This window comes from Alsobacter sp. P4_H11 (assembly GCF_056400925.1).
This window is the reverse complement of record NZ_JBFUKI010000004.1, coordinates 55,410-110,728: the sequence shown is the minus strand read 5'-3', so window position 1 is coordinate 110,728 and position 55,319 is coordinate 55,410. Positions and strand designations below refer to the sequence as shown.

At 67.6% G+C, this 55,319-nt stretch carries 52 protein-coding genes (2 of these 52 cut by a window edge); 21 read left to right on the top strand and 31 right to left on the bottom strand.

The window, feature by feature from the left end; genetic code table 11:
• The 3 genes from AC1DSZ_RS08305 to AC1DSZ_RS08295 form a co-directional block, all read right to left on the bottom strand.
• Window positions 1-1,293, bottom strand: the 5' portion of a protein-coding gene (locus AC1DSZ_RS08305) for an ATP-binding protein (RefSeq protein WP_476838158.1). It extends 24 nt beyond the left edge of the window; 1,293 of the gene's 1,317 nt are visible here — the first part of the coding sequence; the start codon lies at window positions 1,291-1,293; the stop codon falls past the left edge of the window.
• An 81-nt stretch (window positions 1,294-1,374) separates the two neighbouring features.
• On the bottom strand, window positions 1,375-2,094 hold the full coding sequence (locus AC1DSZ_RS08300; protein ID WP_476837909.1) for a response regulator: 720 nt from the start codon (window positions 2,092-2,094) through the stop codon (window positions 1,375-1,377).
• Complete coding sequence (locus AC1DSZ_RS08295) at window positions 2,091-2,591, bottom strand: MarR family winged helix-turn-helix transcriptional regulator (RefSeq protein ID WP_244643983.1); 501 nt, start codon at window positions 2,589-2,591, stop codon at window positions 2,091-2,093. Before AC1DSZ_RS08295 ends, AC1DSZ_RS08300 begins: the two co-directional genes overlap by 4 nt.
• A gap of 185 nt (window positions 2,592-2,776) precedes the next feature.
• On the opposite strand from AC1DSZ_RS08295, the gene AC1DSZ_RS08290 reads away from it, so the two are divergent.
• Both AC1DSZ_RS08290 and AC1DSZ_RS08285 read left to right on the top strand, forming a co-directional pair.
• The gene (locus AC1DSZ_RS08290; protein ID WP_476837908.1) at window positions 2,777-3,664 is read left to right on the top strand and encodes a branched-chain amino acid aminotransferase; all 888 of its coding nucleotides are present in this window, start codon (window positions 2,777-2,779) and stop codon (window positions 3,662-3,664) included.
• 111 nt (window positions 3,665-3,775) lie between these two features.
• Window positions 3,776-5,551: a hypothetical protein gene (locus AC1DSZ_RS08285; RefSeq protein WP_476837907.1), complete on the top strand. Its 1,776-nt coding sequence runs from the start codon at window positions 3,776-3,778 to the stop codon at window positions 5,549-5,551.
• A 4-nt stretch (window positions 5,552-5,555) separates the two neighbouring features.
• Here AC1DSZ_RS08285 and AC1DSZ_RS08280 read toward each other — a convergent pair whose 3' ends face one another.
• The 5 genes from AC1DSZ_RS08280 to AC1DSZ_RS08260 all read right to left on the bottom strand — a co-directional run bounded on the left by AC1DSZ_RS08280 (window position 5,556) and on the right by AC1DSZ_RS08260 (window position 9,297).
• A complete protein-coding gene (locus tag AC1DSZ_RS08280; RefSeq protein ID WP_476837906.1) occupies window positions 5,556-6,056 on the bottom strand; it encodes a MaoC family dehydratase in 501 nt (166 codons plus the stop codon).
• Window positions 6,053-6,508: a MaoC family dehydratase gene (locus AC1DSZ_RS08275; protein ID WP_476837905.1), complete on the bottom strand. Its 456-nt coding sequence runs from the start codon at window positions 6,506-6,508 to the stop codon at window positions 6,053-6,055. The genes AC1DSZ_RS08280 and AC1DSZ_RS08275 overlap by 4 nt, the downstream gene beginning before the upstream one ends.
• Window positions 6,509-6,771: 263 nt before the next feature.
• Window positions 6,772-7,869, bottom strand: a complete 1,098-nt coding sequence (ychF, locus tag AC1DSZ_RS08270) for a redox-regulated ATPase YchF (RefSeq protein ID WP_476837904.1) — start codon at window positions 7,867-7,869, stop codon at window positions 6,772-6,774.
• Window positions 7,870-7,945: 76 nt separating this feature from the next.
• On the bottom strand, window positions 7,946-8,554 hold the full coding sequence (pth, locus tag AC1DSZ_RS08265; RefSeq protein WP_476837903.1) for an aminoacyl-tRNA hydrolase: 609 nt from the start codon (window positions 8,552-8,554) through the stop codon (window positions 7,946-7,948).
• An 86-nt stretch (window positions 8,555-8,640) separates the two neighbouring features.
• Entirely contained in the window at window positions 8,641-9,297 is a 657-nt protein-coding gene (locus AC1DSZ_RS08260; RefSeq protein WP_476837902.1) for a 50S ribosomal protein L25/general stress protein Ctc, read from the bottom strand.
• Between the two features lie 201 nt (window positions 9,298-9,498).
• On the opposite strand from AC1DSZ_RS08260, the gene AC1DSZ_RS08255 reads away from it, so the two are divergent.
• Both AC1DSZ_RS08255 and AC1DSZ_RS08250 read left to right on the top strand, forming a co-directional pair.
• Window positions 9,499-9,708, top strand: coding sequence for an AbrB/MazE/SpoVT family DNA-binding domain-containing protein (locus tag AC1DSZ_RS08255; RefSeq protein ID WP_476837901.1), 210 nt, complete (start codon window positions 9,499-9,501; stop codon window positions 9,706-9,708).
• The gene (locus AC1DSZ_RS08250; RefSeq protein ID WP_476837900.1) at window positions 9,705-10,094 is read left to right on the top strand and encodes a PIN domain-containing protein; all 390 of its coding nucleotides are present in this window, start codon (window positions 9,705-9,707) and stop codon (window positions 10,092-10,094) included. Before AC1DSZ_RS08255 ends, AC1DSZ_RS08250 begins: the two co-directional genes overlap by 4 nt.
• Before the next feature lie 5 nt (window positions 10,095-10,099).
• Here the strand turns inward: AC1DSZ_RS08250 and AC1DSZ_RS08245 are convergent, their stop codons facing one another.
• From AC1DSZ_RS08245 to petA, 6 genes are all read right to left on the bottom strand, one after another.
• Window positions 10,100-11,044, bottom strand: a complete 945-nt coding sequence (locus AC1DSZ_RS08245; RefSeq protein ID WP_188519248.1) for a ribose-phosphate pyrophosphokinase — start codon at window positions 11,042-11,044, stop codon at window positions 10,100-10,102.
• Between the two features lie 160 nt (window positions 11,045-11,204).
• Window positions 11,205-11,744, bottom strand: coding sequence for a hypothetical protein (locus AC1DSZ_RS08240; RefSeq protein WP_476837899.1), 540 nt, complete (start codon window positions 11,742-11,744; stop codon window positions 11,205-11,207).
• 47 nt (window positions 11,745-11,791) lie between these two features.
• Window positions 11,792-12,940, bottom strand: coding sequence for a M24 family metallopeptidase (locus tag AC1DSZ_RS08235; RefSeq protein ID WP_476837898.1), 1,149 nt, complete (start codon window positions 12,938-12,940; stop codon window positions 11,792-11,794).
• A gap of 113 nt (window positions 12,941-13,053) precedes the next feature.
• Window positions 13,054-13,929, bottom strand: coding sequence for a cytochrome c1 (locus tag AC1DSZ_RS08230; protein ID WP_476837897.1), 876 nt, complete (start codon window positions 13,927-13,929; stop codon window positions 13,054-13,056).
• Window positions 13,930-13,951: 22 nt separating this feature from the next.
• Window positions 13,952-15,229, bottom strand: a complete 1,278-nt coding sequence (locus tag AC1DSZ_RS08225) for a cytochrome b (RefSeq protein ID WP_188519251.1) — start codon at window positions 15,227-15,229, stop codon at window positions 13,952-13,954.
• Window positions 15,230-15,259: 30 nt separating this feature from the next.
• Complete coding sequence (gene petA, locus AC1DSZ_RS08220; protein WP_188519252.1) at window positions 15,260-15,796, bottom strand: ubiquinol-cytochrome c reductase iron-sulfur subunit; 537 nt, start codon at window positions 15,794-15,796, stop codon at window positions 15,260-15,262.
• 240 nt (window positions 15,797-16,036) lie between these two features.
• On the opposite strand from petA, the gene AC1DSZ_RS08215 reads away from it, so the two are divergent.
• On the top strand, window positions 16,037-16,522 hold the full coding sequence (locus AC1DSZ_RS08215; RefSeq protein WP_476837896.1) for a tRNA (cytidine(34)-2'-O)-methyltransferase: 486 nt from the start codon (window positions 16,037-16,039) through the stop codon (window positions 16,520-16,522).
• On the top strand, window positions 16,522-17,418 hold the full coding sequence (hemF, locus tag AC1DSZ_RS08210; protein ID WP_476837895.1) for an oxygen-dependent coproporphyrinogen oxidase: 897 nt from the start codon (window positions 16,522-16,524) through the stop codon (window positions 17,416-17,418). The genes AC1DSZ_RS08215 and hemF overlap by 1 nt, the downstream gene beginning before the upstream one ends.
• Before the next feature lie 127 nt (window positions 17,419-17,545).
• On the opposite strand, the gene AC1DSZ_RS08205 is transcribed toward hemF, so the two are convergent.
• Window positions 17,546-20,032, bottom strand: coding sequence for a M57 family metalloprotease (locus tag AC1DSZ_RS08205; RefSeq protein WP_476837894.1), 2,487 nt, complete (start codon window positions 20,030-20,032; stop codon window positions 17,546-17,548).
• A gap of 280 nt (window positions 20,033-20,312) precedes the next feature.
• On the opposite strand from AC1DSZ_RS08205, the gene AC1DSZ_RS08200 reads away from it, so the two are divergent.
• The 10 genes from AC1DSZ_RS08200 (at window position 20,313) to AC1DSZ_RS08155 (ending at window position 31,849) form a co-directional block, all read left to right on the top strand.
• A complete protein-coding gene (locus tag AC1DSZ_RS08200; protein WP_476838157.1) occupies window positions 20,313-21,518 on the top strand; it encodes a low temperature requirement protein A in 1,206 nt (401 codons plus the stop codon).
• Window positions 21,519-21,552: 34 nt separating this feature from the next.
• Window positions 21,553-22,140: a DUF1285 domain-containing protein gene (locus AC1DSZ_RS08195; protein WP_476837893.1), complete on the top strand. Its 588-nt coding sequence runs from the start codon at window positions 21,553-21,555 to the stop codon at window positions 22,138-22,140.
• Window positions 22,137-22,805: a CoA pyrophosphatase gene (locus tag AC1DSZ_RS08190; RefSeq protein WP_476837892.1), complete on the top strand. Its 669-nt coding sequence runs from the start codon at window positions 22,137-22,139 to the stop codon at window positions 22,803-22,805. Before AC1DSZ_RS08195 ends, AC1DSZ_RS08190 begins: the two co-directional genes overlap by 4 nt.
• Window positions 22,802-23,059, top strand: coding sequence for a DUF6111 family protein (locus AC1DSZ_RS08185; protein WP_476837891.1), 258 nt, complete (start codon window positions 22,802-22,804; stop codon window positions 23,057-23,059). The genes AC1DSZ_RS08190 and AC1DSZ_RS08185 overlap by 4 nt, the downstream gene beginning before the upstream one ends.
• A complete protein-coding gene (locus AC1DSZ_RS08180) occupies window positions 23,056-24,288 on the top strand; it encodes a CCA tRNA nucleotidyltransferase (RefSeq protein WP_476837890.1) in 1,233 nt (410 codons plus the stop codon). The genes AC1DSZ_RS08185 and AC1DSZ_RS08180 overlap by 4 nt, the downstream gene beginning before the upstream one ends.
• Before the next feature lie 112 nt (window positions 24,289-24,400).
• Window positions 24,401-24,667 (top strand): hypothetical protein, encoded by a 267-nt coding sequence (locus AC1DSZ_RS08175; RefSeq protein WP_476837889.1) that lies wholly within the window; start codon window positions 24,401-24,403, stop codon window positions 24,665-24,667.
• Between the two features lie 319 nt (window positions 24,668-24,986).
• Window positions 24,987-25,991, top strand: coding sequence for an AAA family ATPase (locus AC1DSZ_RS08170; RefSeq protein WP_476837888.1), 1,005 nt, complete (start codon window positions 24,987-24,989; stop codon window positions 25,989-25,991).
• Between the two features lie 10 nt (window positions 25,992-26,001).
• On the top strand, window positions 26,002-26,943 hold the full coding sequence (locus AC1DSZ_RS08165; protein WP_476837887.1) for a DUF58 domain-containing protein: 942 nt from the start codon (window positions 26,002-26,004) through the stop codon (window positions 26,941-26,943).
• A 3-nt stretch (window positions 26,944-26,946) separates the two neighbouring features.
• Entirely contained in the window at window positions 26,947-29,757 is a 2,811-nt protein-coding gene (locus tag AC1DSZ_RS08160) for a DUF4159 domain-containing protein (protein WP_476837886.1), read from the top strand.
• A gap of 7 nt (window positions 29,758-29,764) precedes the next feature.
• Window positions 29,765-31,849 (top strand): hypothetical protein, encoded by a 2,085-nt coding sequence (locus AC1DSZ_RS08155; RefSeq protein ID WP_476837885.1) that lies wholly within the window; start codon window positions 29,765-29,767, stop codon window positions 31,847-31,849.
• On the opposite strand, the gene AC1DSZ_RS08150 is transcribed toward AC1DSZ_RS08155, so the two are convergent.
• Window positions 31,846-32,346: a GNAT family N-acetyltransferase gene (locus AC1DSZ_RS08150; protein WP_476837884.1), complete on the bottom strand. Its 501-nt coding sequence runs from the start codon at window positions 32,344-32,346 to the stop codon at window positions 31,846-31,848. The genes AC1DSZ_RS08155 and AC1DSZ_RS08150 overlap by 4 nt on opposite strands.
• A gap of 179 nt (window positions 32,347-32,525) precedes the next feature.
• A complete protein-coding gene (locus AC1DSZ_RS08145; RefSeq protein WP_476838156.1) occupies window positions 32,526-32,927 on the bottom strand; it encodes an NUDIX domain-containing protein in 402 nt (133 codons plus the stop codon).
• Window positions 32,928-33,157: 230 nt separating this feature from the next.
• On the opposite strand from AC1DSZ_RS08145, the gene mbfA reads away from it, so the two are divergent.
• The gene (mbfA, locus tag AC1DSZ_RS08140) at window positions 33,158-34,129 is read left to right on the top strand and encodes an iron exporter MbfA (RefSeq protein ID WP_476838155.1); all 972 of its coding nucleotides are present in this window, start codon (window positions 33,158-33,160) and stop codon (window positions 34,127-34,129) included.
• Between the two features lie 34 nt (window positions 34,130-34,163).
• Window positions 34,164-35,048, top strand: coding sequence for a metallophosphoesterase family protein (locus tag AC1DSZ_RS08135; protein ID WP_476837883.1), 885 nt, complete (start codon window positions 34,164-34,166; stop codon window positions 35,046-35,048).
• A gap of 25 nt (window positions 35,049-35,073) precedes the next feature.
• On the opposite strand, the gene AC1DSZ_RS08130 is transcribed toward AC1DSZ_RS08135, so the two are convergent.
• The 11 genes from AC1DSZ_RS08130 to AC1DSZ_RS08080 all read right to left on the bottom strand — a co-directional run bounded on the left by AC1DSZ_RS08130 (window position 35,074) and on the right by AC1DSZ_RS08080 (window position 48,899).
• Window positions 35,074-35,706: a hypothetical protein gene (locus tag AC1DSZ_RS08130; RefSeq protein ID WP_476837882.1), complete on the bottom strand. Its 633-nt coding sequence runs from the start codon at window positions 35,704-35,706 to the stop codon at window positions 35,074-35,076.
• Window positions 35,707-35,991: 285 nt separating this feature from the next.
• Window positions 35,992-37,716: a hypothetical protein gene (locus AC1DSZ_RS08125; RefSeq protein ID WP_476837881.1), complete on the bottom strand. Its 1,725-nt coding sequence runs from the start codon at window positions 37,714-37,716 to the stop codon at window positions 35,992-35,994.
• 111 nt (window positions 37,717-37,827) lie between these two features.
• Window positions 37,828-37,980 (bottom strand): cbb3-type cytochrome oxidase assembly protein CcoS, encoded by a 153-nt coding sequence (ccoS, locus tag AC1DSZ_RS08120; RefSeq protein WP_476837880.1) that lies wholly within the window; start codon window positions 37,978-37,980, stop codon window positions 37,828-37,830.
• The gene (locus AC1DSZ_RS08115; RefSeq protein WP_476837879.1) at window positions 37,977-40,253 is read right to left on the bottom strand and encodes a heavy metal translocating P-type ATPase; all 2,277 of its coding nucleotides are present in this window, start codon (window positions 40,251-40,253) and stop codon (window positions 37,977-37,979) included. Before AC1DSZ_RS08115 ends, ccoS begins: the two co-directional genes overlap by 4 nt.
• A gap of 23 nt (window positions 40,254-40,276) precedes the next feature.
• A complete protein-coding gene (locus AC1DSZ_RS08110; protein WP_476837878.1) occupies window positions 40,277-40,783 on the bottom strand; it encodes a FixH family protein in 507 nt (168 codons plus the stop codon).
• On the bottom strand, window positions 40,780-42,267 hold the full coding sequence (gene ccoG / locus AC1DSZ_RS08105; RefSeq protein ID WP_476837877.1) for a cytochrome c oxidase accessory protein CcoG: 1,488 nt from the start codon (window positions 42,265-42,267) through the stop codon (window positions 40,780-40,782). The genes AC1DSZ_RS08110 and ccoG overlap by 4 nt, the downstream gene beginning before the upstream one ends.
• A gap of 105 nt (window positions 42,268-42,372) precedes the next feature.
• Entirely contained in the window at window positions 42,373-43,245 is an 873-nt protein-coding gene (gene ccoP / locus AC1DSZ_RS08100) for a cytochrome-c oxidase, cbb3-type subunit III (protein ID WP_476837876.1), read from the bottom strand.
• Window positions 43,246-43,249: 4 nt separating this feature from the next.
• The gene (locus tag AC1DSZ_RS08095) at window positions 43,250-43,399 is read right to left on the bottom strand and encodes a cbb3-type cytochrome c oxidase subunit 3 (protein ID WP_188519273.1); all 150 of its coding nucleotides are present in this window, start codon (window positions 43,397-43,399) and stop codon (window positions 43,250-43,252) included.
• Between the two features lie 10 nt (window positions 43,400-43,409).
• The gene (gene ccoO / locus AC1DSZ_RS08090; RefSeq protein WP_476837875.1) at window positions 43,410-44,144 is read right to left on the bottom strand and encodes a cytochrome-c oxidase, cbb3-type subunit II; all 735 of its coding nucleotides are present in this window, start codon (window positions 44,142-44,144) and stop codon (window positions 43,410-43,412) included.
• Window positions 44,145-44,155: 11 nt separating this feature from the next.
• Entirely contained in the window at window positions 44,156-45,814 is a 1,659-nt protein-coding gene (ccoN, locus tag AC1DSZ_RS08085) for a cytochrome-c oxidase, cbb3-type subunit I (protein WP_476837874.1), read from the bottom strand.
• A 304-nt stretch (window positions 45,815-46,118) separates the two neighbouring features.
• Entirely contained in the window at window positions 46,119-48,899 is a 2,781-nt protein-coding gene (locus tag AC1DSZ_RS08080; RefSeq protein ID WP_476837873.1) for an ATP-binding protein, read from the bottom strand.
• A 217-nt stretch (window positions 48,900-49,116) separates the two neighbouring features.
• On the opposite strand from AC1DSZ_RS08080, the gene AC1DSZ_RS08075 reads away from it, so the two are divergent.
• From AC1DSZ_RS08075 to AC1DSZ_RS08065, 3 genes are all read left to right on the top strand, one after another.
• On the top strand, window positions 49,117-49,563 hold the full coding sequence (locus tag AC1DSZ_RS08075; protein WP_476837872.1) for a response regulator: 447 nt from the start codon (window positions 49,117-49,119) through the stop codon (window positions 49,561-49,563).
• Window positions 49,560-50,969, top strand: coding sequence for a TadE/TadG family type IV pilus assembly protein (locus tag AC1DSZ_RS08070; RefSeq protein WP_476837871.1), 1,410 nt, complete (start codon window positions 49,560-49,562; stop codon window positions 50,967-50,969). Before AC1DSZ_RS08075 ends, AC1DSZ_RS08070 begins: the two co-directional genes overlap by 4 nt.
• A gap of 69 nt (window positions 50,970-51,038) precedes the next feature.
• Window positions 51,039-52,136, top strand: coding sequence for an ATP-dependent DNA helicase (locus AC1DSZ_RS08065; RefSeq protein ID WP_476837870.1), 1,098 nt, complete (start codon window positions 51,039-51,041; stop codon window positions 52,134-52,136).
• Between the two features lie 7 nt (window positions 52,137-52,143).
• On the opposite strand, the gene AC1DSZ_RS08060 is transcribed toward AC1DSZ_RS08065, so the two are convergent.
• From AC1DSZ_RS08060 to trxB, 3 genes are all read right to left on the bottom strand, one after another.
• Window positions 52,144-53,118 carry a D-2-hydroxyacid dehydrogenase gene (locus AC1DSZ_RS08060; RefSeq protein WP_476837869.1) on the bottom strand — a complete coding sequence of 325 codons (975 nt, stop codon included), beginning with the start codon at window positions 53,116-53,118 and terminating at the stop codon, window positions 52,144-52,146.
• Between the two features lie 370 nt (window positions 53,119-53,488).
• Complete coding sequence (locus AC1DSZ_RS08055; RefSeq protein WP_188519281.1) at window positions 53,489-54,403, bottom strand: LysR family transcriptional regulator; 915 nt, start codon at window positions 54,401-54,403, stop codon at window positions 53,489-53,491.
• Window positions 54,403-55,319, bottom strand: partial view of a thioredoxin-disulfide reductase gene (gene trxB, locus AC1DSZ_RS08050; RefSeq protein ID WP_476837868.1) — the 3' portion only. The gene runs 46 nt beyond the window's last position; 917 of the gene's 963 nt are visible here — the last part of the coding sequence; the start codon falls outside the window, past its right edge; its stop codon occupies window positions 54,403-54,405. The genes AC1DSZ_RS08055 and trxB overlap by 1 nt, the downstream gene beginning before the upstream one ends.

Here is a 55,319-nt window from a genome sequence, read left to right as displayed (position 1 = left end):
CCGCAAGCCGCCCAGCGGGCTCTCCGCGAGCGCGACGTCGCCGCCGTGCGAGCGGGCGATGTCGCGCGCGATCGCCAAGCCGAGGCCGGTGCCGCCCTCATCCACGTTGCGGGCTTCATCGAGCCGCACGAAGGGCTTGAACACCTCGTCCCGCTGATCAGCCGGCACGCCGGGCCCATCGTCGTCCACCATGACGGTGAGCCAGCGGGGGTCGCGCGTCGCCGTGATGGCGATGCGGTCGCCATGCCGCACGGCGTTGTTGACGAGGTTCGCGATGCAGCGCTTGAAGGCGTCGGGCCGCACGGTCGCGACCGGGTCGCCGCTCACCACCACGTCCGTGGCGTGGCCCTGTCGCTCGGCGTCGGCCTTCAGCTCTTCCAGCAGCGCGCCCATGTCGGTGGGGGAAGATTGCTCGCCGGCGTCGCCGCGCGCGAAGGCGAGGTAGGCCTCCAGCATGCGGCTCATCTCGTCGACGTCCTTCTTGAGGGCGTCGAGCTCCGGCGCGTCCTCGTCCATGAGGGCGAGCGACAGCTTGAACCGCGTCAGGATGGTGCGCAGGTCGTGGCTGACGCCATTCAGCATGGCGGTGCGCTGCTCCATCGCGCGCTCGATGCGCCGCCGCATTTCGATAAAGGCGTGGCCAGCCTGCCGGACCTCGCGGGCGCCGCGAGGATGGAAGTCCGTGTCCCGCCCCTTGCCGAAGCTCTCGGCCGCGGCCGCGAGCTTCAGGATGGGCCGGATCTGATTGCGCAAGAACGCCACCGCGATGCTGAGCAGCACGAAGGAGGTGCCGAGCATCCACATCAGGAAGATGTGCGAGTTCGACGCATAGGCCTGCGACCGCCGGGTCAGGACGCGCAGCGTGCCCTTTTCAAGCTGGATCCGGACCTCGATGATGTTGGAGCGCCCGACGGTGTCAATCCAATAGGGCCGGCCGATCTGCGTTCGGATCTCGCGCGAGAGCGTGCTGTCCAGGATGGAAAAGAACGGCTTGGGCGCGGGCGGCGGCAACGGGCCGGCCGGCAGCATCTCGACATCCAGCCCCAGCCGATCGCTCGCAATGCGGCTCAGCGTTTCGTAGTCCTTGTCCTGCGGATAGCTCTCGGCGACGTCGATCAGCGCCGCGATGTCTTGCGTGACGGCCGCCGAGAGCCGGCGCGTCACGGTCTGCCAGTGCCGCTCCATGAACGCGTAGGCGAGCACGGACTGGAGGATCACCATCGGGGCGATGATGATGATCAACGCGCGGGCGAAAAGGCCCTTGGGCATGCGCTTGCCCACCCACCGGGCCATACGGCGCCAGATGGCTGCGGGCGGCCGCAAGACCGGGCTATTCTGGATGCCGCTGCTCAATTTCACCAGTGGGCGCTCGGGTCAGTCCAAGAAGAGGCGATAACCCATGCCGCGCACCGTCTGCAGCAAGAGCGGGTTGGCCGGGTCAGCCTCGATCTTACGCCTCAGGCGGTTGATCTGCACGTCAACCGTGCGCTCGTTGGAGACCTCGCCGGATCCCGCGAGATCCTCGCGCGGCACCGTCTCGCCGGGGCGCGAGGCGAGCACTGTCAGCATCTCGCGTTCGCGATCCGTGATGCGGACGATCTCGTCCTCCTGCCGCAGTTCGCCCCGGTCCAGCCGGAACGTGAACGGCCCGAACCGCACCACCTCGGGCGTCGTGGGGGCGGCCGGAGGAGCCGTCGCAGGCGCCTGGCGGCGGATGATGTTCTTGAGACGCAGCAGCAACTCGCGCGGCTCGAAGGGCTTGGGCAGATAATCGTCCGCGCCGATCTCGAGCCCTTTCACACGGTCCTTCGCGTCGGCCCGCGCGGTCAGCATCAGGATCGGCGTGGTCGAGCTCTCGCGGATCCAGCGGGCGAGGTCGAAGCCGTTCTCGCCCGGCATCATGATGTCGAGCACATAGACGTCGAACAGGAAATTCGCGATGCGGGCGCGCGCCTCGACGGCGTCTTGTGCGGTGGTCACCCGGTAGCCGTTCTCGGACAGGAACCGGCCCAGCAGGTCGCGCAGGCGCCGGTCGTCGTCCACCACCAGAACATGCGGCGCGTCGTCGGCCGGAGGCGCGGCCCCGCGGCTCATGCGCCGTCCTCGTCATCGTGGTGCGACAGGCGCGCCACCGTGGGCCGCTCGGCCGGCTCGATCATGGCGGCGAGGAAGCGCTTGGCGGCCGCCTCGGCGTCCAGGCCCGTTTCCTCCAGCGCCCGGGCGATGCGCTGGGTCTGCAACCGTGCGAGATCCACGGCCAGAGCTTTGCCCCGCGGCGTCGGGTACAGCAGGCGCTGGCGGCGATCTGTGAGGCCGGCGCGCTGCTCCACATAGCCCTTCTCCAGCAGCTCCTTCAGCACGCGGTTGAGGCTCTGCTTCGTGATGCGCAGAATGTCCAGCAGCGCCGCGATGGTGAGGCCGGGATTGCGGTCGACGAAATGCAGCACGCGATGGTGCGCCCGACCGAAACCGTACTGCTCGAGGATCCGGTCGGGATCGCCCACGAAGTCGCGGTAGGCGAAAAAGAACAGCTCGATGAGGTCGTAGAGCGGCCGATCCGGCGTATGATCCGCCACGGGCTTGCTGCGCATTTCGAGGGCTGTCTGCATCGGTGACGTGCAACCTGAATGGGGATATGTCAGTGATGTTGACATATCCCAGCTTGATTGTTACTCGTCAAGGCCTCGCGGCGAAAGGAAAGAACCGCAAGCAGGGCGAAAGCGCATCAATGCTTCGCTGTCGCCGTGCCGAGCCGCGATATCCAAGGAGAAAGATCATGTCCGTGATTCCGTTCGATCAGCGTGAAGGTTTCATCTGGTTCGATGGCCAGATGATTCCCTGGGCGGACGCGAAGTTGCACGTACTCTCGCATGGCCTGCACTACGCGTCCTCGGTGTTCGAGGGCGAGCGGGCCTATGGCGGCCAGATCTTCAAGTCCACCGAGCATTCCGAGCGGTTCCATCGGTCGGCCGAGATCCTCGATTTTACGATTCCGTACTCGGTCGCCGAGCTGGACGCCGCCAAGGCGCAGGTGGTGGCCAAGAACGGCTTCCAGAGCTGCTATGTCCGCCCGGTGGCGTGGCGCGGCAGCGAGATGATGGCGGTTGCGGCCCAGAACTCCACCATCCACGTGGCGATCGCCGTGTGGGACTGGCCGTCCATGTTCGACGTCGAGCAGAAGATGAAGGGCATCCGGCTCGACATCGCCGAGTATCGCCGCCCCGACCCCAAGACCGCGCCGTGCCACTCCAAGGCGGCGGGCCTCTACATGATCTGCACGATCTCCAAGCACCAGGCCGAGAAGAAGGGCTACGCCGACGCCCTAATGCTGGACTGGCAGGGCCGCGTGGCCGAGTGCACCGGCGCCAACGTGTTCTTCGCCAAGGGCGGCGCGCTGCACACCCCGATCGCCGATTGCTTCCTGGACGGCATCACACGTCGCACCGTGATCGACCTCGCCAAGCGGCGGGGCATCGAGGTGATCGAGCGCCGCATCATGCCCGAGGAGCTGGCCGGCTTCGAGGAATGCTTCATCTGCGGCACCGGCGCGGAAGTCACGCCCGTGTCCGAGGTCGGCCCCTACCGCTTCACGCCTGCCGCGATCTCGCGCGCCATGCTGGACGACTACTCGGCCGAAGTGCAGCCGAAGTCCAAGGCGGCCTGAGCTATCCAGCTCACATCGATCGAAGGGCCGTCGCGGCGTAACCGCGGTGGCCCTTTCGCGTTATCGGACCGCGGCGTCGCTGGAGGCCGCAATGGCTGCCGGAGATAACGCGTGCTGGTGTACGGGGACGTGGTTCGACGGGTCGCCCCCGCGGCCGAGTGGGCCGAGCTCGGGCGCGCCTGGGCGCAGGCCCGCGCGGCCGGGCCCGGGCTGGCCCGCCACTCCGCACTCGTTCAGGCCTTTATCGCGGCGGCCGAACTCGCGCAGGGCGTCGCAGACGCCGAGGCGCAGGCGAGCGGGCTCGACCAGCCCGGCGCGGCTGCGACGACCATCATGAGCCATCTGCGCCATATGGCCGACGAGGTGCTCCGTTCATGGGAGACCGGTTTCGCGGGCGAGCCCGGGCCTGACCTACCGTGGCCGCCCCTCTCCGCCGGCGCGCTCCCATCTGAGGTGACGTGCAAGCGTGGCGAGGGCTATGCCTATTACGCGCTGTACCCGGAAGCCTTCGGGGTCGCCGCCCGCTCGCTGGCAGACCGCGAGGGCCTGCGCGTGATCGGGCTGCGAAGCATCGGCACGGGGCTCGCCGCCATGGTGGCGGCCGGCGCGGGCGCCGGGACGCCGCTGACTCTTCGGCCGCAGGGCCACCCCTTCGAACGGGCCGTCGAGCCGGGGCCGGACGCAGCCGCGAACCTGCTGGCAGATCCAACAGCGCCCTTCGCGATCGTCGACGAAGGCCCGGGCCTCTCCGGCAGCTCCTTCGCGGGAGCGGCGCAGTGGCTGGAGGACCGGGGAGTCGAACCGAGCCGCATCTGCCTGTTTCCAAGCCATACGAACGAACCCGGCGCAGCGGCGCCCGCCGAGCGCCGGGATTGGTGGCGCGCAGCCCGCAAACAGTGCGTGACCTTCGACGACCTCGTGCGAGCGTCCTCCCGCCCGGAGCATCGACTCGAAGGCTGGATCGAGACAGTTGTGGGCGCGCCCGAGGAGCCGATTGAGGACCTCTCGGGCGGTCGCTGGCGCGACGATCTGGAGCCTGCCGCCTGGCCCGCCGTGAACGCCTGGCAGGAGCGGCTGAAATATCGCGTACGCGCCCGCGGCCAGTTCTGGCTCGCCAAGTTCAGTGGCGTCGACGCGCTCGGCGCTGCGGCGCTCCCCCGCGCGAGGGCGCTTGCCGAAATGGGTTTTTGCCCGGAGCCCGCCGGCTGGGCGCACGGGTTCCTGGTGGAGCGCTGGCGCGACGACGCCCGCATGCTGCAGCCCGCCGAGGCGGGCAGCGGAGCGTTTGGCCGGCGGCTGGCGTCCTATCTGGGTTTCCGGGCGCGCAGGTTTCCGGCGCCGATCGCGGGCGCGTCGCTGGAACAGCTCGCCCACATGCTGGAGGTCAACGCCATAGAGGCGCTTGGCCCAGAAGCCAACAGCGCCGTGGAGTCATACCGTCATGGCGCCGCAGCGCTACAGCGCCTCGTGCGGCCCGTGGTGACGGATAACCGGCTGCACGCCCATGAGTGGATCGTGACCCGCGACGGCGTCGTGCTGAAAACGGACGCGGTAGACCATGCCATTGCGCATGATCTCGTCGGTTGCCAGGACATCGCCTGGGACGTCGCCGGCGCGAGCGTGGAGTTTGCGCTCAGCCCAGACGGCGTGGATCGGCTCCGAGCGGGGGTGGCGGCCGCGGCCGAGCGTGACGTTTCGCCCGACCTCGTCCGCTTCCTCACGCCCTGCTACGCCGCGTTTCAGCTTGGCTGGTGGAGCATGGCGGCCAGCGCCCATGCGGGCTGGCCGGAAGAGCAGGAGCGCCTGCAGGCGGCCGCCGCCCGCTACCGAGAGGCGCTGTCTGCCCTGCTCTTCAACAGCGGCGGGCGGACGATGGGTCGATCCTGAAGCTTCAGCGTTCAGGCCGCCGCTCCCAGAACGCGATGCCGACGAATTCCATCACGCGCTCGCCATTCTGGTTGGTTCCGCCGTTCAGGTGCTGCACGAGCCCCCATCCGGGCCGAGACGCCGTTGGGCGCGCTTCCAGCAGCGTCGAGTCGTACGCGATGGTGTCCCCCGCATAGACCGGCTTCAGCCACTTCAACTCGCGAAAGCCGGGTGACGGCCCAAAGCCCGGAATCGGCAACCCGGCCGCCTGCAACGCGTCGTTGATCCGCTTCTGCGCCGCAATGCGCAGGCGCATCCAGATGCCCACCGTCTGCCAGCCCGAAGCGCAAAGCCCGCCGAAATGGCTGGCCTTGGCGGCTTCCTCGTCCATGTGGAAGGGCTGCGGATCATAGGCCGCCGCGAAGGTCTTGATCTCCTCGGCCGTGAAAATGTGCGACCCAAGCGCCTCGCGCTGGCCGATCACGAGGTCTTCCAGCCAAACGGGCTGCACGGTTACGGCGCTCATGCGGCCTCCGGGCGGCTCACGCCGAAGATGATGCTGTTGGTCTGTTCAAGCACCACGTCGCCTGCCTGGTTGAGCACCTCGAACCGGAACCGCACATAGCCGCGATCGCCACGGCTGGAGGGTCGCTTGTCCAGCACGGTCTGCCGCACGCTGAGCACGTCGCCCGGCCGCACCGGCCGCTTCCACTTCACCTCGTCGATGCCGCCCGCCCCCATGCCGGTCGAGTCGGCCAACACGTTGTCGTAGAGCATGCGCATCAGCATGGAGCAGCTGTGCCAACCCGAGGAACCGAGCCCGCCCAGCAGCGTGCCGGCGGCAGCCGCCTCGTCGAGATGCATGGGCTGGGGATCATATTGGCTCGCGAAGGCGATGATCTCCTCGCGGGTCACCGGATAGGACCCGTAGGTGGTCACGGCTCCGGGCTCGAAGCTTTCGAAGGAAAGGCGGGGCATCGGTCCTCCGTGGCGGGCTCTTGGGGCCGCTGGCATGGCGGAGAAAATGCCGGAGCCCGGCTAACGGCACAAGCCGCATTGGCGCAAGGGAGCCGCGCAACTTGCTCCCGCGCAGCGGGGGAGATGTCGGCGAGGCCGACAGAGGGGGGCCCGCAATTCTGGCCACGCGCAGAAGTTAGCGGCGCTCGACCGCCCCCTCCCTGCCCTCCCCCGCTTCGCGGGAGAGGGTTCCGCGCCAAACATCGGCGCGGCTGTCGAAACGCTCAGTTCGCGAACCGGAAATGCAGCACGTCGCCGTCCGCGACCACGTATTCCTTGCCTTCCAGCCGGAACTTGCCGGCGTCGCGGGCGCCAGCCTCGCCCTTGTTGGCGACGTAGTCCGGATACGCGATCGTCTCCGCCCGGATGAAGCCCTTCTCGAAATCCGTATGGATCACGCCCGCCGCCGCCGGGGCCTTGGTGCCCTTGGTGATCGTCCAGGCGCGCGCTTCCTTTGGGCCGACCGTGAAGTAGGTCAGCAGATGCAGGAGGTCGTAGCCGGCGCGGATCACGCGGTTGAGGCCGGGCTCGTCGAGGCCCACGGCCTCGAGATATTCCTTCATGTCCTCGGGGGCGAGCACCGCGATCTCGCTCTCGATCTTTGCCGAGACCACGACGGCCACGGCCCCCTCTTCCTTGGCGCGTGCGAAGACCTTCTCCGAAAAGGCGTTGCCGTCATGGGCGGCGGCTTCCTCGACATTGCACACGTAGAGCACCGGCTTGGCGGTGAGCAGGTTCAGCATGCCGAAGGCGCGCTCTTCCTCGGCGCGACGCTCCACGAGGCGGGCCGGCTTACCGTCCTGCAGCAGCTTCAGGCAGCGCTGCACGATGTCGAGCTGCTCCTTGCTCTCCTTGTCGCCGCCCCGCGCCTTCTTCTCCAGCGCGACGACGCGCTTTTCCAGGCTCTCGAGATCGGCCAGCATCAGCTCGGTCTCGATGGTTTCGATGTCGGCGAGCGGGTCGACCTTGCCCTCCACGTGGGTGATGTCGCCGTCCTCAAAGCAGCGCACCACATGCGCGATGGCGTCGACCTCACGGATGTTGGCCAGGAACTGGTTGCCCAGCCCCTCGCCCTTCGATGCGCCGCGCACGATGCCGGCGATGTCCACGAAAGTGATGCGCGTCGGGATGATCTGGGCCGAGCCCGCGATGGCCGCCAGCGTGTCGAGCCGCGGGTCCGGCACCGCCACGTCGCCTACATTCGGCTCGATGGTGCAGAACGGGTAGTTCGCCGCCTGCGCGGCCGCCGTTTGCGTCAGCGCGTTGAAGAGGGTCGACTTGCCGACGTTCGGCAGGCCGACGATGCCGCATTTGAAGCCCATGGTGGTCCGGTCCGTTCGGGGTCGCGTGTGTGTTCCGCGTTGTGGGTGGGAAGCGCTGGAAAAGCAAGCCGCGGGCTCAATCCCGGTCCTTGATCCCCTTCACGTCGCCCCAGCCGCGGCCTTCCATGGCGAGGTGGATCTTGTTCTGGAAGGCCGGGTCCTCGCCCTTGGCCAGCAGCTCGGCGTGGTCCGCGCAGGCGTCGCAGAGGTCCTGCACCCAGTCGCGCTCGCTCTTGGCGAAGTCGCTCAGCACATAGGCGTGCACCAGCGCCTTGTCGCCCGGGTGGCCAATGCCCATGCGGATACGGCGATAGTCATTGCCGCACAGCGCCGTGATGGAGCGCAGGCCGTTGTGGCCGGCGTTGCCGCCGCCGAGCTTGGCGCGCAGCCGGGATGGCGCGAGGTCGAGCTCGTCGTGGAACACAACCACGTCCTTCAGCGCGATCTTGAAGAAGCGCATAGCCTCCCCGACCGAGCGGCCGCTCTCGTTCATGAAGGTTTCGGGTTTCAACAGCACCACGCGCTCGCCCCCGATCGTGGCCTCGGTGGCCTCTCCCTGGAAGCGCCGGCGCCACGGCGCGGCCTTGTGGCGGCGCGCGATCGCGTCCAAGGCCATGAAGCCGATATTGTGCCGGTTGCCCGCGTAGCGCGAGCCCGGATTGCCGAGGCCGACGAAGAGCAGCATGGATCACCCGCGCGGGACGCGCCCGCCTAACGAAAACGGCCGGGCGCAAGGCCCGGCCGCAGAACGGAACGGCCGGAGCCGCCCGCTTACTTCTTGGCTGCGGGCTTGCCGGCGGCGGCGGCCGAGGCTGCCGCGGCGGCAGCGGCGGCGTCGTCGGCGTCAGCCTCCTTGAGGCCGGACGGAGCCACGATGGTGGCGACCGTGAAGTCGCGATCGTTGATCACCGGACGGCAGTTATCCGGCAGCTTGATCGCCGAAATGTGCAGGCTGTCGCCGATTTCCAGACCCTTGAGGTCGGCTTCGAGCGAGGCCGGGATGTTGTCGGCCGGAACGAACAGCTCGACCGTATGGCGGACGACGTTCATGGTGCCGCCACGCTTCAGGCCGGGCGACCCTTCGGCGTTCGTGAAGTGCACCGGCACGTCGACGCGGATCTGCTGGCCTTGGCGCAGGCGCAGGAAGTCGACATGCATGACGCGGTCGGTGACCGGGTCGAGCTGGTAGTCGCGCGGCAGCACGCGGCTCTTCTCGCCATCGACATCGATGTCGAACTGCGTGGTCAGGAAGTGACCGGCGAAGATAAGCTGGCTGGCGATCTTCTGGTCGAGCGAAATGGAGACGGGCGCATCGCCGCCACCGTAGATCACGGCGGGAATCTGGCCCTGACGACGAACGGCGCGCGCGGCCCCCTTGCCGCCCTGAACGCGCTTGGCAGCCGTCAGCTGCTTCACGGAAGTGGACATTGGATCGATCCTTCATGACGAAGGGCCGCATTGCGGCGGCCCAAGCTTTCGCGTCCGTGCCTCCAGGGGTGTCTGGCGGACGCGTGCGCGCTATAGCGGAAAAGCCCGCGAGCGGCAAGGCTGGGCGGGGCCTACGTCTAGGCAACTGGCCCGAAAACACGTATTCTTACCAGCCCATCATCGATCTCGAAATGGTAAGACATGGCCACGGCGACGCTGAGCGCGAAATACCAGATCTCGATTCCCAAGCGCGTCCGCGACGCCCAAGGCTGGCGCGAAGGCCAGGAATTCGTCTTCATCCCCAAAGGTAAGGGGGTGCTTATCATACCGGCGCCAAGCCTCGGCGACTTGCGCGGGGTGGCGCGTGGCGCCGACGTGGCCGGCTACCGGGACCGGTCGGATCGTACGTGATGGTGATCGACACCTCGGCCTGGATCGACTGGCTCGTGGATGGTCCGGCGCGTCCCGCACTGGAAAAGCATTGGCCGGCTCGCGACGCCGTGTTGGTGCCAACCCTGGTGCAACTCGAACTCGCGAAATGGCTCACGCGCGAGCGCGGCGAGGACATGGCCGACCAGGTGATCGCCTACACGATGACCTGCGACGTGGTTCCGCTCGAAACAGCCGTTGCGCTACAGGCCGCCGAACTTTGCGGCGTTCATAAGCTGGCGACGGCCGACGCCATCGTGTACGCGACGGCTCTGCAGCGCGGCGCCCGGCTGCTGACCTGCGACGCACATTTCGAGGGTTTGCAGGACGTGATCCTCGTCCGCAAAGAAGGAGGCGGCCGGGCCTGAAGACGTCAGTCGAACAAGCTCGACACGCTCTCCTCGAGCGCGGTGCGCTGGATGGCCTCGCCGAGCAGGCTTGCGACCGAGATGACCCGGATGTTGCGCGCCACCTTCACGGCCTCGGTCGGCTGGATCGAGTCGGTCAGAACGAGCTGCTTCAGCTTTGAGGCCGCGATGCGCGCCACGGCGCCGCCCGACAGCACGCCGTGCGTGATGTAGGCGTAGACTTCCTTGGCGCCATGGGCCAGCAGCGCGTCGGCGGCGTTGCAGAGCGTGCCGCCAGAATCGACGATGTCGTCCACCAGGATGCAGCTCCGGCCGGTGACGTCGCCGATGATGTTCATAACCTCGCTCTCGCCAGCCCGCTCGCGGCGCTTGTCGACGATCGCCAGCGGCGCGTCGATGCGCTTGGCCAGCGCGCGGGCGCGCACCACGCCGCCGACGTCGGGCGACACCACCATGACGTTGCTGAGGTCGAGCCGCTCCTTCACGTCACGCACCATCACAGGCGCGGAGAAGAGGTTGTCGGTCGGGATGTCGAAGAAACCCTGGATCTGGCCGGCGTGCAGGTCGATCGTCAGCACGCGGTCGACGCCCGCCTGCGTGATCAGGTTGGCGACCAGCTTGGCCGAGATCGGCGTGCGCGGCCCCGCCTTGCGGTCCTGCCGGGCGTATCCGAAATAGGGCAGCACGGCTGTGATGCGCCGGGCCGACGCGCGGCGCAGCGCATCCGAGATGATCAGGAGCTCCATCAGATGGTCGTTCGCCGGAAACGACGTCGATTGGATCACGTAGACGTCCTGGCCGCGGACGTTCTCCTGGATCTCGACGAAGACCTCCATGTCGGCGAAACGCCGGACCTGCGCCTTGGCGAGCGGCACCTCCAGATAGGCGCCGATGGCTTCGGCGAGGGCGCGGTTTGAATTGCCCGCCACGAGCTTGATGGCAGTCTTCATCCGGCAGGCTCCGTTCTGGTCCGCTGATGCGCTGGCGCGCTACCGGACTCCACCGAGACCCGGCCTTATTGGCGGGCTCTTAGCAGTCCGTTGCGTTGCAAACAATATGACGCCGGCGCGACGGACGCCGAAAGGCGTGGACGGAGCCAAAAGAGGCCGCTTATTCACCCGCCGCGAAACCAAGCGCCTTGGCGGGCTCCAGCGACGCCGTCGCGGGCCCGGTCCCCGGCGCCTGGCCGGCCAGGAACGCCGCAACCTGGTTCATGCTTTGCGAAGCCGCCTTGGCGATCTGCGTCTCGCCGATGCGCGACCAGGGATCGTCGCCCTGCCCCTTCGCGACCGTCGTGGTGGTGACCCGTTGCTGGCGCTTGTTGGAAGCGTCGAACACGTCCCACACGACCGCCAGCGTAGTGTCGCCAGTTTCGGTCGGGTAGGCGGTTAGGTAGCCCTTGAGCCGGTAGCGCGGCTGCGCCTGGCTGTCGACGAGCTCGATGCGGCGGGCGGTGGCCTGGGTGCTGACTTCGGCTGATACGCGGGTCTTCACCGCCTCCGGCGCGCCTTCCAGCGTGTCGAGGGCGACGGGCACGCCCGGCGCCTCGTAGCGAGCCATGGCGCCGTCCGTCGCCTGGCAGCCGGCCAGCGAGCAAGCCAGAGCGGCCGCAGCCGCCCATCCGAGGAACCCCGATAGCCTCGTGCTCATGACCCCTCCCGGCCGGCTTCGCGCGGCTCGTTAGGAATCGTTTAACCCTATCGCAGCTGAAGGTCCAGATCTCCGCCATTGAGGGCCTCCGCCCCGCCCTCGCCCACCAGGTAGGTGCGGCCGAGGCACATGGCGGTCTCGGTCTCCGAATCCATCAGGATCATGTGGGCGAACAGCACCATGCCGGGTTCGATCGCCCAGTCGTTGTGGGCGTAGAACATCGGCCAATCCATCCAGGATGGCGTGAACTTCGCCCCGAGCGAATAGCCGCAGGCGTTAAGCCGGTGAGACGCCAGGCCGTGCGCGTCGAACACGTCGCAATGCGCCTGGAACACGTCGCCGGCCGTTGCGCCCGGCTTCATCGCCGCCTCGCAGGCCAGCAACGCCTCGCGCGCGGCCGCATGGTAGGACAGGTGCAGCGGCCTTGGTTCGCCCACCACCACGGTGCGCATCGCCGCCACGTGGTAGTGGCGAAAGGCGCCCGCGAACTCGAGCGTGATCTGGTCCCGCGCGTCCAGCCTGCGCCGGCCGGACTTGTAGCGGCACAGCAGCGCATCGCGCCCCGAGCCGATGATAAACTCGTTGCCGGGGTAATCGCCCCCGCCCGCGAAAACGGCGGCGTGCTGAGCCGCCAGGATCTCACCCTCGTCCGCGCCAGCCGAAATGGCGTCCAGCGCCGCGCGGTCCGCAGCGTCGCACAGGGCGGCGGCGCTGCGCACATAGGCGATCTCGGCCGGCGACTTCACGGCGCGCAGGCGGGGCATCACGTCCGAGATGTCGGATAGTTCGGCCGTTCCGGCGAGCGCGGCTTCCAGCTTGCGGCCGTTGGCGTGCGTCAGCCCGTAGCTGTCGAACTCGACGCCGAGCCGCCGACCCGCGCCAATGTCGCGCAGCAGCGCGCGCGTATCCGCTGTCGGGTCCGCCTCGCGCCCGTCGCGCCAGACGCGGATGTCCGTCAGCGTCGACGTATGCTGCGCCTGCCGCAAATCGGCCGAGCGCGTCAGCAGCGCCATGCGGCCGTCGGCGCCCACATACAGGCACTGGTAGAAACAGAACCCGAACGTGTCGTAGCCGGTGAGCCAGAACATGCTTTCCTGGGCGAACAGCAGCGCGCCATCCAGCTTGCGCTCGGCCAGCACGGCCAGGAAACGGCGCTTGCGCGCCTCGAACTCGTCAGCTGTGAAATGAAGCGCCATGGCGTCCTGCTCGTGCGGGGAGGCGGCATGCTGCAGCGGCGCGGCCGTCGACGCAACGCCACAACGAAAAAGGGCTCCGCGAACGGAGCCCTTTCGAAAACGTCCTGGCCGCGTCAGTGCGTGACGGCGTGGCCTTCGACCTTGGACCAGATCTTCTTCTTGGTGAAGTAGAGCAGGCCGGCGAACACCAGCAGGAAGGAGAGGATGCGGAAGCCGATCTGCTTGCGCGCCTCGAGGTGCGGCTCGGCCGACCACATCATGAAGGCCGAAACGTCCTTGGCGTACTGCGCCACCGTCTCGGGCGCCTGCGGCTTGCCGTCCGGACCCTTCGGGTACTCCACCTGGCCGTCGCTGAGCGGCTTCGGCATCGAGATGATGTGGCCCGGGAAGTAGGTGTTGTAGTACTTGCCGGCCGGAACCTCGACGCCGTGCGCCGGCTCCTCGTAGCCCAGCATCAGGGCCGTGATGTAGTCGACGCCCTGCTCCTGGAACTGCGTGAACATGTCGAACACGAACCAGGGGAAGCCGCGCTCATAGGTGCGCGCCTTGGCGAGAACCGAGAAGTCCGGCGGATAGGCCCCGCCATTCGCGGCCTCGGCCGCCTGCCGGTTGGCGAAGGGCGGCGGGAAGCGGTCGGCCGGCCGGGCCGGACGCTGGAACATTTCGCCCGAGTCGTTCGGGCCGTCCGTGACCTTGTACTCCGCCGCGAGGGCCTTCACCTGCGCCTCGGAGAAGTGCGGGCCGCCTTCCTCGGCGAGGTTGCGGAACGCCAGCAGGCGGACCGAGTGGCAGTTCGAGCAGACCTCGCGATACACCTTAAAGCCGCGCTGCAGCTGAGTGGCGTCGAAATGGCCGAACGGGCCCGAGAAGGTCCAGCTCTGGCGCGGCGGAACCACCGTACCTTCGGCCGCCAGGGCGGCGCCCGAAGCGCCGACCCCGAGAAGGGCCAGCGCGCCGGCGGCGAAGCGGAGCATCGTATTCGTCTTCATCATCATGATCCCCGAAACCCGCTCAGCCTTTGGTGTTCGGCGACTGGGCCGCCCCGGCCGCCATCGCGGAGGCCGAACCGCCCTTGCCGAGCACCGCCTCGGCGATGGACCCGGGGAGACGGCGCGGCGTCTCGAACAGGCCCAGCAGCGGGAGGACGATGAGGAAGTGCGCGAAGTAGTAGAAGGTGAGGATGCGCGACGCGATCACGTAGCCGCCTTCCGGAGGCTTGGCGCCGAGCCAGCCAAGGCCGACGGCAGCCACCGCGAACAGCCAGAAGAACTGGCGGTAGAGCGGACGGTAGTTCGCCGACTTCACCCGCGAGGTGTCGAGCCAGGGCAGGAAGGCCAGCACGGCGATCGAGCCGAACATCGCCAGCACGCCCATCAGCTTGTCCGGGATCGCGCGCAGGATCGCGTAGAACGGCAGGAAGTACCACTCCGGCACGATGTGCGCCGGCGTCACGGCCGGGTTCGCCTCGATGTAGTTGTCGGCGTGGCCGAGGAAGTTCGGGGTGTAGGCCACGAACCAGATGTAAACCATCAGGAAGCAGACCAGCGCCAGCGCGTCCTTGACGGTGAAGTAGGGGTGGAAGGGCAGCGTGTCCTTCTCGGTCTTCTTCTCGATGCCGGTCGGGTTGTTGGAACCCGGCACGTGCAGCGCCCAGATGTGCAGGACGACGACGCCCGCGATCATGAACGGCAGGAGGTAGTGCAGCGAGAAGAAGCGGTTCAGGGTCGGGTTGTCGACCGAGTAGCCGCCCCACAGGAACGTCACGATCGTCTCGCCCACCACCGGGAAGGCCGAGAACAGGTTGGTGATGACGGTCGCGCCCCAGAAGGACATCTGGCCCCAGGGCAGCACGTAGCCCATGAAGGCCGTCGCCATCATCAGGAGGAAGATGATCACGCCGAGGATCCACAGGATCTCGCGCGGGGCCTTGTAGGACCCGTAGTAGAGGCCGCGGAAGATGTGGACGTAGACCGCCACGAAGAACATCGACGCGCCGTTGGCGTGCAGGTAGCGCAGCAGCCAGCCGTAGTTCACGTCGCGCATGATGTGCTCGACGCTGTCGAACGCCATCTTGGCGTTGGGGGTGTAGTGCATCGCCAGCACGACGCCGGTGACGATCTGCGCCACCAGCATGAAGGCCAGCATGCCGCCGAAGGTCCAGAAGTAGTTCAGGTTCCGCGGGTTCGGGAACACGATGAACGACGAATGGAGAAGGCCCATCACGGGGAGGCGGCTCTCGAACCACTTCCCAAACGCGCTCTTCGGAACATAGGTGGAAGGTGCACTCATGGCATGATCCTGAAACGGCGCGATGCGGCCTTAGCCGATCTGAATCTTGGCGTCGGAAACGAACGTGTACGGCGGAACCGGCAGGTTCGTCGGGGCCGGCCCCTGGCGGATGCGGCCCGAGGTGTCGAACACCGAACCATGGCACGGGCACTGCCAACCATGGAACGCGCCTTCGTTGCCGAGCGGCACGCAGCCGAGATGGGTGCAGTTGCCGTAGACCACGAGCCACTGCGCCTTGCCGGGCTTCACGCGCGCGGCGTCGTCCTGCGGATCAGGGAGCGTCGCGACGTTCACCGTCTGGGCGGCCTTGATCTCCTCGGCCGTGCGATGACGCACGAAGATCAGCTTGCCGCGCCAGAACAGCTTCACGATCTGGCCTTCGGCGACGGGCGTCAGGTCGAAATCGACCGGCGCGCCGGCCGCGATCGTGGCGGCGTCCGGTCCCATCTGGGAGATGAACGGCCACAGCGTGGCTGCGACGCCGACCGCGCCGACGGCGCCGGTCGCGATGAAGAGAAAGTCCCGCCGGGTCGGTTCCGACGCGGTCGCAGTGGAAGTCGTCGCCACGTAATCATCCCCTCAATCCGGGCCCCCAGCCGAAACCGAAGGCTTGATTGATTGATCGTTGAAGCTCGTCCCGGGCGGTATGCGCGCAAACACAAGGGCTCGCAATGCGACCGGGAGTCGCCGCGCGGCGGCTGTTTCGCACGCTGCTTAGGGCTTGTCCATAGGACGGAATGCTGATTGGGAGTGACTGGCGGACGTTTTCCCGCCCCTGTTCCCAATCTGCAGCGGAGCCTTGCGCGCTTGACCGTCCGCCTCGCCCTCTACCAGCCCGACATTCCGCAGAACACGGGAACGATTCTGCGGCTCTGCGCTTGCCTCGGCGTGCCCGCCGACATCATCGAACCCGCCGGCTTCCCGGTGTCCGACCGCGCCTTCCGCCGGGCCGGCATGGACTATCTGGACGAGGTCGCGATCGAGCGCCACTTGTCCTGGAACACCTTCGAGGCCGCGCGCCGCCGGGCGGGCCGCAGGCTCGTGCTCGCCACCACCAAGGCGGCCATGCGCTATGTGGACTTCGCCTTCGCGCCGGGCGACGTCATCCTGCTCGGCCGCGAGTCGGCCGGAGCGCCGGAAGCCGTTCACGCGGCCGCCGACTCCCGTATCCTCATCCCCATGCGGCCCGCCATGCGGTCGTTGAACATCGCGGTCTCGGCCGCCATGATCCTCGGCGAGGCCCTGCGCCAGGTCGGCGGGTTTCCGGCGCCCGCCCCAGAAGGACAGCCCTGATGCTCCCACCCTCCGATGAGCTCGAGCGCCGCAAGGGCGAGGCCAGCGCCTGGTTCCGGACGCTGCGCGACCGCATCTGCGCGGCCCTCGAAGATCTCGAGGCCAGCGCTCAGGGGCCGTTTTTCCCCGAGGCGTCCGAGGCCGGCCGCTTCGAGCGCAAGCCCTGGACCCGCACGGACCATACGGGTCAGCCGGGGGGCGGCGGCGAGATGAGCATGCTGCGCGGCCGGGTGTTCGAGAAGGCCGGCGTCCACATCTCCACCGTCTATGGCGAGTTCGCCCCGGAGTTCCGCACCCAGATTCCGGGCGCGTCCGACGACCCGCGCTTCTGGGCCTCCGGCATTTCGCTCATTGCGCATCCGTGGAACCCGAACGTCCCGACCGTTCACATGAACACTCGCTTCGTGGTCACCACCAAGGCGTGGTTCGGCGGCGGCGCCGACCTCACCCCCGTGCTGGACCGCCGGCGCACCCAGGAAGACCCCGACACGCAGGCCTTCCATGCGGCCTTCCGGCATGCATGCGAGGCGCACCCTGTCGCCGACTACGCCCGCTACAAGGCGTGGTGCGACGAGTACTTCCACCTGAAGCACCGCAACGAGCCGCGCGGCATCGGCGGCATCTTCTACGACTATCTGGAAAGCCCCGACTGGGACGCCGACTTCGCCTTCACGCGCGACGTCGGCGAGGCGTTCAGGGCAACCTACCCCGCCATCGCGCGCCGCAACCTCGCAACGGGCTGGACCGAGGCCGACCGCCTGGAACAGCAAGCCCGCCGCGGCCGCTACGTCGAGTTCAACCTGCTCTACGACCGGGGCACCATCTTCGGCCTGCGCACCGGCGGAAACGTCGAGAGCATCCTCTCCAGCATGCCCCCCAGCGTGCGCTGGCCGTGAGCGACGGATCGAGACGACCAGACACCTGTCGACGATGATGCAAAGAGAGATCGCGCCGCATCGTGCTCCCCCTGTTCTGCCGGCAAGGGCTGGGAGGTATTGACGCACGCGACGTCGCAATGAATGACTAGGCGAACTGAAAATTGGAAGATGTCAGAAGCGACCGGTTTACGTCCTGGAGTGTAATCGACGTGTTCGGATCGATCGTGATTACAGTGTTGGACCCAACCTGTTTCGAAACAGCGAGGATCTCACCGAGGGTGTCGAAACTTGCGCCATACTGAAGCTTAAGAGTGTCGGATCCGGCGCCGCCTCCGGCGATGAAGTCACTCACGACATCATGGCCCGAACTCGCCTTGAATACGAACACATCATGGCCCCCACCGCCAGTCAGCGTATCGTTGCCGGCGCCCCCCATGAGGATGTCGTCGTCGCTGAAACCTGTCAGGGCATCATTGCCGGCGGTCGATGCGGACCTACCCTCCTTGAAACCATAGTCGATGTAATGGCGCTCCGCTGCTGAGAGGTCTTTTCCAAATGCTGAACGGAGATCAGCATATCGGAACAGATATGCAGTCGCATCGAAGCTGATTGAACGAGACTCGCGTGATCCATACTGGATGAAATGGCTTTCCGCCGCCCGCACGTTTGAGCCGATATTCGCGATCAGATCGCCATAGCTCGCTACATAGGCCAGCGCATCGAAGGAGACCGTGCGGCCTTCACCTGAGCCGTACTGAATGAAATGCGCCGTAGCGGCCGCCGAATTAACCCCAAACGCACTGATGAGATCGCTGAAACTCGCCACATACGCAAGCGCGTCAAACGTAGCTTTCCGTCCTTCGTTAAAGCCAGCTTGAATGTAGTGCGCTGCGCCGGCGTCGGCATCGGTCCCAAAAGCCTGCACCAAATCCTTATAGCTCGCGATGTAAGCAAGCGCATCGAAGCTGCTGCTTCTGTTTTCTTTTGCCCCAAAGTTGATATAGTGACTTGCACCCTTCTCACCATCCGCTCCGCAGACGCCGATCAGGTCCGAGTAGGACGCGATGTACTGCAAGCCACTAAAAGTCACCTGACGCCCTTCGGCGGCGCCGCTGCTCAGGAAATGCCGAAAGCCGGCATCAGCGTTGGAGCCAAACGCAGTCCAGAGATCGCCATGGCTCGCTACGTACTGAAGCACATTCGCCGTCACGGTTTGCGCGCCGTTCGAAAAGCTCAGCGTCTCCACAGATGTAAGGCTGTCCAGGCCATCGACGCCGACGACGGTGGAGCGGTTACCGTCGCTAACCCACCGCGATTGCAATTTCAGGCCTGAAAACTTGGCAATGTCGGAGCCTGTGCCGCCATCAACAACATCATTGCCCGAACCTCCTTCGAGGATGTCGTCACCAGCGCCTCCCATCAGGCTGTCCATACCAGCAAGGCCTAGCAACGTGTCGTTGCCGTCGAGACCTGAAAACCAGTTATCGACAGAGTCGCCACTCAAAACATCGCCTGCGCTACCGCCTTCGACCTGCCCAATGTTGGAGTACCAATCCACTCCAATATCGTCTCCCCAGGCGGATTTGGCCAATCCTGTCGCCGCATCTTTCACTTTCAGCAAATTGACAGTCACAGCGGAATTGCTCGTTGCATAGCTGACCTTCACGTTAGCGGCGCCGTAATAGACATAGAGACTGTCGTTGCCGAGACCGCCAACCAAGGTGGCGTTCGAACCCGTCGCGGAGAGCGCGTCGTCACCATCGCCGCCGTCGGCCAAATCGTTGCTTGTGACGAACAAACTATCCTCTCCAGCTCCTCCATACAGCCGATTGGACCCGGCTCCTCCAGTCAACCTGTCGTTTCCATCGCCCCCGAGCAAAGTATCGTCGAGTTCGGAACCCGTTAGCGTATCTGAGCCTAAGCCGCCCTCGATGTAATTTCGTGCGCCTCCCACGCCCACGATTGCATCCGACGACGACAAGCCGATCTGCTTCAATATACCTGATGTCGGCTGCCAATCCCATGAACTCAGAAATGATGCATCGACCTGTCCGTATATGTATTTGACTGCATCCTTGTCGAAGCTACCAAGTGTAGGTAGATAGTCCTTGTAGCTCATAATGGAATGAGCGCCGTCATCAAGTGACGGCGTTAGAGTAAGAGTTGTATACGGGAAATTCGTCTCGAAAGGATGCTTAAGTCCAATCGCATGACCAATCTCATGCGCTATTACATGCGTCATGCTCGAGCTGCTGTAATACAACACTTGGGTGTTTACGTTGACCGTTGTATGTCCTCGTGAAACGGTTGATGAGCTATAGGGATAGTACGCAAAACCTGCAGATCCTGACACAGAGCTACTATTGAAATTGAGATTTTGAAATCTGATGTCCCCGTGGCCCGGTGCAACCTCGATGAACTGAAGTCCGCATTCGTCAGCCCAGGCCTGAAGGGCACTTTTTGCGATTGACCGCTGCGTTGCTGTGAATGGCTGAAATCCAGCCTTCAAGGCCGGCTCGTCGAGATTGATTGGGTCAATTGCGCTTTCGAATGAGAACGAAACGATCGCAGCGCGACCCGAAACTGTGCCGTTCCAGCTATACCCCGAAAGCAAGGCGGTGTAGTCACTCACGAGAGGCATAAACTAATCCTTGGACAGCAAAGGCGGGTAAGCCTAGCTGTAAAATATAATAAATCAATATGTAGATTGACCGATCCAAAACGCACGTGTTGGCTGCGAATCTGCTCCGGCACAATTCGTCTTGAACCGCCCGATCCAGCGAGTTCGTTGAAAGGGAACGAATGCAGCGCTGGCGACATCACGTCCGGAGCTCTGGGGCTCATGTTGGGTGGGCGAGGAAAGTCGAGATGTGCAGTCCAAGATCTCGCGTGACGGCATGGCAGCGGGTTTGATGACAGGCGTCTCCGGCCTTCTCCGCGGCGAGCCTGAGGATGGGCATCACCGCGTCACCTATGTGGAGCTGTTCTTCGACCTCGTCTTCGTGTTCGCGGTCACCCAGCTCTCGCATACGCTTGCGGCGCAGTTCGACGCCTGGGGGGTGCTGCAGGCCTTCATCCTGATGCTGGCGGTCTGGTGGGTGTGGATCGACACGTCCTGGGTGACGAACTGGCTGAATCCCGACCGCACGCCCGTGCGAGCCGTGATCTTCGGCCTGATGCTGGCCGGCCTCGGGCTATCGATCTCCATTCCCAAGGCGTTTGGCGATCGCGCCATCATCTTTGCGGTCTGCTATGCGGTGATGCAGGTGGCGCGGTCGACCTTCGCGATGTGGGCGACGCCGCGCGACGAAGAGGCCCTGCGCACGAATTTCACCCGCATCCTGGCTTGGCACTGCGCCGGCGCGGCGTTCTGGCTGGCCGGCGCCTTCGCTCCGGACGGCTGGCGACTAGGCTTGTGGGGCATCGCCGTGGTGATCGCCAGCGCCGGTCCCCTGACGCGCTTCTGGACACCGGGGCTCGGGGCGTCGGCGATCTCGGACTGGACCGTCGAGGGCGGCCACATGGCCGAGCGCTGCGGCCTGTTCATCATCATCGCGCTAGGCGAATCGATCCTCGTCACCGGCGCGACCTTCGCGGACGCGCCCTGGAAAGCCTGGACGATCGTCGGCTTCGTGTCGTCCTTCGTCGCCAGCCTGGCGATGTGGTGGATCTATTTCGACCTCGGGGCCGAAGCGGGCAGCCGCGAGATCGCAGATGCGGACGACCCCGGCCGGCTGGCGCGGCTGGCCTACACCTACCTGCACCTGCCCATCATGGCGGGAGTGATCGTGACAGCCGTGGGCGACGAGTTCGTGCTCGATCATCCGGACGGCCACGGCGAATTGAGGACGCTGCTGACCGTGGTGGGTGGACCGCTGCTGTTTCTGGTGGGCGCCATCCTGTTCAAGCGCGCGGTGCGCGGCTTCTTCCAGTTGTCCCACCTCGTCGGCATTGGCCTGCTCGGCGGCATGCTGGCGGCCGGCGCGCTGCTCACCAGTCTCCCGCCGGCGCTGTTGAGCGTGCTGTCGACGACGTGCCTCGTTGTGGTGGCAATTTGGGAATCCTGGTCGTTCAACGCGCACCACCACACCACGCAGACCAGCGGCAAGCACGACTGATGCAACTGGCGCGCCGCCGCCCTATTCTCCCGGCATGAGCGCCATCACGCCCCCTGCCCTCGACGCCCTCACGGCCGGAGCCCGCGCGGCCGGCAAAAAGGGCCCGCCGCCCGTGCACCTGTGGAACCCGCCCTATTGCGGCGAGATCGACATGCGCATCGCCGCCGACGGAACCTGGTTCTATGGCGGCACGCCGATAGGCCGGCCCGCCCTCGTGAAGCTTTTCGCCTCGGTGCTGCGGCGCGATCCCGAGCGCTTCGTGCTGGTGACGCCCGTCGAGATGGTCGGGATCACGGTCGAGGACGCGCCGTTCATGGCCGTCGAGATGACCGTGGAGGGCGACGGAGACGCCCGGCGGATCGCGCTGCGCACCAACGTGGACGACTGGGTGACGGTGGACGCCGAGCACCCTCTGCGCTTCGTGCGCGAGGCCACGAACGGGCTGCGCCCCTATGTGCGGGTACGCGGCGGCCTTGAAGCGCGCCTCACCCGGACGCTGTTTTATGATCTCGTCGCGCTAGGCGAGGAGCGCGCGGTGGACGGCGTCGCCAAGTTCGGCGTCGCGGCCGGCGGCGCGTTTTTCCCCATGGCGGACGCCGCCGAGATCGAGGGGCTGGCGTGAACGCCCAGGTCCCGGTCATCGCCACGCCGTTCGCGGCGGACGCCCTGGAGGCGCGCGCCCGCGAGCGGCTCAGCATGGAGCCTCCCGCGCACGCCTTCGACCCCGGCCGCACGCCCGAGCGTGGCGACCACCAGCTAGCCCCCATGCTGGCGCCCTCGGACGGAAGCCTCCACCGCCCGGCCGCCGTGCTCATTCCGGTGATCGCGCACCCCGAGAACGCCAGCATCCTGCTCACCCGCCGGGCCTCGCACCTGCGCGACCATTCGGGCCAGATCGCCTTTCCGGGCGGCAAGATCGACGCGGCCGACGCCACCCCGATGGCGGCCGCCATCCGCGAGGCCGGCGAGGAGATCGGCCTGGCGCCGGAGCTGATCCGGCCGCTGGGCTATCTCGACGCCTACCTGACCTCCACGGGCTTCCGCGTCGTCCCGGTGCTGTCGCTGGTCGAACCGGGCTTTGCGCTGGATCTCAACGCGAACGAGGTCGACGCGGTGTTCGAGACGCCTTTGTCCTTCCTGATGGATCCCGCCAACCACGAGCGCCACGCAAGGGAGTGGAAAGGGTCCCTGCGCCACTACTATGCGATGCCGTATGGGGATCACTACATCTGGGGCGTGACCGCAGGCATCCTGCGGAACATGTACGAGAGGCTTTACGCCGAATGACACGCGCCTTCACCGAAGAGTTTCTGCTCTTCCTGGTCCCGTTCGCGCTCTACGCGCTCTGGCTCGTGGCGCGTCGCAGGACCCCGCTCGCCAAGGTGCATTGGGAGGGAAGCGTTTCCTGGCTGGTTCTCGCCGGCCTGGCGCTTGCAGCCCTGTCGCTCGTGCTGACCGGCTTCGAAGCCCCGCGCGGCGTTGGCGCCTATGTGCCGGCCCACATGGAGAACGGGCGCTTCGTGCCCGGCAAGCTGGAATGAACCAGAGCCCGCCGGCTCTCGCGACCGCGCGGATCGACGGCGCCGGCGTTCTCGAAAGGCCGGAACTGCAGCGCTTGCTCGCCGTTCTGGATCGTGACGGCGAGGAGGCCCGCGTCGTCGGCGGCGCGGTGCGCAACGCGCTGCTGGGCCTGCCGCCCGGCGACATCGACATCGCCACGACGGCGCTGCCGGCTGAAACAACCCGCCGGGCCGAGGCGGCCGGTTTCCGCGCCGCCCCTACCGGCATCGAGCACGGCACCGTGACGGTGGTGGTCGACCACCATCCCTTCGAGGTCACCACGCTGCGCGAGGATGTCGAGACCGACGGCCGCCGCGCCGTGGTCGCGTTCGGCCGCGACTTCGCCCGCGACGCCGAACGGCGGGACTTCACCATCAATGCGCTCTACGCGGCCGCAGATGGAACCGTGATCGACCTCGTCGGCGGCCTCGACGACCTCGCGGCGCGGCGGGTTCGGTTCATCGGCTCGGCCGAAACCCGGATCCGCGAGGATTACCTGCGCATTCTCCGTCTTTTTCGGTTTCACTCGGAATACGGCGAGGGGCCGCTCGACAGGGATGCGCTTTCGGCCGCGATCGCGCTTCGCGGCGGGCTGGCCCAGCTCTCGCACGAGCGCATCCGGGTCGAGGTGCTGAAGCTTCTCGCCAGTCGCCGGGCGTCCGAGACCGTGGAGGCGATCGCGCAGTGCGGGTTCCTGGACCGGCTGCTTGGGCTCGTCCCCGACGTAAGGGCGTTCCAAGCTGTGGCGCGGCCGGATCCGATCCTTCGACTTACGGCTCTGGCTCTCCGGGTTCGTGAGGACGCCGCGCTGCTGGCTGAACGCCTGCGGCTGTCCAACGCGGATGCGCAGCGGCTGTCGAAGGCCGCGACGCTGCTTGAAACATTGCACGGCGCGGAAGCGCCCAGGACCGCCCATGACTGGCGCGTCCGCGCCTATCGGCATGGCGCATTGGCGGTCGGCGACGCGGTCGTGATCGCCGGCGCCCGTGGCGGCGATGCGGCTTCCCTGGCGGTCGCGGCCGCCGTTCTGGCGAAGCCCGTTCCCCGCCTCCCCTGGAGCGGGCGTGATGTCGTGGCTCGCGGGCTGGCCCCCGGCCGCGCCATTGGGTTAGCGCTGGCGCGCGCCGAAGCGCTCTGGATCGAGGCCGATTTCCCGTCAGATGAAGCGGCGTTATCCGGCATACTCGGCCAAGCCGTCCCGCAGGCGTGAGCGCGGCCGGTCATGGGCGGCTACGGCGTTGAACCGACTCCCGTTTCGGTCGCTTTAGGGCTAGATTGCCAGCGGGAGCGACGGCGCGCTCTCGTGTGGGGCGTGCATCCCGATGAGCCGATTGCCTCTTCGACCCGCGGACGTGGCCCATAGGCTCTCCCAGAGAGCTGCGGATCCCGCGCGCTCCGGCCGAACCGCGCCCAGCGACGCCTGGAAACGCGAGACCTATACGCTGCCGCGCGACGAGGCCCGCGCCGCAGCCCGCGAGGCGTTTTCGCGCTTTCCCAAGGCCGCCTACATGACCGAGATCGAGTGGTGGCGCGAACTCGAGGACGGCCAGATCGAGTTCACGATCCGGCGCCTTCCGACCGCGGACTAGGGCTTCGTCGGCGGACGCAGCCCGCGGCCGCCTGAAGAGATGACGTTGAAACACGCCGCTGGAGCGCCCGAACTGGTGCAATCAGGTCGAGCGCTCCCTGAACGTCGTCTCCGGAACTGCTTCGAACCTTCGCGCCCGGCGCCACGTTTTCGCCTCAGGCCGCCGTGAGCCTGCTTGGCGGCGGCTGCCCCACGCAAACGTGCGGGGAACAATCGCGCCGCGGCATCGTGTCGGGCTTGAACCCAATGCCATTCGCGCGCGATGCTGGCCTTTAACGTTGTGTGACGCCGCGGCGTCAGTTCTCCACCGAGGGCCATCGATGACCGACGCCAACGCCGCCGCCAGCCTCGACGCCATGATCGTGCGCTCCGCCGACGCGGCTCTGGAGCAGATCACCCGGGCGCGGGAGGCGATCGGAGCGGTCGTGTTCGGCCAGACCCAGGTGGTCGAGAACACGCTGATCACCGTGCTGTCCGGAGGCCATGGCCTGCTGGTCGGCGTGCCGGGCCTCGCGAAAACCAAGCTCGTGGACACGATGGGGTCCGTGCTGGGCCTGGATAATCGCCGCATCCAGTTCACCCCGGACCTGATGCCGTCCGACATCCTCGGCTCCGAGGTGCTGGAGGAAACGGCCGAGAAGCGCCGCGCCTTCCGGTTCGTGCGCGGCCCCATCTTCGCCCAGCTGCTGCTCGCCGACGAGATCAACCGCGCCAGCCCGCGCACGCAGTCCGCGCTGCTGCAGGCCATGCAGGAATATCACGTGACGGTCGCGGGCGAGCCGCACGACCTGCCCCGCCCCTTCCATGTGCTCGCCACCCAGAACCCGATCGAGCAGGAAGGCACCTACCCACTGCCCGAAGCCCAGCTCGACCGCTTCATCATGCAGATCGACGTCGGCTATCCGGACGCCGCCACCGAGCGGCGCATCCTGCTGGAAACCACCGGCGAGACGCAGGCAAAGCCCAAAGCCGCCATGACGGCGGACGATCTGCTGGCAGCCCAGCGACTGCTGCGCCGCCTGCCGGTCGGCGAGAGCGTCGTCGAGGCCATCCTGCATCTTGTGCGCTCCGCGCGCCCCGGCGAGGGCGATCCCGCCATCGCCAACCACCTCGCATGGGGTCCCGGCCCGCGCGCCGGCCAGTCGCTGATGCTCGCCGTGCGGGCGCGCGCCCTGGTGCAAGGCCGCCTCGCGCCGTCCCTGGACGATGTCGCCGCGCTGGCTGAGCCCGTTCTGAAGCACCGCATGGCGCTCACCTTCGCGGCCCGCGCCGAGGGTGAGAGCATCGGCGGCCTGATCCGACGCCTCGTCGAACGCGTCGGCTAGGGCGAACAGCATGGTCAAGGTCCGGGTTCTCGACACGACGGAACAGGCGGTCGGGAACCGGCACGCGACGGGCGCGCTGGACCTAGCGCGGCGCCTGCCGAGGCTCGCCATCGAGGCGCGCCGCATCGCCGCCACGGCCGCGCATGGCATCCATGGACGGCGCCAGGCCGGATCGGGCGAGGCGTTCTGGCAGTTTCGCGCCTTCATGCCGGGCGAGCCGGCCCATCGCGTCGACTGGCGCCGCTCCGCCCGCGACGACGAGCGCTACTACGTCCGTGAGCGCGAGTGGGAGGCCGCCCACACGGTGTGGCTCTGGATCGACCGCTCCGCTTCGATGGGCTTCAGCTCTGCGCTCGCGCAGGCGCCCAAGGTGGACCGCGCCGTCGTGCTCGGCCTGGCGCTGGCGGACCTGCTGGTGCGGGGCGGCGAACGCGTCGGCCATATCGGCCTGACCAACCCGCAGGCGTCCCGCGCCATCGTCGACCGGGTCGCCGAAGCGCTGGCGGCCGACAAGGCGCCGCCGGCCGATCTGCCCGCGCCGCTCCCTCTGGCTCCGCTCACCGAGGCCGTGCTGATCAGCGATTTTCTCACCCCCGCGCCACGCATCAAGGACACGATCGAACGCATGGCGGCGCGCGGCGCGGGCGGCCATCTCGTGATGGTGCTGGATCCCGTCGAAGAGACCTTTCCGTTCGAGGGCCAGGCGGTGCTGGCGGAGCTCGAAGGGCCGCAGACTTTGCGCGTCGGTGACGCCGGCAGCTTCGGCGCGCTGGTGCGCGAGCGCATGGCGGCGCACCGCGACTCCATCCGGGACGCCTGCGCGCGGCGCGGCTGGACCTTTGCGGTGCATCGCACCGACAGGCCCGCCTCCGAGGCGCTGCTGTCGCTCGCATCCCGCATCGCCGAGCGCGACGCCGGCATGGCGGGCGTCCGCATCGGCGGGGGAGGCTGACGGATGTTTGAATCCCTGTCCCTCGGATTCACGGCCCCGGCGGTTCTGCTGGCGCTGACGGCGCTGCCGGCGCTCTGGCTGCTGCTGCGCGTCACCCCGCCCCAGCCGCGCCGGATCGACTTCCCGCCGCTGCGCCTCATCCTGGACCTCATCCCCCAGCAGGAGAGCCCGGCCCGTACACCCTGGTGGCTGCTGCTGCTGCGCCTCGCCGTGGCCGGCCTCGTGATCGTCGCGATGGCGGGCCCCGTTTGGAACGCCCTCAAGCAGGCGATCGGCCGACCCGGCCCGATCGCGCTCGTGGTCGACGCCGGCTGGGCCGCCGCGCCCGACTGGCGCGAGCGCATGAACGCCGCCGAAGAGATCGTTCGCGGCGCGGCGCGCGACGACCGCCCCGTGGCGGTGATCGCCACCGGCGCGCCGCTTGCGGACGTGCAGTTGGGCGACGCCGGCGCGGCGCTCGAAAAGCTCCGCGCGCTGAAGCCTGCCCCGCACACGGCGGATCGCGCCGCCATCCTGCTCCCGCTCGGCCGTTTCCTCGACCGCGAGAAGGCCGCCGAACTCGTCTGGATCGCGGACGGCGTCGCAACCGGCGATCAGGCCGCGTTCCGCGACGGCTTCAGGAAACTGGCGGATGGCCGCTCGCTCACCATCGTGTCCGGTCCGGCGGCGCGCCCCCTCGCGCTCTCCAATGTCGAGAACGCGGCTGCCGGCATGAGCGTCCGCGTGCTGCGCGCCGAGCCGAACGGCCGTGATTCCGGCGTTGTGCGCGCGCTGGACAAGCGCGGGCTGCCGCTCGGCGAAGCGCCGTTCAGCTTCGGCGGCGGCGAAACCGAGACCAGGGCCAACGTCACCCTGCCGGTCGATCTGCGCAACGAGATCGCGCGCCTCGACATCGCCGAGGAGCGCACGGCCGGCGCGGTCGCGCTCGTGGACGAAAGCAGCCGCCGGCGGCGCATCGGACTCGTGTCGGGCGCCACGGCCGACACGGCCCAGCCGTTGTTGTCGCCAACCTACTACGTGTCGCGCGCCCTCACCCCCTATGCGGATGTGCGCGAGCCCCGCATGGGCCCGAACGAAGCCATCAGCGCGCTGATCGACGAGAAGGTCTCGATGATCGTGATGGCGGATGTCGGCGCGCCTCCGCCGGACGTTCGGCAGAAGCTTGCCGCCTTCGTGGACAAGGGCGGCCTGCTGTTGCGCTTCGCGGGCTCGCGCCTTGCCTCGGCGACCGGCGACGAGTTGTCGCCCGTCCGGCTGCGTCGCGGCGGGCGGGCGCTTGGCGGCGCGCTCTCCTGGGAAAGCCCGCGCACGCTCGCGCCCTTCGACCAGGCGAGCCCGTTCTTCGGGTTGACGCTGCCCCGGGACGTCGCGATCACTCGGCAGTTGCTGGCCGAACCCGACGCCGATCTCAGCCGCAAGACCTGGGCCGCGCTGGCCGACGGCACGCCTATCATCACCGCCGAGCGCCGCGGCCAGGGGCTGCTCGTGCTCGTCCACGTGACGGCCGACACCACCTGGTCGAACCTGCCGCTGTCCGGCCTCTTCGTCGACATGCTCCGCCGCATGGCGGCGCTGGCCGGAACCGCCGACGCGCCGACGCAGGCTTCGGCCGGCGGCCAAGCCGTTACGGTCTCGCCGCTGCGCACGCTCGACGGTTTCGGGACCTTCCAGGCGCCTCCCGCGACCGCGCGGCCGATAGCCGTGACCGGGGCGCTTGTGGCCTCTCTCGACCACCCGCCCGGCTTCTATGGCGCGCCGGATACGCCCGTGGCCGTGAACACGCTCGCGCCCGACGCGACGTTGAACCGGCTCGACACGTCCGGGCTCGGCGCCAGCTTCCAGCCGCTCACCCGCGAGCCGCCCGTCGACCTCCGCCCCTGGCTGATCGCGCTCGCGCTGCTGGGCTTCGCGCTCGACACTCTCGCAGTGCTCTGGCTCGGCGGAAGGCTCACCTTCGGCCGAGCCCGCCGCGCCGCCGCCACGGGCGCCATCCTGGCGCTTACGGTTCTCTCGGCGCTGGGCGCCGGCGCGCCCGGCGCCCAGGCCGCCGAACCGCGTCCGCCCGTCAGCCCCAAGGAACTCGACGCCGCGCTGCTAACGCGTTTCGCCTATGTGCTCACCGGTGACGCCAACGTCGACGAGATCAGCCGCGCCGGCCTCGCCGGGCTGAGCAGCTATCTCGGAGCCCGCACGGCGCTCTCACCGGGCGAACCCGCCGGCGTCGACCCGACCCGCGACGAACTCGCCGTCTACCCGGTGATCTACTGGCCCATCGTGGCCGGCCGCCCCGCCCCGGGCGACGCCGCAGTGCGCAAGCTCGACGACTTCATGAAGGGCGGCGGCACCGTGATCTTCGACACGCGCGACGCGCTGTCGAACCGCCCCGGCGCGCCGCCCACGGCCGAAACCCAGGCGCTTCGCCAGATCCTGGCCGGCGTCGCGGTGCCGCAGCTAGAAACCGTGCCGCGCGACCACGTCGTCACCAAGGCGTTCTACCTGATCGACACGTTCCCGGGCCGCTACGCCGACGGCCAGACCTGGATCGAGGCGCTGCCGCGCGAGGGCCCGGACGCCGAGCGCCCGGCCCGCGCCGGCGACGGCGTGTCGCCGATCATCATCACCTCCAACGACCTCGCGGCCGCCTGGGCCACGGGCCGGCGCGGCGAGCCGCTCTACCCGCTCACGCCGGGCGGCGCGCGCCAGCGCGAGCTCTCGTTCCGGGCCGGCGTCAACATCGTGATGTACGCCCTCACGGGCAACTACAAGGCCGACCAGGTGCACGTGCCGGCGCTGCTCGAGCGCCTCGGCCAATGAGGACCGCATGACGAGCGTCGACTGGTCTCCCCTGCTGCCGCTGCCCGTGCTGGTTCTGCTCGCCCTCGTGGCGGGCGGCGCCGCCGTTCTGGCGCTGCTGCTGCGCCAGCGCGGATCGGTGCTGCGCGCTTTGGCGGTGGCGTTCTTTCTCGCCGCCCTGTTCAATCCCTCCTTCGTGCGTGAGGACCGCGAGCGCCTGAAGGACGTCGCCGCCGTGGTGGTGGACCGCTCCGCCTCGCAAGGCCTCGCCGACCGCGCCGCGCAGACGACCGCCGTGGTGGAGGCCTTACGCAAGCGCCTCGACGCGCTGGGCGATGTCGAGACCCGCATCATCGACGTGAACGAGGCCGGCGGCGGCGCGGATGGCACGCGCCTGTTCTCGGCGCTGGAGTCCGGCCTCTCGGACGTGCCGCCCGACCGCGTCGCGGGCGCCATCATGGTGACGGACGGCGTTGTCCACGACATCCCCGAGCAGGTCGCCGCGATGGGCTTCCGCGCGCCCCTGCACGCGCTGGTGACCGGCCATCCGGGCGAGCGCGACCGCCGCATCGCCCTCATGGACACCCCGCGCTTCGGCATCGTCGGCAAGGACGCGGTGATCCGCCTGCGCGTCGAGGATCCCGGCCAGGGCGAGCCCGTTCGCGTCGTGGTGCGCCGCGACGGCGTCGTCGTAACGGAGCGCCGCGCCGCCCCCGGCGAGGTGCTGCGCCTGCCGATCCGCATCGAGCATGGCGGCCAGAACGTCGTCGAGATCGAGGCCGAAGAGGCCGCCGGCGAGCTCACGGCCTACAACAACAAGGCCGTGGTTCCGATCGAGGGCATCCGCGAGAAGCTGCGCGTGCTGCTGGTGTCCGGCCAGCCCAACGCGGGCGAGCGCACCTGGCGCAACATCCTGAAGTCGGACGCGAACGTCGATCTCGTCCACTTCACCATCCTGCGCCCGCCCGAGAAGCAGGACGGCACGCCCATCAATGAGCTGTCGCTGATCGCCTTCCCGACGCGCGAGCTGTTCGAGACCAAGATCAACGAGTTCGACCTGATCATCTTTGATCGCTACGCCAACCAGTCGATCCTGCCCGGCGTCTATTTCGCCAACATGGTGCGCTATGTCCGCGAGGGCGGCGCCGTGCTGGTGGCGGCCGGCCCCGAATTCGCCGGCCGCGCCGGCCTGGCCGGCACGCCTCTGGCCGCCGCCATCCCGGCCACGCCGGACGGCAAGCTGATCGAGCGGCCGTTCCTGGCGCATGTGACGCCGGTTGGAGCCAAGCATCCTGTCACCCGCAACCTGCCGGGCTCCGACACGGAGCCGCCGAGCTGGGGCGAGTGGCTGCGGCTGATCTCGGCCGATGTCCGCTCCGGCTCGGCCGTGATGGCTGGCGCGGACGAGAAGCCCCTGCTCGTGCTCTCGCGCGAAGGCAAGGGCCGCGTCGCCCTGCTGCTGTCCGACCATTCCTGGCTCTGGGCCCGCAACTTCCGCGGCGGCGGCCCGCATCAGGACCTGCTGCGCCGCCTCGGCCACTGGCTGATGAAGGAGCCCGATCTCGAGGAAGAAGCCCTGCGCGCCAGCGCCCGCGGCAATGTCGTGACGGTCGAGCGCCAGACGCTCGCGGACGGGGTGGAGCCCGTGCAACTGGTCGGCCCCACCGGCGAGACCAGCGCGACGACGCTGGCGGCCGCCAGCCCCGGCCTCTGGCGCTCGACAGTGGAGATCGCACAGCCGGGCCTCTACCGCCTCACTGATGGCAAGCTCACGGCCTTCGTCAGCGTCGGCCCGCCGAACCCGCGCGAGTTCCAGGAGGTCATCTCCACTACCGAGAAGCTTGCCGCCATCACGGCCGCGACCGGCGGCTCGGTGCGGCGCGTGTCAGACCGGGCCGGGGACGCCCCGCGCATCCCCACGATCCTGACGCTCGCTTCTGGCGCGCGGTTCTCGGGCAGCGACTACATCGCGCTGCGCAACACCGAGGCGCACGTGGTGCGCGGCGTGTCGGTGTTCCCGGTGTTCCTGGGCTTTGTGGGCCTGATCCTGCTGCTCGCCAGCCTGCTCAGCACCTGGCTGGGCGAGTCCCGACTGGGACGCCCGGCGCGCTAGTCGCGCCGCGTCACCGGCCCGCTCACGCCCTCGAAGGTGCCGGCCTCGAGCTCCAGGATCAGAACCCGGGCCGGATCGACCGGCCCAGGCAGGCTCAGCCGGCCACTCGGCACGCGCCGGAAACCGGCCCGCGCATAGAACGGCTCGTCGCCGACAAGCAGCACCAGCCGGTGCCCTTCAGCCTTGGCGGCCTCGATCGACCGGCGCACCAGCGCCATGCCGATGCCGCGGCCCATGAAGGCCGGCTCCACTGTCACAGGTCCGAGCAGCAATCCGTCCACGCCACCGATCCGGATGCGGGTCAGGCGGATCGAACCAACCACCAGCGTGCCCACCAGCGCGGTGAAGGACAGCGTCGGCTCATGCGGCTGGCCTTCGCGCAGCCGGAAGGCCGTGCGCGCGAAACGGCCGGGGCCGAACGCGCGCTCGTGCAGCTTGTCGATGGTGGACGCTTCGCTGGCGACTTCGGGCCGGATGGCGAGGGACAGATCGGTCATGTCGAGAGAACTCGGCGAACAGGTGCGCCGGGCGGCGCGGGACGGACGGAACGGCCGCTCAGCAGCGCGCCAGCGTCTCTCGTCGTCGATCCCACCTCAGCGCCATCTCGCCTCTCCGGCCGCGTGGCGCGGCGACCGAACCCGTACAGGATTTTGGCGCGCGTGCAACCGGTCACGCCTCACCAGAATGGCGACGGGGGCGCACCGTCGACGATCTCGGCCAAGCGCGCGCGCGTGCCGCGGGTGATTTCGGCCGGAAGCGCATCGAGAGCGAAGAACCGCCCCTCCCGGATCTCGGCGTTGGGCGCGCAGGGCGCTCCCTCGCGGAACGTCCGCACCACGTAAACCGCGACATGGTCCCGGTTGGAAACATAGCGGTTGAAGAACATGCCGTGCAGCGCCGCCGGCCCGATCGGCTCGATGTGGGTCTCTTCCGACAGTTCCCGCACCATCGCGTCGTAGAGCGTCTCGCCGGCGTCGACGCCGCCGCCCGGCATCTGCCAGCAGGACACGTAGCCATGGCGGACGAGGAACACCCCTTTTTCGGGGTGCAACACCGCCGCGCGGACGCCCAGCGTCATCGGGCGCGTGAAGCGCCAATAGAGGTGCAGCACGCGGCGCAGGCCTCCGGGTCCGCGCAACGCTTCCTCCGCCGGGGCGTGTTGGGCGCTCGTGGGCTGGAGCCCCGTCTTCTGATCCGGAATCATGCCTGAACATAGCAGATCCGCCCGAAACGCTCTTGTGTCCGAGCGCATCTAGATTAGAAGTATTCCAATCTGGAAGCGCCACCCGCGGGAGCAACCCCATGCCGATGAAGACCTTCGCCGAACTCACCGAGCGTGAGGTCCTCACCTTGGCGATCACCGGCGAGGAAGAGGATTCCCGCATCTACCAGACCTTCGCGGACTCGGTTCGCGACGCGTACCCCCACTCGGCCGCGCTGTTCGACGGCATGGCCGAGGAGGAACGCGGCCATCGCGGCATGCTCTATGACCTCTACCGCAAGAAATTCGGCGAGCACCTCCCGCCCATCCGGCGGGAAGACGTCAAGGGCTTCCTGAAGCGCCGCCCCATCTGGCTGACCAAGAACCTGTCCGTCGAGAAGATGAGGCAGGAGGCCGAGATCATGGAGATGCAGGCCTATCGCTTCTACGACAAGGCGGCCGCCCAGACGCTCGACGTCTCGGTGCGCGAACTGCTTCACACCCTCGCGGAAGCCGAGCGCGGCCATGAACGGCGGGCCGGCGAGCTCGCCGACGCCAATCTGGGCGGCGACGCCAAGGCCGAGGAGGAGAAGACGCGCCGGCGCATGTTCGTGCTGCAATATGTCCAGCCTGGCCTTGCAGGTCTCATGGATGGATCGGTCTCCACCCTGGCGCCGCTCTTCGCCGCGGCTTTCGCCACCCAGAACAACTGGGAGACGTTCCTGGTCGGCCTCGCGGCCTCCATCGGCGCCGGCATCAGCATGGGCTTCGCCGAGGCGCTCTCGGACGACGGTTCGCTCACGGGCCGCGGCACGCCGTGGATGCGCGGCCTGATCTGCGGGCTCATGACCACGGTCGGCGGCATCGGCCACACCATGCCCTACCTCGTTCCCGACAGCATGCCCAACGCTTTCATGGTGGCGACGTCCATCGCGGCCGTGATCGTGCTGATCGAGCTGTGGGCCATCGCGTGGATACGATCACGCTTCATGGACACGCCCTTCCTGCAGGCGGCCTTCCAGGTCGTGCTGGGCGGCGTCCTCGTGTTCCTGACGGGAATTCTCATCGGCAGCGCTTGACCGGCGGGCGCGCGCGGGGGAGAGGTGTCGCCCGATGTTCAGGCTCGCCCACCTCTCCGACCCCCATCTCGGCCCGATCCCCAAGCCTCGCCTGCGTGAACTCGCCGGCAAGCGGATGACTGGCTACATGAACTGGCGTCGTGGGCGCGACCGCATCCACGACATGGGCGTGATGGAACGCCTCGTCGCCGACATGAAGAGCTTCGAGCCCGACCACATCGCGTGCACGGGCGACCTCATCAATATCGGCCTGCACGGCGAATTCCAGGTCGCGCGGGAGTTCCTGCAGGACCTCGGAGCGCCCGACAAGGTCAGCTTCGTGCCGGGCAACCACGACGCCTATGTGCGCACAACCCTGCGCGACATCGAGCGCTTCCTGTCGCCCTGGATGACCTCCGACAACGGCAAGTTCGAGGGCTTCCCCTATGTCCGGCTGGTCGGCCCCATCGCGATCGTCGGCCTGTCGTCAGCCGTTCCAACAGGGCCCTTCGTGGCTTCGGGCACGCTCGGGCGCGAGCAGCGCGAGAAGGTCGCGAACGTGCTGGCCTTTCTGGCCCAGCAGCCGCTCGCCCGGGTAATTCTGATCCACCACCCGCCCCACCGCAGCGGCAGCCTCACCGGCCGCGGCCTCACGGATGCGAGCGCCCTGGAGGAGATCCTGGGCCAGACCGGCGCTGATCTGATCCTGCATGGACACAATCACGTCACGTCGGTGAACCGCATCGCCGGCCCCGGCGGCAAGCCAATTCCGGTGGTGGGCGTTCCCTCCTGCTCGGCTATCCGCGGCGCCCTCACGCACCGGGCGGGGTACCATCTCTTCGACATCGACCTCACCGAGAACGGCCCCACCATCACGGGCCGAACTCGCGGGCTGACATCCGCCGGCGAGATCGTGGATCTCGGCGAGTTGCCGCTCTAGAGCTTCAGGCTACAAGCCCGTCGGATCACCCCAGGCCCGGCATGCCGAGCCACGCGAAGCCGCCGCGCGACTTCCACCAGGCCGCCAGCAGCAGCAGGTTCGCGCCCACGATCGCGCCGAGCACGAAGGCGAACACGAGGTCGCCGACGACATAGCGCCGGTCCCCGGCCGGCGTGGCCGCTCGCGCAGCATGGGCCGGCTGGGCCGCCGGAACCGCGATCTCGCCGGCTTGGGCGCGTTCGCGCTCAACGAGCCTGCGCCCAAGATAGGCCGTGACGGCTTCGACCAGCGGCTCCACCCGCTCGCTCTCGGCCAGCACGAGGCGCCCGCCTCTCGTGTCCTGGATAAAGCGAAAGGTCCGGCGGTCGCGTCCCATCTCGACGAACGCCACCATGTCGACGAACAGTCGCGGCTTCTCGGTCCCCACAAGGCCGAAGTCGAACATGTCGACATCATCGGGCAACTGGGAGAAGACCGGGGCCAATTCGTCTTTCAGGAGCTCGAGCCGCGCCAGTTCGGCTCCGCGCAACTCAGCCACCGCGGAGGATCTCTCCGCCTCTTCGATGCGCGCCTTGCGCATCGCGCTTTTCAGATCGGCTGTCTTCAGGTCGGATCCGGCGGGCCGTCTTGTCGGAAACGCGAAAACGGGGTCTTCCATGGCCGACCTCAAACGCTGTCACACAGTGAACAGAGAGTAAACGGTCTGCGCTAAACCCGTAAAGCACGCTGAGGTTGCCGCCTTCGTTCATGACGCCATGGGGCTGGTTCCATGAGCAGCCTGGATTCCGGCGCTTTCCGGGCGCGAGTGTGAACTACTTCACACATTGCAACCCAGACTGCCGATTAGATTGCGGCGGGCGGCCTTGACCAGCCGCTCATGTGCTCGAATAACCACCTTCGGCCGGCCCTTCTGGGGCCGGCCGCTTTTGCTTCCGCCGAATGTTCAGCGCAGGACGAAGATGCGCGCCGCCGTTCCGGTCTCGACTGTGTGGAGCCAGGGCGGAACGATGTCGTTTTCGAGCGCCCCAGCAAGCGAGCCGGGCGCCCGGACGTTTGGCACGGGCCCGCACATCACCACGGCCACGACGCCCCGCGCGCGCAGGAGCGGTTCAGCCTTGTCGACGGCCGCGCTGAGGAGCGTGTACGAAGCGAGGATGCCGTCGGCGTTCCGGTGATAGGGCGCGCCGAGCACGGCGTGGTTCGGCGAGGATGCGAGCAGGAAAGGTCCGAGGTCGATGCCGGCGAGCACCACGCCCGGCGGAACATGCCGGACGGCCTCGTAGGTCGCGGGCTCGGCGCATCCGAGAGGCCCCGGGCGGGCGTCTACCGTCGTAGACGCCTGAGAGCTGGCTTGCGCGGGATCAGGCGTGATCGCCTTGCCGACCAAGCTGCAGCTCGAAACCGCGATGATGGCCGCAAGGGTGAGCGCGTTGCGGTGTTCGAACGGGATGCGAAGCCGGCCCTGCAGGGCGACCACGCCGGCCGCGATCAACGGGGCCGCGAACGCGTTGGCGTAATACACGCCGCGGATCTGCCCGAGCGCCACCAGGAACGCCACGGCCTGCAGCGTCGCGACGAGCGCCAGGGCCTTTCGGCGCCGGGCGTCAGCGAAGCGCCAGGCCAACGCGACCGCAGCGAAGCCCAGGCCGAGATAACCGACGCTGCCCACCGCCAGCCGGTCGCCTTTGGCGAGCGCCGGCCAAAGAGGCTCCATCTCCTGCACGCCGTTGAGCCAGATCGGCAGGAGCCGGGGGTCGATCTCGGACACGGGCCCGCGCAGACAGGCCGGCCCGAAGAGAGCCACGGCAGCAACCACCGCGGCCCCGACCGCCGCCAAACCGACATAGCGCCCTATCGCCGGCAAGCCGGCGCCCAGGAGGGCCATTCCGGCGAGCCCCATCCCGCCCACGATCACGGCGGCCAGATAGGGAGCCGAGATCGCATCGCAATGGGCGGCGGCGATCTGTGCTGACGGAATGGTCAAGGCCGTGAGGGCCACCGATCCAAGCGCGATCCACAGGCCGAACGCCATGGCGCCGGCGCGATACCGCGCCGGATCGCCCGCCAGGAGCACACCAGCGGCGCCGCACAGGACGACGAGCACGGGCAGCGTCTCGATGCCGACAGACAGCATCACGGCCGCGCCCAACCCGGCCACGACGCCGCCGGCTCGGCCGCCGTCCAGCCGCAGCATGGCGGCGGCCGTGATCAGGCAGGCGAGCAACTGGACATTATGATGGTCGATGCGGCCGGGATAGAACTGCGCCCCCGCCGGCCCGATCAGGCAGAACAGGATCACGCCGAGCGGCATCGCGCGCCGTCCGCCCAGGCGCTCGGCGATCGCCGCAACCGCCACGAGAGCGGGCCCGAGCAGCAGCGTCGGCCACAGAGCTCCCGCCGCACGTTCGGCGAGCTCCGGCGGAAACACGGTTCCGAAGAAGAGGATCAGGGATGCGATGCCGAGGTCGACGATCCGCGACCAGTGCATGACCAGCCCGTCGGGCGCGACACGATGCTGAACGAGGTCGAACCAGCCCTGGCCGCCCAGCAGATCGCGGACCTGCACCAGCCGCATCACGTCGTCGGAGTCGAGGTTCCGCACGCCGAACAGGGCTTCGGACTTCGCCGCGAAGACGATTGTCGCGCACGCCCAAACAAACGCGACCATGCTGCGGACGGATGTCCGCCCGTTCAGGAAATCCGTAAGTGAAAACATGACGCACCCGGGAACAACCGCGCCCAGTATGCCTCGAGAGCCCTTAACAAACGGCGCTGGAACCTAGTCGCGTCGCACGTCGTCGTCGTCGAGGATGCGCACGGCGGCGCCGTCCAGATCCTCGTACTGGCCGCTCTTCAGCGACCACAGGAACGCGCCCAGGCCGAGAAGGCCGAGGCTGAGCGCGATAGGCAGCAGATAGACCAGGACGTTCATGGGGCGACTCTGGCCGGGCGCTGTGTCGAAATAGCGGGTCGCGCCGGCGTGTCGGAAACCGGCGAGTTCCGCTCCGGTTCCCTGCCCGGCAACCGCGCCCTCAGCGCATTCAGGGTGACGATGATGGACGACCCGGACATCGCGGCGGCGGCGATCAACGGCGTGACGTGCCCCATAATGGCGAGCGGCACCGCGATGAGATTATACACGACCGCGATGCCGAGGTTCTGGCGCATCACCGCGTGCGCCTTGCGGGCGAGCACGACCGCATCCGCGACCGGCCGCAGGCGGTCGCCCAGGAACAGCGCGTCCGCGGACGCCTGCGCGAGATGGGCAGCCGTCACTGGCGAGATGGAGGCGTGGGCTGCCGCGAGCGCCGGCGCGTCGTTCAGGCCGTCGCCCACCATCAGCACCCGCCGGCCTTGCGCCGCCATGGCGGCCAGAGCGTCGATCTTGCCGCCCGGCTTCAGGCCGGAGCGCCATTCCGTCACCCCGAGCGCCCGGGCGGCGTCCGCAACCGGCTGCTCGCGATCGCCCGACAGGATCGCGATCCTGAAGCCCCGGCGCTTCAGATCGGCGACGACCGTGGCGGCGTCCGGGCGCAGCACTTGGTGCATCAGCATCACGGCCCGCCGCTCGCCAACCCGCACGGCGATCACGGTCGCGTCCGAAGCGCCCGCCAGAGCGGCCGCGGCTTGCGCCTCCGCGCCGCAAAAGGCCGGGCTGCCCAATCTGGCCTCGACGTCGCCAAGGTCCGGCCCGAGCTGCGCGACCACGCCATGCCCGGCTTCCTCGCGCGCTCCTGCAAACGGCGAGCGGCCGAGCGCCTGGCCGGCCAGGGCGGCCGCAAGCGGATGCCGGCTCGACAGGGCGAGCCTGCAGGCCGTCTCCAGCAGGTCGGGCGCGATATCGCCGGCATTGACGACGCGCGGCTCCGGCGTCGTCAGCGTGCCGGTCTTGTCGAACACGATCGTGTCACAAGCCGCCATGCGCTCGATGGCGTCGCCGGTCTGCAGCAGCACGCCGGCCCGGAACAGCGATCCGGACGCCACCACCTGGGTCGCCGGAACCGCCAGCGCCAACGCGCACGGGCAGGTGATGATCAGCACCGCGATGGCGGTGATCAGGGCGTCATGCAGGCCGGCGCCCAACAGCACCCAGCCGATCGCGGTGGCGAGCGCGGTGACGTGCACGATCGGCGAATAGATCCGCGCCGCCCGGTCGGCAAGGCGCAAATAGCGCGAACGCGCGTTGGCGGCCGTCTCCACCAGCCGGTTGACCTCGTCCAGCAACGTACCCTCGGCCGCGGCCGTCACCCGCACGGTCAGCGCGCCGTCGAGGTTCACCGCGCCGGCATACACCAGCGCGCCGGGTCCTACCGGCGCGTGGGCGGTCTCGCCCGTCACCAGGCTGGCGTCGACGCTGGAGGAGCCGTCCAGCACGATCCCGTCCACCGAGATGCGGTCGCCCGGCAGCACGAGGACGCGGTCTCCCGGCCGCACGGCCTTGAGAGGCACTTCGCGGGCGGCCCCACCCTCGCCAAGCACCACGGCGGTCTCGCCCCGCAAGGCCAGCAGGTTGCCCGCGACGGCGCGCGTCTTGCGCCGCATCACCTGGTCCAGCACGCGGCCGAGCAGCAGAAAGAACAGCAGCATGACGGCGGAGTCGAAATAAGCGTGGTGGGCGTGATGGATCGTCTCGTAGAGCGACATGCCGAGCGCCAGCGTCACCCCGAGCGAGATCGGCACGTCCATCGTCATGCTGCGGGCCCGGATGGCCCGAAGCGCGTTGCGAAAAAACGGCTGCCCCGCATAGGCGGCGGTCGGCAGCGCGATCAGGGCCGAGATCCAGTGAAAGAAATCCCGCGTCTCTTCCGTGATGTCGCTGGCGTTGCCGGACCACACCGAAACGGACAGCAGCATGATGTTCATGGCCGCGAATCCCGCCACCGCGAGGCAGCGCAGCAGGAAGCGCATCTCGGCCGCCTCGATCTCCTCCTCGCGCGAGGACTCGAACGGGTGCGCCTTGTAGCCGAGCTCCGCCAGGCGGGAGATCACCCGCATCGGATCGAAATCGGCCGCCCGCCACTCGGCCGCGAGACGACGGTTGGTGTAGTTCAGCCGCGCCTTCTCGAGTTCGGGCAGGCAGGCCAGGCCCCGCTCGATGTCGCCGATGCAGGCCGCGCAGGTGATCCCCTCGATCACGAGGTCGAGGTGACGCACGCCGTCGGGGCGGGTTTCAACAAGGGCGGAGTAGTCGAACGCGGGGGACACGTTGTTCTCCTCGGGAAGCCGAGCTAGCGCAGCACGATCCGGCTGCGGGACTTGAACACGCGCTCGTCCGCGCGTGTCATCTCGATCACGAGGTCCCATTGGCCGGCGGCGACATCCTCGAGCGCGGCGGCGAAGCGCCCTCCGCCCAGCTCGCGCATCTCGGCGCCGCGATCGGCGCGCTTTTCAGCCGGACGCTCCAGCACGGCCTTAACCGCCACGCCCGAAACGCCCATCCCGCCCGCGTCGCGCGCGTCAACCGAAACAGCCGCCCTGCCCTCCGATCCGCGGTCTACATGGGCGTTCACGGTCCAGCCGAGCGCCGCCTGCCGCTTACCGCCCGCGATCTCGGTGTTGTAGGCCAGGCCGTTCTTGTAGGGCGTCGCGCTCTCGACACCGCTGAACGTCATGATGGCGACCCGCATCATGTAGGCGTTCACGGCGAAGACCACGGCGAAGAAGCCGATCAGCATCATGAGCACGTGCCGGCCTGTGAGGCGGAAACCCTTGTCGATCGTGCTGGCGTCGCTCATGGGGCGCTCCCGGGGCCTTTAAAGAAATCGTCCGTGTAGGCGGTCGCGCCCGTCACCACGTCGGTGAGCCGGAAACGGATGGTCCGGGACGCCGCCGCGTCCCCCTTCGGTGCGGTGACGAGCACCCGCAGTTCCCGGGTCTGGTCGGGCAGCACCTCCAGCAGCGCCGATTGCTCGGCCGTGGTCGGCATACCGACGACGTCCATGTGCGCCCCGGCCAACCCGATCAGCTCGAGCCGGAAAGGCCGCGCATCGAGGCTCTTGTTGGTGAGCCGCACCGTGAAGCCGTTGCGGATGGAGCCATCCGCGAGCGTCACGAACACGGGGTTACGATCATGCAGCGCGCTGAGGCCGAGCGACGTGCGGGTCGCGAGCGTGAACGTCATCAGCGCCCCGATCCCGACGATCAGGACCGTGTAGAGCACCGTCCGGGCGCGCACGAGCTTGTAGGTCGGCTCCTCTCGGGCGATGCGCCGCTGCACGTTCACTTCGGTGTCGTAGCCGATCAATCCGGACGGACGTCCGATCTTGGCCATGACGTTGTCGCAGGCGTCGATGCACAGGCCGCACTGGATGCAGCCGAGCTGCAGCCCGTCGCGGATGTCGACTCCGGTTGGGCAGACGTTCACGCACTGGTGGCAATCGACACAGTCGCCCGCCGGCTCGCCCCGCGCCCTCGCGGCCTCGGCCTTTTTGACCGACATGCGCTGCTCACCGCGATCGTACCGATAGGTGACGTTCAGCGCGTATTCGTCCGTAAGCGCAGCCTGGATGCGCGGCCACGGGCACATGTAGAGGCAGACCTGCTCGCGCATGAAGCCGGCGAGCACATAGGTCGTGAAGGTCAAAATGCCGATCCACACATAGGCGACGACGGGCGCCTGGAAGGTCACAAGTTCGAGCACCAGCGTGGGCGCGTCCGCGAAATAGAGCACCCAGGCTCCGCCGGTCCACCACGCGATCAGCAGCCACAGGGAGTGCTTCAGGATCTTCTGGGCGATCCGCTCCAGGTCCCAGGGCCCCTCGGCCTTCTTCATCTGCTCGCGGCGATCGCCCTCGATCAGGCGCTCGACCGCGTAGAACAGGTCCGTCCAGACCGTCTGCGGGCACAGGTAGCCGCACCACATGCGTCCCGCGACGGCGTTCATGAGAAACAGCCCCAGCGCGGCGATCACCATCAGCCCGGTGATGTAGTAGAGCTCCTGCGGCCAGATCTCGATCGGGAAGAAATAGAACCGCCCGTTGGCGAGGTCGATCAGCACGGCCTGGTCGGGCGCATTCGGCCCGCGATCCCAGCGCACGAACGGCAGGAAGTAGTAGATGCCCAGCGTGACGATGAGGATCGCCCACTTGATCGTCCTGAAACGACCCTGGACGGCCGCCGGATAGATCTCCTTGCGGGCCTCGTAGAGAGGAATGTCGTCGTCCAGCCCGCCCACGATGGGGCTGAGGGGCGGACGGGCGCCGGATTCGGCGGTGCTCATGGCGGAACGCCTTGGTGAAGTTCGGGGGAAGTCCGGCCCGGCGCCGGAGGGCGTCGGGTCAATTCGACGGCCGGAGCCGTCGGGGCATGGCTGATGGCGGTCGCCTTATTGGCCGCCGCCGAGCGAATGCACGTAGACGGTGAGCGCCTTGATGGTCGGCTCGTCGAGGCGGCCGTTCCAGGCCGGCATTACGCCGCCGCGGCCGTTGGTGACGGTTTCCTCGATGGTCGCCTGGTCGCCGCCATAGAGCCAGATGTTGGCGGTCAGGTTGGGCGCGCCCATCTCCGGATTGCCCTTGCCGGCTTCGCCATGGCAGGCCACGCAATTCTCGGAGAACACGGCCTTGCCCTTTGCGACGTCGCCACGCTCGGGCTTATTGCCCGCCAGGGTGCGCACGAAGGCGGCGACGTGCGGCACGTCCTCCTTCTTCAGGAGGCCGTCCTTGACGAAGGCCGGCATGGGTCCGACGCGGGATTCGGCGTCCTCGTTGCGGATGCCGTGCGTGATCGTCTGCTTGATGGCGTCGAGGGAGCCGCCCCAGATCCACTGGTCGTCATTGAGATTGGGGTAGTTCTTCGCGCCCTGCGCGCCCTGGCCATGGCAGGGAGCGCAATTGTTGCCGAACGACGCCTTGCCGATGGCGCGCGCCACGGTGAGCAGCGCCGGGTCCTTCTCGATCTCGGCGAGCGGCTTGGCGGCGATCTTGGCGACGTTGTCACCGCGAAGCACCTGCAGGGCCGCCATGTCCTGCTCGATCGCCGTGCGGGTCTGGTAGCCCAGGACGCCCTTGGTGTAGCTGGTCGCCAGCGGCCATGCCGGGTAGGCGATCCAGTAGCCGAACGCCCAGACGATGCAGGCGTAGAAGCACCACAGCCACCAGCGCGGCAGCGGCGTATTGAGCTCCTGGACGCCGTCCCAGTCGTGGCCGGTGGTGGAGACGCCCGTGACGGCGTCCAGCTTGTTGTGATCGGGAGCCATGACGTCAGTCCTTTTCGAGCGGCATCTTCGCGGCCGCATCGAACTGGGTGCGGTTCTTCGGGTTCAGCGCGTAGATGAGCGCCAGCGCGAACATCAGGACGAAGAAGACCGTCCCCCAGGTCTGCGCGATGGATGCGAGTGTTTCGTAGTTCACGGCCGCCTCCTCAGCGCACGTTCGCCTTGTCGTCGTAGGTCTTGAAGTCGACCATCGTGCCCAGCACCTGCAGGTACGCGACCAGCGCGTCCATCTCGGTCACCTCGCCGGGGTTGCCGTCGAAGTCGCGCGAAAGGGCCTTGGGGTAGCGCTTGGCCAGGTCCGCCGCGCCGGGATCGTCCGTGGTCGCCTGGGTGACGATGTCGGACTTGGCCTTGGCGATCATGTCGGCCGTATAGGGCACGCCCACCGCCGACTGCGCCTGGAGTTCGTCCGCGATGTGCTCGTAGTCGAGCGGCGTCGTCGCCAGGAAGGGATAGCCCGGCATGATCGAGACCGGCGCGACCGAGCGCGGGTTGATCAGATGAGCGCGCTGCCACTCGTCCGAATACTTGCCACCCACGCGGGCAAGATCCGGCCCGGTGCGCTTGGAGCCCCACTGGAACGGGTGGTCATACATGCTCTCGGCCGCCAGCGAGTAGTGGCCGTAGCGTTCCACCTCGTCGCGCAGCGGACGGATCATCTGCGAGTGGCAGTTGTAGCAGCCCTCGCGGACGTAGATGTTGCGGCCCGCGAGCTCGAGAGGCGTGTAGGGCCGCATGCCCTGCACGGTCTCGATGGTGCTCTTCAGGTAGTAGAGAGGGGCGACTTCCACGAGGCCGCCGATGGCGACCACGACGAGGATGCCCAGGAGAAGAACCATGGAGTTCTTCTCGAAGATTTGGTGCTTGGCCCAGACCGACATCGTTGGTCCCCTTACTCGGCCGGAACCAGCTGGGGACGGACGGCCGGGACCGTTTCGGTCTCAGGCGACGTGATCGTCTTCCAGATGTTGAAGGCCATGATGAGCGCGCCGGCGAGGAACAGGCCGCCGCCCAGAGCGCGAATGACGTAGAATGGGTGCATCGCCTCGACGGTCTCGATGAACGAGTATTCGAGGAAGCCCAGGCTGGTGTAGGCGCGCCACATCAGGCCCTGAAGGATGCCCGAGACCCACATCGCCGAGATGTACAGGACGATGCCGATGGTCGAGACCCAGAAGTGCCAGTTGACGAGCTTCAGCGAATACAGCCGCGACCGGTTGAACACCCAAGGAACGAGGCAATAGATCGCACCGAAGGAGACGTAGCCTACCCAGCCCAGCGCGCCCGAATGCACATGGCCGATGGTCCAGTCCGTGTAGTGGCTGAGCGAGTTCACCGCCTTGATGGACATGAGCGGACCCTCGAAGGTCGACATGCCGTAGAAGGCGACCGAGACCACCATCATGCGCAGCACCGGGTCGGTGCGCAGCTTGTCCCAGGCGCCCTGCAGCGTCATGAGGCCGTTGATCATGCCGCCCCATGAGGGCATCCACAGGATCACCGAGAAGGTCATGCCGAGCGTCTGCGCCCAGTCCGGCAGCGCCGTGTAGTGCAGGTGATGCGGGCCGGCCCAGATGTAGATGAAGATCAGCGCCCAGAAGTGGACGATGGAGAGCCGGTAGGAATACACCGGCCGCTCGGCCCGCTTCGGGATGAAGTAGTACATGATGGCAAGGAAGCCGGCGGTCAGGAAGAAGCCGACCGCGTTATGGCCGTACCACCACTGCACCATGGCGTCCTGCACGCCCGACCAGGCGATGTAGGACTTGGGCGAGTAGATTGAAACCGGCACGGCGGCGTTGTTGCCGAGATGCAGCAGCGCGATGGTGACGATGAAGGCGAGATAGAACCAGTTCGCCACGTAGATGTGGGGTTCCTTGCGCTTCCACAGCGTGGTGAGGAACACCAGCAGGTACGCGACCCACACGACGGTCAGCCACAGGTCGGCGTACCACTCGGGCTCGGCGTATTCCTTGCCCTGCGTGATGCCGAGCAGGTAGCCCGTGCCCGCGATCACGATGAAGAAGTTGTAGCCGAGGATCACGAACCAGGGCGCGATGTCGCCGGCGAGGCGCGCGTGGCAGGTGCGCTGGACCACGTAGAAGGACGTCGCCAGCAGCACGTTGCCGCCGAACGCGAAGATCACCGCGGAGGTGTGCAGCGGCCGCAGTCGGCCGAAATTCGTGAAGCCGAGATCGAAGTTCAGCGCCGGGAATGCGAGTTCCAGCGCGGCGTAGAGGCCAACCGTGAAGCCCGCGATGCCCCAGAACACCGCCGCGATGGTGGCGAACTGGATCGGCCCGTAATTGTAGTTCGGCTTGCCGTCGATCTCCTGCGGCGGCGCCTCGGCGGGGCGATTGTAGTACCTGTTGACGATCGCGAAGACCGACGCGACGCTGGCGGCCGCGAACAGATAGGCGTGGAACGCGTAAGCCGGAGTCCACGCCTTGGCGGCAATCAGAATCGTCAAAACGGCCAGGGCCGCGAAGGCGATCGCCGTGCCGCCCTCTCCAATCGTTAGGTGCTTGTTGACCGACGCCGTCTGCGCCATGAGCTCCCCCTTGGGACCGCAATCCCCTGTCGGGCCTCGCCGCGGAGCTCCTGGCATGAGCCAAGCGCCGCGCGGTCCGGCTGAATTCGACGCACCATGGTGGCGCAGGGGTGTGGGAGCGTTGACCTGAATCAATGAGGCCGGGGGACGGCGGGCCGCCGGCCGGCAGTGCGACGTTCGAAACGCCGCTAAGTCATTGAAATTGCATCAGGTGTAAAGCGAGTGCGAAGGAGTACGTAGGGTACAGGGCGGATATGCCCATTTGGTCAGGCAGGCGCCAGACGCGCCTGCTTCGGCAGGCGCGCTAGGCGGCTGCGGTGGCTTGCGGGGGCAGCTTGCCCCGCAGCGCGATCGCGGTGACGTCGACCAGCGCGCGCAGACGGTTGGCGTCCTCTTGCGCCAGCGCCTTTCCGTGCTCGCGGACCTGCGCCTCGCAGGAGCCGGCGGCCTTCGCGACCTGAATCGCCCCGATATTGTAGCTCATCGATTTCAGCGCATGGGCGGCCTTGGCCTGGTCCTCGGGATCGCCCGCCAGCGCCTCCTCGAGTTGCGCCAGCGTCTTGGGCGCATGCTCGAGATAGAGCCCGACGACCCGCGCGAGGAACACGCCTCCATCCGCCTCCGCCATCATCTCCAGCTGGCCAAACGTGTCCATGTCGAGCAGACCGTCCGGATCCGGCGCCGCCTCGGCCAGCGTTTCGGCGAATGCCGGCTCGGGCGGCGCGGAGGCCGGCTCGTCGCCGACGCTCAGATACGGCGCAAGGCAGTCCGCCATCGAGGCGATCGTGAACGGCTTGTGCAGGATGCCGTCCATCCCGGCCGTCTTCCACAGGTCCGCGGCCGACCCCACCACATGCGCGGTCAGCGCCACGATGGGCAGGCGCGGCGCCCCGCGGCGAGCTTCCTCGTCGCGAATGAACCGCGCCGCCTCGAAGCCGTCCAGCTCCGGCATGCTGCCGTCCATCAGGATCAGGTCGTAGCCGCCGCGGCGCGCCGCCTCCACGGCCTCGCGGCCGTCCGCCGCCACGTCCGCGCTGGCGCCGAGCCGCGACAGGGCCTCGACGGCGACTTCGCGGTTCACCGCGCTGTCGTCCGCGACGAGCACGCGCCGGCCGGTGAAGCGCGGCAATGAATCCTGGCGGGCGCGCCTCTCGCCGTGGAAGCCCGCGAGATCGAGCCCGGCCGCCAGCCGCGCGCCCAGCCCGTCGAGCTCCGCCTGCGCGAGCGGCCGCACCAGCACGGCGTCCGCGCGCGAGCCCGCCGCCAGCTGCCGCTCGGAGCCGTCGCCCATGGTGGTGAGCGCGATCACGCGCGCCGGCCGGGCGCCGCCGGACTGCGCCAGCACGGAGCCCTCCATGAACAGGAGGTCGCAGGCGGGCAGCCCGGTGCGGGCGATGTCGTCGGGATCGCGCCGCTCGACGCCGTAGCCGCAGGCCGCGAAATGGTCGGCCGCGACACGTGCGGTGGCGTCGCCGCGCACCGCCACGATCGCGGTCGGGAGCCGGCCCGCGATGGCCTGCACGCGCGTAACGGGCCGGGCCTCGTCCGCGCCCGGAATCGGGATCGAGAACGCGAAGGTCGAGCCGCGGTCGATCTCGCTGGTGACCCGGAACGAGCCGCCCATGGCCTCCACGAGCCGCTTGCAGATCGCGAGGCCGAGGCCGGTGCCGCCGAACTTGCGCGTGGTGGTCTGGTCGACCTGCGCGAAGGCCGAGAACAACTTGTCGACCTTGTGCTCGGGAATGCCGATGCCGGTGTCCGTCACGGCGAAGCGCAGCCGCGAGGGATCGTGCGGATCGCGCCCGATCGACACCAGCACGTGGCCTTTCTCGGTGAATTTGAGCGCATTGTTGACCAGGTTGCCGATCACCTGGTTCAGCCGGACCGGATCCGACATGATGTGGCGCGGCACGTCCGGGGCCACATGGGCGGCGAGGTCCAGCCCCTTCTTCTGCGCGCGCTCCCAGAACAGGCTCAGCACCGTGTCGGCCGTCTCGGTGGGGTCCACCGGGATGTGCTCGATGTCCATCTTGCCTGCCTCGACCTTTGAGAAGTCGAGGATGTCGTTGATGATGGCGAGCAGGCTCTGCCCCGAGCGAGCAATCACCTCGGCGTAGCGGCGCTGCCTGGTCGGCAACTCGCCTGCCGTCAGCAACTCGGCCATCACCAGCATGCCGTTCATTGGCGTCCGGATTTCGTGGCTCATGGTGGCCAGGAAGTCCGACTTCGCCGCATTGGCGTTTTCGGCCGCGAGCTTGGCGAGGTTCAGGTCCCGGGTCCTGTCCGCGACCTGATGCTCCAGGTTCTCGCGATGCTCCGCGAGCTTGTCGTCGCGCTCGCGGATGCCCGCGATCATGGTGTTGAAGCTGGTGACCAGCTCCCCCACCTCGTCGTTGCTCTTGACGTCAGCTTCGACGTGGAAATCGTTGCCCACGCGCACCCGCGCCATCGTGGCCGCGAGGTCGACGACCGGGCGCGTGATCGCGCGTTCCAGGCGGGCGGCGGCCAGCAACCCGAGCGCCATTGCGGCGATCCCGGCCGCCACGCTGACCAGCAGGGTCTGCTTCAGCGCGTCCATGAGCCCGGTGATCTGCTTGATGATCACGATGCGGCCGACCGGCTCATGGCCGGGCAAACCCACGGGTTCGACAGCTTCCAGGGTATGGCTGGTCACCACGGTCCAGAACGAGGGAGCCGCGCCCGCGCCCACCGACGCGTCCGAAAGCAACCGGGGCGCCGCCCCGAGATCCGCCAGCGCGCGGCCGTTCAGGTCTTCGACCCCAACATAGTCGATGCGATCGGCGGCCGTTCCCTCGAAGGCCCGCATCCCGATCAGCGCATTGTAGATCGCCGCCTCGTCCTTCTCGACGACGCCCTTGGTGACCGCGGCCGCAAAGACCCGCGCGGTGCTCACCAGGATGCTCCGCTCGCTGCTCACCACCATGTGGGTGGTATGCACAAGCGCCAGGACAGTGCTGGCCAGCACCGCGGCCCCGATCGCCAAAGCAACCAGGAGGCTGATCTTCGTGCGGATCGACCGGAAGTTACCGGCTGGCCGAAGCCGAGGATTGGATGCGTTTTCCATTCCTACAACTCTGGATTCGCCGCTGTTGAGATCGGGTTAACGGCATGTACATCTAAACAAAAATCAACTTTTGATACGTCAGCGAGTTGCGCTCTGTACGGTTTCACTATCGGGCTGCGCGTAGTCTGGGAAAGAAAAGCTTCATAGTTTGGCACTACTCTGACCTCGAGAGCAAAAGGCGAAAACAATGCTTCTGGGGCAGAGAAATCCCCTCGGGATGGGTTTCATCCTCGATGACGGGGCGAAGATCCTGGTGGCGGATGACGATCCGATCATGCGGGAGTTCGCCGTCCTGCACATGTCGTCGCCGCAGGTGATCGTCGAAACAGCCGAAGATGGCCAGCAGGCCTGGGACATGCTTGAGCAAGGCGAATTTGATCTCGCCATGCTCGATCTCGACATGCCCCGCCTGGACGGCCTAGGCCTGATCATGCGCATTCGCGCCGACGAACGGCTCGCGGCCTTGCCGGTCGTCGTCGCCACGGGCCGCGACGATCTCTTCGCGATCGACCGCGCCTATGAGGTCGGGGCGACGTCCTACGTCACCAAGCCGATCAACTGGCGGCTCCTCACCTACCAGCTCCGGTTCGTCCTGCGCGCGGACCGCGCCGCAAAGGCCGCCGCGATCGCGTCCCGTCCGTCGACCGGAGTAGCCGCCGCGTGACCGTCTGGAGCCGTTTCGGGACGACAGTCCGCCGGTTTGCGGGCGATCGGCATGGTGGGTTCGGCGTCATTTTTGCGGTCGCGCTGCCGGCGCTTGTCAGCGCCGGCATGTTCGCCGTCGACATGAGCAAGATCTATCAGCAGCGCACCATCCTGCAGGCGGCCGCCGATAGCGCCGCCATCGCGAGCGCCACCGAGTTGCGCATCGCCAGCGCCGACTCCCGCCGCGTGGCGGGCGTTGCAATCGCGTATGTGGCCAGCAAGCTGGCGATGGACGCGCCGCCTATCCAGCCGGCGACCGCCTATGCTACGCCCACGAAAACCGGCGATTCCGGGCCGCAGACCACCAGCGCGACGCTATCGGGCAACGGCGACAGCGTGTTCGTGACGACGACCTACGATAGCGCGAACGCCACCGTGGAGGTGCGGGTCAAGGAGGCTGTCAGCACTTACCTGGCCGGCATCCTCTCCCAGACCATGATGCAGATCGAGGTCGCCTCGACGGCGCGCATGATGGGCGCTTCGCCGCTCTGCATGGTGGCGCTGGACGAGACCGCGAAGAATACGCTCTTTCTGGAAAAATCATCGCGGGTCACCGGCAATGGCTGCGCGATTTATTCGAACTCGTCATCTCCGGAAGGCCTGGCTGTCGATGCTTCGTCCAGCCTCATGGCCAGCCGAATTTGCAGCGTTACGACCCCGAGCAAGAAGGTCAACTCGACGCCCGCTCCGGTCGCCTGCCCGCAGCTCAAGCCGGATCCGCTCAGCTACCGCAAGGCGCTGTTCGTTTCCTGCCCCGTGACCTTGCCGCCGTTGGTGATCAAGGACTCGATGACGGTGGTGCTTCCACCCGGGCTCTATTGCGGCGGCATCGTCGTCAAGGACAACGCCACCCTGATCCTGAGCGGCACGTCCGGCGCGCCTGGAGGCATCTACACGATGGGCGGCGATCTCGTCGTGAAGGACAAGGCCACCTTGAAGATGCTGGACGGGTCCGCCGGGGCCGCGTTCTACTTCACGGGACCGAAATCCCGTTTCGATTTCGACGACGAAGCCCAGGTATCGCTAGTGGCGCCACGCACGGGCGAACTCGCCGGCTTCCTGTTTTTCGAGGATCCCAGCCGCGCCAATGCGGGTCTCGCGCCTCTCACCTACGAGATCACCAGCAAGTCCGTGTCGCAATTGCTCGGCACCGTGTACCTGAAGAACGGCATTCTCAGCATCGACCTGGACACCAAGGGCCCCGGCGCATTGGCGGATAAATCGGCTTTCACGGTCGTGGTCACGCGCCGCGTTCAGCTCAAGGAGGGTCCGAACCTCGTTCTCAACAGCAACTACGCGGGCTCGTCCGTGCCGGTTCCGCAAGGCGTCGGACCCACCGGCGGCGTCATCGCGATGACGAAATAGCCCGGCGGGCTGGCGCAATCCGATCAAAAATCGTCTAGTGTTCCTGTTTTGGACACGAGGATTCGTTGAATGGACTGGTCTCCCCAGCAGGAGGACGCGCTGCGCCAGGTGAACGCCTGGTTGAAGCGCGGCAGCCCGCAGGTGTTCAGGCTGTTCGGCTACGCCGGCGCGGGCAAGACCACCCTCGCCCGCCATTTCGCCGAGGGCGTCGAGGGCGAAGTCGCTTTCGGGGCCTATACGGGCAAGGCCGCGCATGTGCTGCGCCAGAAGGGCTGCCCCGACGCCGGCACCATCCACAGCCTGATCTACCGGCCCAAGGCCATGGAGGAGGAGGAAGCGCCCTCCTTCGTGATCAACCGCGAAAGCACCGCCAGCAAGGCCGACCTCATCATCATCGACGAATGCTCGATGGTGGACGAGGAGCTTGGACGCGATCTGCTCTCCTTTGGCGTGCCCGTGCTGGTGCTGGGCGATCCCGCGCAGTTGCCGCCCGTGAAGGGTGGCGGCTTCTTCACCGAGCATGAGCCCGACGTGATGCTCACCGAGGTGCATCGCCAGGCCCAGGACAACCCGATCATCCGCCTCTCCATGCAGGTGCGCGAGGGCGTGGAGCGGCTGCCCGCCGGCGAATACGGCGACAGCCGCGTGATCCGCCGCGGCGACATCAACGCCGACATGGTGATGGGCTGCGACCAGGTGCTGGTCGGCCTCAACAAGACCCGGCGGCTCTACAACCGGCGCATGCGCGAGCTCAAGGGCTTTCGCGATCCCATGCCGGCCGTGGGCGAGAAACTGGTGTGCCTGCGCAACGATAAGAAGAAGGGCCTGCTCAATGGCGGCATGTGGACCGTCAAGGCGCTGCGAGAGCCGCTGAAGGGCTTCATCCGGCTCGAGATCCTTCCCGAGGACGAAGGGCGCCGCAAGGCCGCCAAGGTGAAGATCCTGCGCGAATTCTTCGACGGCGACGCCGACGCGATCCCGTTCATCATGCGACGCGAGTCGGACGAGTTCGACTACGGCTACGCCATGACGGTGCACAAATCGCAGGGTTCGCAATGGGACGACGTGGTGCTCTTCGACGAGAGCTACGCCTTTCGCGAACACCGCTCACGCTGGCTCTATACGGGGCTGACCCGCGCCGCCAAGCGCGTCACGATAGTGGCCTGAAAGGCGCTCAGACCACCGCGTTGCGAAGCTCGCTCTCGCCGCGCCAGAGGCGGCCGAGATTGTCCATCAGGATATCGAGCACGTTCGCTTCGTAGCGCCGCGTCTCGCCCGCCGAATGCGGCGTCACGATCACGTGCGGCATGGCCCAGAGCGGCGAATTCGCCGGCAGCGGCTCCTCGTGGAAGCAGTCCAGCGCCGCGCCCGCGATGCGGCCCTTCGCGAGGGCGTCAATCAGCGCCGCCTCGTCCACCACTTTGCCGCGCGCGACGTTGATCAGGTAGGCGCCCGGCCGCATCGCCGCGATCGCGTCGGCCCCCATGAGGCCCTGCGTTTCCGGCGTCAGCGGGCACGTCAGAACCACGAAGTCCGCCCTTCCGACAGCCTCGCGCAAGCCCGCCGTGGCGACGACCTCGTCGGCCGCCTCCGCGCCCGTGGACGGGTCCCGCTTCACGCCGATCACCCGCATGTCGAACGCCTTGGCGAGCCGCGCGAGGCGGCTGCCGATGCGCCCCATGCCGACGATAACGAGCGTCTTGCCTTCGAGCTCGTCCTCGCGCCGCGTGCGGTCGCCGATCATCGGCCGCCAGTGATGCTTCGCCTGCTGGTCCCGCGCCAGATGGAGATGCCGGGTGAGCGAAAGGAGCAACCCCATCGCGTGTTCGGCCACCGCCCGCTCGTTGCCCCCCTGCGCGCTGGCGAGCCGAATGCCGCGGCTGCGGAGAAGATCCTTCGGGAACTGGTCCACGCCGGCGCTGATCGACTGCACGAACCGCAGCTTGGGCGCGTTCTCGAGCAGCGCGTCACGCCACTGGAACGACACCACCAGCACGTCGACCTCGGGCATCCGCGGCAGAAGCGCCTCGGGCGTCGACACCTGGAAGTGCCGGATGCCGGTGTCGCGCAACGCGAACGCGTCCGCGAACTGATACGCGCCATGCGCGAACGCGACGGTGAGGGACGAACGATCGGGGATCAGGCTCATACGGGACTCGCTTGGAACGGCGCGCCCGATCCTAGCCGAGCGCTGCCCGAACAGCGAGCCTCCATGGGACAAGGTCGCCCCCGACGAAGCAGCGCCTCGCCGTCATTGCGAGCGAGAGCGAAGCAATCCAGTCTAACAGCCGGACCTTCAGGCTGGATTGCTTCGCCTCCGGCTCGCAATGATGGCGAGGCGTGGCTTTGAATCGCGAAGAAGGTTGGAAGTGCTCTTCCGAACAGAAGAACTCCCGTCATTGCGAGCGAGAGCGAAGCAATCCAGCCTAATGCCGGGCCTTCAGGCTGGATTGCTTCGCCTCCGGCTCGCAATGACGGCGAGGCGCTGATTGGTTCGCGGAAATCGAAAGAAGCGGCCCTCAATACGTCCAGCGCTGCGCCTTGCTGACCAGGAAGTCGCGGAAGACCTGAACGCGGGCAACGTTCTTCATCTCCTCCGGATAGACCAGGTAGCTGTCGAGCGCCGGCATGTCGTCGCCGGTGAGCACCTGGACGAGGCCCGACTCGGGCTCGATCAGGTAGTCCGGCAACACCGCGATGCCGATGCCCTTTTCGCAGGCGCGCTTCAGCGCCGTGATGTTGTTGACTGTGAGCGCAGCCTGGCGCGGATGCTTCGCGTCGCGCCCCACGGTGGTCAGCCAGTGCACGTCCTGAAGGTAGGAAGGCGTCTCGCCCCCATAGGTGAGGATTCGGTGCTCCTCGAGGTCGGTCACGTCCTTGGGCTGCCCGCGTCCCTTGATGTAGTCCTGCGACGCGTAGGCGTGGAAGTGGACCGTGAACAGGCGACGCTGGATGAGATCGCCCTGCACGGGCTGCCGCAGCCGGATCGCGACGTCGGCCTCGCGCATGGAAAGGTCGAGCTCGTCGTCCGTCAGCAGCACCTGCAGCTTGACCTCGGGGTAGAGGTCCAGGAATTCGCCGAGGCGCGGCGTCAACCAGTTGGCGCCGAGCCCCAGCGTGGTGGTGACGCGCAGGTCGCCATTGGGCTTTTCGCGGCTGTCGGTGAGACGCGCGCGGGTCGCCTCCAGCTTCAGCATCATCTCCTTGGCGGTGCGAAACAGCTGCTCGCCCTGCTCGGTGAGGATGAGGCCGCGCGCATGCCGGTGAAACAGCGGCACCGCGAGGTCGCGCTCCAGCGCGCCGACCTGCCGGCTCACGGCCGACTGGCTGAGGCCCAGCGCGTCGCCCGCATGCGTGAAGCTGCCGGCGTCGGCGGCCGTGTAGAAGATCCGGACCTTGTCCCAATCCAGCGAATTATTCAGCGAAAAGGGCATCACTCCGCCGCCTCTCTGTCCAGGAGGACACCGGCGAGGAATTTTTCCGCCTCGAGCGCCGCCATGCACCCGAGGCCTGCGGCCGTGACGGCCTGTCTGTAGGTTTCGTCCGTGACGTCGCCGGCCGCGAACACGCCGTCGATGTTGGTGGTCGTGCGGCCGGGCGTGGTGTGGATGTAGCCCGAGGGGCGCATCTCGACCTGCCCGGTAAAGAGCTCCGTCGCCGGCTTGTGGCCGATCGCCACGAACACGCCGTCGGTGGGCACGTCCTGCAGGGCGCCGGTCTTCACGTTCTTGAGCCGCACATGCGTGACGCCGGGCGGGGTCGTGGTTCCGCAGATCTCGTCGATCACGCTGTCCCACACTACCTTGACGTTGCCCTGCTGGAACAGCCGCTGCTGCAGGATCCGCTCGGCCCTGAAGCCGTCGCGCCGGTGCACCACCGTGACGCTCTTGGCGATGTTGGCGAGGTAGAGCGCCTCCTCGACGGCCGTGTTGCCGCCGCCGACCACAACCACGTCCTTGTTGCGGAAGAAGAACCCGTCGCAGGTGGCGCAGGCCGAAACGCCGTAGCCCTTGAAGGCTTCCTCGGAGGGCAGGCCCAGCCACTGCGCCTGAGCGCCCGTCGCGATGATCAGCGCGTCGCAGGTGTAGACCTGGCCGCCGTCGCCCGTGAGGCGGAAGGGGCGGGCGTTGAGCTCGGCCTTGACGATGTAGTCCGACACCAGCGTCGTGCCGACATGCTCGGCCTGCTTGCGCATCTGCTCCATCAGCCAGGGCCCCTGGATGGGGTCGGCGAAGCCCGGATAGTTCTCCACATCCGTGGTGATCATCAGCTGGCCGCCTTCCTGGAGGCCGGAGATCAGCACCGGCTCCAGCATGGCGCGCGCGGCGTAGATCGCGGCCGTATAGCCGG

What these genes read in the sequence shown, in the direction of transcription:
- AC1DSZ_RS08300 (WP_476837909.1), bottom strand. Translation starts at nt 2,094, where the DNA reads ATGAGCCGCGGGGCCGCGCCTCCGGCCGACGACGCGCCGCATGTTCTG.
- AC1DSZ_RS08295 (WP_244643983.1), bottom strand. Translation starts at nt 2,591, where the DNA reads ATGCGCAGCAAGCCCGTGGCGGATCATACGCCGGATCGGCCGCTCTAC.
- AC1DSZ_RS08290 (WP_476837908.1), top strand. Translation starts at nt 2,777, where the DNA reads ATGTCCGTGATTCCGTTCGATCAGCGTGAAGGTTTCATCTGGTTCGAT.
- AC1DSZ_RS08280 (WP_476837906.1), bottom strand. Translation starts at nt 6,056, where the DNA reads ATGAGCGCCGTAACCGTGCAGCCCGTTTGGCTGGAAGACCTCGTGATC.
- AC1DSZ_RS08275 (WP_476837905.1), bottom strand. Translation starts at nt 6,508, where the DNA reads ATGCCCCGCCTTTCCTTCGAAAGCTTCGAGCCCGGAGCCGTGACCACC.
- ychF (WP_476837904.1), bottom strand. Translation starts at nt 7,869, where the DNA reads ATGGGCTTCAAATGCGGCATCGTCGGCCTGCCGAACGTCGGCAAGTCG.
- pth (WP_476837903.1), bottom strand. Translation starts at nt 8,554, where the DNA reads ATGCTGCTCTTCGTCGGCCTCGGCAATCCGGGCTCGCGCTACGCGGGC.
- AC1DSZ_RS08260 (WP_476837902.1), bottom strand. Translation starts at nt 9,297, where the DNA reads ATGTCCACTTCCGTGAAGCAGCTGACGGCTGCCAAGCGCGTTCAGGGC.
- AC1DSZ_RS08255 (WP_476837901.1), top strand. Translation starts at nt 9,499, where the DNA reads ATGGCCACGGCGACGCTGAGCGCGAAATACCAGATCTCGATTCCCAAG.
- AC1DSZ_RS08245 (WP_188519248.1), bottom strand. Translation starts at nt 11,044, where the DNA reads ATGAAGACTGCCATCAAGCTCGTGGCGGGCAATTCAAACCGCGCCCTC.
- AC1DSZ_RS08240 (WP_476837899.1), bottom strand. Translation starts at nt 11,744, where the DNA reads ATGAGCACGAGGCTATCGGGGTTCCTCGGATGGGCGGCTGCGGCCGCT.
- AC1DSZ_RS08235 (WP_476837898.1), bottom strand. Translation starts at nt 12,940, where the DNA reads ATGGCGCTTCATTTCACAGCTGACGAGTTCGAGGCGCGCAAGCGCCGT.
- AC1DSZ_RS08230 (WP_476837897.1), bottom strand. Translation starts at nt 13,929, where the DNA reads ATGAAGACGAATACGATGCTCCGCTTCGCCGCCGGCGCGCTGGCCCTT.
- AC1DSZ_RS08225 (WP_188519251.1), bottom strand. Translation starts at nt 15,229, where the DNA reads ATGAGTGCACCTTCCACCTATGTTCCGAAGAGCGCGTTTGGGAAGTGG.
- hemF (WP_476837895.1), top strand. Translation starts at nt 16,522, where the DNA reads ATGCTCCCACCCTCCGATGAGCTCGAGCGCCGCAAGGGCGAGGCCAGC.
- AC1DSZ_RS08200 (WP_476838157.1), top strand. Translation starts at nt 20,313, where the DNA reads ATGACAGGCGTCTCCGGCCTTCTCCGCGGCGAGCCTGAGGATGGGCAT.
- AC1DSZ_RS08195 (WP_476837893.1), top strand. Translation starts at nt 21,553, where the DNA reads ATGAGCGCCATCACGCCCCCTGCCCTCGACGCCCTCACGGCCGGAGCC.
- AC1DSZ_RS08185 (WP_476837891.1), top strand. Translation starts at nt 22,802, where the DNA reads ATGACACGCGCCTTCACCGAAGAGTTTCTGCTCTTCCTGGTCCCGTTC.
- AC1DSZ_RS08180 (WP_476837890.1), top strand. Translation starts at nt 23,056, where the DNA reads ATGAACCAGAGCCCGCCGGCTCTCGCGACCGCGCGGATCGACGGCGCC.
- AC1DSZ_RS08175 (WP_476837889.1), top strand. Translation starts at nt 24,401, where the DNA reads ATGAGCCGATTGCCTCTTCGACCCGCGGACGTGGCCCATAGGCTCTCC.
- AC1DSZ_RS08170 (WP_476837888.1), top strand. Translation starts at nt 24,987, where the DNA reads ATGACCGACGCCAACGCCGCCGCCAGCCTCGACGCCATGATCGTGCGC.
- AC1DSZ_RS08165 (WP_476837887.1), top strand. Translation starts at nt 26,002, where the DNA reads ATGGTCAAGGTCCGGGTTCTCGACACGACGGAACAGGCGGTCGGGAAC.
- AC1DSZ_RS08160 (WP_476837886.1), top strand. Translation starts at nt 26,947, where the DNA reads ATGTTTGAATCCCTGTCCCTCGGATTCACGGCCCCGGCGGTTCTGCTG.
- AC1DSZ_RS08155 (WP_476837885.1), top strand. Translation starts at nt 29,765, where the DNA reads ATGACGAGCGTCGACTGGTCTCCCCTGCTGCCGCTGCCCGTGCTGGTT.
- AC1DSZ_RS08150 (WP_476837884.1), bottom strand. Translation starts at nt 32,346, where the DNA reads ATGACCGATCTGTCCCTCGCCATCCGGCCCGAAGTCGCCAGCGAAGCG.
- AC1DSZ_RS08145 (WP_476838156.1), bottom strand. Translation starts at nt 32,927, where the DNA reads ATGACGCTGGGCGTCCGCGCGGCGGTGTTGCACCCCGAAAAAGGGGTG.
- mbfA (WP_476838155.1), top strand. Translation starts at nt 33,158, where the DNA reads ATGAAGACCTTCGCCGAACTCACCGAGCGTGAGGTCCTCACCTTGGCG.
- AC1DSZ_RS08135 (WP_476837883.1), top strand. Translation starts at nt 34,164, where the DNA reads ATGTTCAGGCTCGCCCACCTCTCCGACCCCCATCTCGGCCCGATCCCC.
- AC1DSZ_RS08130 (WP_476837882.1), bottom strand. Translation starts at nt 35,706, where the DNA reads ATGGAAGACCCCGTTTTCGCGTTTCCGACAAGACGGCCCGCCGGATCC.
- AC1DSZ_RS08125 (WP_476837881.1), bottom strand. Translation starts at nt 37,716, where the DNA reads ATGGTCGCGTTTGTTTGGGCGTGCGCGACAATCGTCTTCGCGGCGAAG.
- ccoS (WP_476837880.1), bottom strand. Translation starts at nt 37,980, where the DNA reads ATGAACGTCCTGGTCTATCTGCTGCCTATCGCGCTCAGCCTCGGCCTT.
- AC1DSZ_RS08110 (WP_476837878.1), bottom strand. Translation starts at nt 40,783, where the DNA reads ATGAGCGACGCCAGCACGATCGACAAGGGTTTCCGCCTCACAGGCCGG.
- ccoG (WP_476837877.1), bottom strand. Translation starts at nt 42,267, where the DNA reads ATGAGCACCGCCGAATCCGGCGCCCGTCCGCCCCTCAGCCCCATCGTG.
- ccoP (WP_476837876.1), bottom strand. Translation starts at nt 43,245, where the DNA reads ATGGCTCCCGATCACAACAAGCTGGACGCCGTCACGGGCGTCTCCACC.
- ccoO (WP_476837875.1), bottom strand. Translation starts at nt 44,144, where the DNA reads ATGTCGGTCTGGGCCAAGCACCAAATCTTCGAGAAGAACTCCATGGTT.
- ccoN (WP_476837874.1), bottom strand. Translation starts at nt 45,814, where the DNA reads ATGGCGCAGACGGCGTCGGTCAACAAGCACCTAACGATTGGAGAGGGC.
- AC1DSZ_RS08080 (WP_476837873.1), bottom strand. Translation starts at nt 48,899, where the DNA reads ATGGAAAACGCATCCAATCCTCGGCTTCGGCCAGCCGGTAACTTCCGG.
- AC1DSZ_RS08075 (WP_476837872.1), top strand. Translation starts at nt 49,117, where the DNA reads ATGGGTTTCATCCTCGATGACGGGGCGAAGATCCTGGTGGCGGATGAC.
- AC1DSZ_RS08065 (WP_476837870.1), top strand. Translation starts at nt 51,039, where the DNA reads ATGGACTGGTCTCCCCAGCAGGAGGACGCGCTGCGCCAGGTGAACGCC.
- AC1DSZ_RS08060 (WP_476837869.1), bottom strand. Translation starts at nt 53,118, where the DNA reads ATGAGCCTGATCCCCGATCGTTCGTCCCTCACCGTCGCGTTCGCGCAT.
- AC1DSZ_RS08055 (WP_188519281.1), bottom strand. Translation starts at nt 54,403, where the DNA reads ATGCCCTTTTCGCTGAATAATTCGCTGGATTGGGACAAGGTCCGGATC.